Annotated in this window: 42 protein-coding genes and 2 tRNA genes; 22 read left to right on the top strand and 22 right to left on the bottom strand. The window is 53.0% G+C overall.

Annotated elements, in window-relative coordinates; translation table 11 throughout:
* Positions 1-102: 102 nt before the first annotated feature.
* Positions 103-243, bottom strand: coding sequence for a hypothetical protein (locus UC14_RS26780; RefSeq protein WP_153374863.1), 141 nt, complete (start codon positions 241-243; stop codon positions 103-105).
* Positions 244-371: 128 nt separating this feature from the next.
* Between UC14_RS26780 and UC14_RS21450 the strand changes: the two genes are divergently transcribed.
* A complete protein-coding gene (locus UC14_RS21450; RefSeq protein ID WP_013574448.1) occupies positions 372-1,163 on the top strand; it encodes a formate/nitrite transporter family protein in 792 nt (263 codons plus the stop codon).
* Positions 1,164-1,250: 87 nt separating this feature from the next.
* Here UC14_RS21450 and gltX read toward each other — a convergent pair whose 3' ends face one another.
* A complete protein-coding gene (gene gltX, locus UC14_RS21445) occupies positions 1,251-2,669 on the bottom strand; it encodes a glutamate--tRNA ligase (protein ID WP_013574447.1) in 1,419 nt (472 codons plus the stop codon).
* A 263-nt stretch (positions 2,670-2,932) separates the two neighbouring features.
* On the opposite strand from gltX, the gene UC14_RS21440 reads away from it, so the two are divergent.
* Both UC14_RS21440 and UC14_RS21435 read left to right on the top strand, forming a co-directional pair.
* Positions 2,933-3,008 (top strand) — tRNA-Val (locus tag UC14_RS21440).
* Positions 3,009-3,015: 7 nt separating this feature from the next.
* A tRNA-Lys gene (locus UC14_RS21435) sits at positions 3,016-3,091 on the top strand.
* A gap of 65 nt (positions 3,092-3,156) precedes the next feature.
* Here UC14_RS21435 and eutC read toward each other — a convergent pair.
* From eutC to eat, 3 genes are read right to left on the bottom strand one after another with little or no spacing between them, the layout of a single operon-like run.
* On the bottom strand, positions 3,157-3,966 hold the full coding sequence (eutC, locus tag UC14_RS21430) for an ethanolamine ammonia-lyase subunit EutC (protein ID WP_013574446.1): 810 nt from the start codon (positions 3,964-3,966) through the stop codon (positions 3,157-3,159).
* Between the two features lie 11 nt (positions 3,967-3,977).
* Positions 3,978-5,360: an ethanolamine ammonia-lyase subunit EutB gene (locus UC14_RS21425; RefSeq protein WP_013574445.1), complete on the bottom strand. Its 1,383-nt coding sequence runs from the start codon at positions 5,358-5,360 to the stop codon at positions 3,978-3,980.
* Between the two features lie 21 nt (positions 5,361-5,381).
* Positions 5,382-6,791: an ethanolamine permease gene (gene eat / locus UC14_RS21420; RefSeq protein WP_015689496.1), complete on the bottom strand. Its 1,410-nt coding sequence runs from the start codon at positions 6,789-6,791 to the stop codon at positions 5,382-5,384.
* A 286-nt stretch (positions 6,792-7,077) separates the two neighbouring features.
* Between eat and UC14_RS21415 the strand changes: the two genes are divergently transcribed.
* Positions 7,078-7,629 (top strand): nucleotidyltransferase family protein, encoded by a 552-nt coding sequence (locus UC14_RS21415; protein ID WP_015689495.1) that lies wholly within the window; start codon positions 7,078-7,080, stop codon positions 7,627-7,629.
* Positions 7,630-7,743: 114 nt separating this feature from the next.
* Positions 7,744-8,085, top strand: coding sequence for a FlxA-like family protein (locus tag UC14_RS21410; RefSeq protein ID WP_013574442.1), 342 nt, complete (start codon positions 7,744-7,746; stop codon positions 8,083-8,085).
* 33 nt (positions 8,086-8,118) lie between these two features.
* On the opposite strand, the gene UC14_RS21405 is transcribed toward UC14_RS21410, so the two are convergent.
* Positions 8,119-9,045, bottom strand: a complete 927-nt coding sequence (locus tag UC14_RS21405) for a LysR family transcriptional regulator (protein ID WP_112198400.1) — start codon at positions 9,043-9,045, stop codon at positions 8,119-8,121.
* A gap of 98 nt (positions 9,046-9,143) precedes the next feature.
* On the opposite strand from UC14_RS21405, the gene UC14_RS21400 reads away from it, so the two are divergent.
* Entirely contained in the window at positions 9,144-10,133 is a 990-nt protein-coding gene (locus tag UC14_RS21400) for a bile acid:sodium symporter family protein (RefSeq protein ID WP_013574440.1), read from the top strand.
* Between the two features lie 78 nt (positions 10,134-10,211).
* Here the strand turns inward: UC14_RS21400 and UC14_RS21395 are convergent, their stop codons facing one another.
* The 3 genes from UC14_RS21395 to zipA form a co-directional block, all read right to left on the bottom strand.
* Complete coding sequence (locus tag UC14_RS21395; protein WP_013574439.1) at positions 10,212-10,454, bottom strand: DUF3820 family protein; 243 nt, start codon at positions 10,452-10,454, stop codon at positions 10,212-10,214.
* Positions 10,455-10,457: 3 nt separating this feature from the next.
* Entirely contained in the window at positions 10,458-12,479 is a 2,022-nt protein-coding gene (gene ligA / locus UC14_RS21390) for an NAD-dependent DNA ligase LigA (RefSeq protein ID WP_112198399.1), read from the bottom strand.
* Positions 12,480-12,550: 71 nt separating this feature from the next.
* The gene (zipA, locus tag UC14_RS21385) at positions 12,551-13,549 is read right to left on the bottom strand and encodes a cell division protein ZipA (RefSeq protein ID WP_015689493.1); all 999 of its coding nucleotides are present in this window, start codon (positions 13,547-13,549) and stop codon (positions 12,551-12,553) included.
* A 223-nt stretch (positions 13,550-13,772) separates the two neighbouring features.
* Here zipA and cysZ point away from each other — a divergent pair, with 223 nt between their 5' ends.
* The 5 genes from cysZ to crr all read left to right on the top strand — a co-directional run bounded on the left by cysZ (position 13,773) and on the right by crr (position 18,746).
* Complete coding sequence (gene cysZ, locus UC14_RS21380; RefSeq protein WP_015689492.1) at positions 13,773-14,573, top strand: sulfate transporter CysZ; 801 nt, start codon at positions 13,773-13,775, stop codon at positions 14,571-14,573.
* Between the two features lie 210 nt (positions 14,574-14,783).
* Entirely contained in the window at positions 14,784-15,749 is a 966-nt protein-coding gene (cysK, locus tag UC14_RS21375) for a cysteine synthase A (RefSeq protein WP_013574434.1), read from the top strand.
* Between the two features lie 403 nt (positions 15,750-16,152).
* Positions 16,153-16,410 (top strand): phosphocarrier protein Hpr, encoded by a 258-nt coding sequence (gene ptsH, locus UC14_RS21365; RefSeq protein ID WP_013574433.1) that lies wholly within the window; start codon positions 16,153-16,155, stop codon positions 16,408-16,410.
* Between the two features lie 50 nt (positions 16,411-16,460).
* A complete protein-coding gene (gene ptsI, locus UC14_RS21360; protein ID WP_013574432.1) occupies positions 16,461-18,188 on the top strand; it encodes a phosphoenolpyruvate-protein phosphotransferase PtsI in 1,728 nt (575 codons plus the stop codon).
* 48 nt (positions 18,189-18,236) lie between these two features.
* Positions 18,237-18,746 (top strand): PTS glucose transporter subunit IIA, encoded by a 510-nt coding sequence (gene crr / locus UC14_RS21355; protein WP_013574431.1) that lies wholly within the window; start codon positions 18,237-18,239, stop codon positions 18,744-18,746.
* A 55-nt stretch (positions 18,747-18,801) separates the two neighbouring features.
* Here the strand turns inward: crr and UC14_RS21350 are convergent, their stop codons facing one another.
* The 10 genes from UC14_RS21350 to UC14_RS21305 form a co-directional block, all read right to left on the bottom strand.
* Positions 18,802-20,151, bottom strand: coding sequence for an ATP-binding protein (locus UC14_RS21350; protein ID WP_013574430.1), 1,350 nt, complete (start codon positions 20,149-20,151; stop codon positions 18,802-18,804).
* Complete coding sequence (locus UC14_RS21345; protein ID WP_013574429.1) at positions 20,132-20,815, bottom strand: response regulator transcription factor; 684 nt, start codon at positions 20,813-20,815, stop codon at positions 20,132-20,134. Before UC14_RS21345 ends, UC14_RS21350 begins: the two co-directional genes overlap by 20 nt.
* Before the next feature lie 102 nt (positions 20,816-20,917).
* Positions 20,918-21,802, bottom strand: coding sequence for a cysteine synthase CysM (cysM, locus tag UC14_RS21340; RefSeq protein WP_013574428.1), 885 nt, complete (start codon positions 21,800-21,802; stop codon positions 20,918-20,920).
* A 115-nt stretch (positions 21,803-21,917) separates the two neighbouring features.
* Complete coding sequence (gene cysA, locus UC14_RS21335; protein ID WP_013574427.1) at positions 21,918-23,012, bottom strand: sulfate/thiosulfate ABC transporter ATP-binding protein CysA; 1,095 nt, start codon at positions 23,010-23,012, stop codon at positions 21,918-21,920.
* The gene (cysW, locus tag UC14_RS21330; protein WP_013574426.1) at positions 23,002-23,877 is read right to left on the bottom strand and encodes a sulfate/thiosulfate ABC transporter permease CysW; all 876 of its coding nucleotides are present in this window, start codon (positions 23,875-23,877) and stop codon (positions 23,002-23,004) included. Before cysW ends, cysA begins: the two co-directional genes overlap by 11 nt.
* Entirely contained in the window at positions 23,877-24,707 is an 831-nt protein-coding gene (gene cysT / locus UC14_RS21325) for a sulfate/thiosulfate ABC transporter permease CysT (protein WP_013574425.1), read from the bottom strand. Before cysT ends, cysW begins: the two co-directional genes overlap by 1 nt.
* Positions 24,707-25,729: a thiosulfate ABC transporter substrate-binding protein CysP gene (cysP, locus tag UC14_RS21320; RefSeq protein ID WP_112151264.1), complete on the bottom strand. Its 1,023-nt coding sequence runs from the start codon at positions 25,727-25,729 to the stop codon at positions 24,707-24,709. Before cysP ends, cysT begins: the two co-directional genes overlap by 1 nt.
* A 212-nt stretch (positions 25,730-25,941) precedes the next feature.
* Positions 25,942-26,841, bottom strand: a complete 900-nt coding sequence (locus UC14_RS21315) for a Dyp-type peroxidase (RefSeq protein WP_037036357.1) — start codon at positions 26,839-26,841, stop codon at positions 25,942-25,944.
* A gap of 104 nt (positions 26,842-26,945) precedes the next feature.
* A complete protein-coding gene (locus UC14_RS21310) occupies positions 26,946-27,575 on the bottom strand; it encodes an RpoE-regulated lipoprotein (RefSeq protein WP_183065307.1) in 630 nt (209 codons plus the stop codon).
* 150 nt (positions 27,576-27,725) lie between these two features.
* Complete coding sequence (locus tag UC14_RS21305) at positions 27,726-28,169, bottom strand: DUF2919 domain-containing protein (protein WP_013574421.1); 444 nt, start codon at positions 28,167-28,169, stop codon at positions 27,726-27,728.
* Between the two features lie 217 nt (positions 28,170-28,386).
* Between UC14_RS21305 and UC14_RS21300 the strand changes: the two genes are divergently transcribed.
* Positions 28,387-28,785 carry a YgiW/YdeI family stress tolerance OB fold protein gene (locus tag UC14_RS21300; protein WP_041673194.1) on the top strand — a complete coding sequence of 133 codons (399 nt, stop codon included), beginning with the start codon at positions 28,387-28,389 and terminating at the stop codon, positions 28,783-28,785.
* A 63-nt stretch (positions 28,786-28,848) separates the two neighbouring features.
* Here the strand turns inward: UC14_RS21300 and UC14_RS21295 are convergent, their stop codons facing one another.
* On the bottom strand, positions 28,849-29,274 hold the full coding sequence (locus UC14_RS21295) for a GNAT family acetyltransferase (protein ID WP_013574419.1): 426 nt from the start codon (positions 29,272-29,274) through the stop codon (positions 28,849-28,851).
* 276 nt (positions 29,275-29,550) lie between these two features.
* On the opposite strand from UC14_RS21295, the gene amiA reads away from it, so the two are divergent.
* The 4 genes from amiA (at position 29,551) to UC14_RS21275 (ending at position 32,969) form a co-directional block, all read left to right on the top strand.
* Positions 29,551-30,435 (top strand): N-acetylmuramoyl-L-alanine amidase AmiA, encoded by an 885-nt coding sequence (amiA, locus tag UC14_RS21290; protein ID WP_037036359.1) that lies wholly within the window; start codon positions 29,551-29,553, stop codon positions 30,433-30,435.
* 99 nt (positions 30,436-30,534) lie between these two features.
* Positions 30,535-31,518 (top strand): oxygen-dependent coproporphyrinogen oxidase, encoded by a 984-nt coding sequence (gene hemF, locus UC14_RS21285; protein WP_015689490.1) that lies wholly within the window; start codon positions 30,535-30,537, stop codon positions 31,516-31,518.
* Positions 31,518-31,967: a YaiI/YqxD family protein gene (locus UC14_RS21280; RefSeq protein WP_013574416.1), complete on the top strand. Its 450-nt coding sequence runs from the start codon at positions 31,518-31,520 to the stop codon at positions 31,965-31,967. The genes hemF and UC14_RS21280 overlap by 1 nt, the downstream gene beginning before the upstream one ends.
* 54 nt (positions 31,968-32,021) lie before the next feature.
* Positions 32,022-32,969 carry a nucleoside hydrolase gene (locus UC14_RS21275; protein ID WP_013574415.1) on the top strand — a complete coding sequence of 316 codons (948 nt, stop codon included), beginning with the start codon at positions 32,022-32,024 and terminating at the stop codon, positions 32,967-32,969.
* Positions 32,970-33,028: 59 nt separating this feature from the next.
* Here UC14_RS21275 and maeB read toward each other — a convergent pair whose 3' ends face one another.
* Positions 33,029-35,308, bottom strand: coding sequence for an NADP-dependent oxaloacetate-decarboxylating malate dehydrogenase (maeB, locus tag UC14_RS21270; RefSeq protein WP_013574414.1), 2,280 nt, complete (start codon positions 35,306-35,308; stop codon positions 33,029-33,031).
* 369 nt (positions 35,309-35,677) lie between these two features.
* Here maeB and tal point away from each other — a divergent pair, with 369 nt between their 5' ends.
* From tal to yegD, 3 genes are all read left to right on the top strand, one after another.
* The gene (tal, locus tag UC14_RS21265) at positions 35,678-36,628 is read left to right on the top strand and encodes a transaldolase (protein WP_112198398.1); all 951 of its coding nucleotides are present in this window, start codon (positions 35,678-35,680) and stop codon (positions 36,626-36,628) included.
* Between the two features lie 56 nt (positions 36,629-36,684).
* Positions 36,685-38,679 (top strand): transketolase, encoded by a 1,995-nt coding sequence (tkt, locus tag UC14_RS21260; protein WP_112198397.1) that lies wholly within the window; start codon positions 36,685-36,687, stop codon positions 38,677-38,679.
* 141 nt (positions 38,680-38,820) lie between these two features.
* Positions 38,821-40,173: a molecular chaperone gene (gene yegD / locus UC14_RS21255; RefSeq protein ID WP_013574411.1), complete on the top strand. Its 1,353-nt coding sequence runs from the start codon at positions 38,821-38,823 to the stop codon at positions 40,171-40,173.
* A 68-nt stretch (positions 40,174-40,241) separates the two neighbouring features.
* Here the strand turns inward: yegD and UC14_RS21250 are convergent, their stop codons facing one another.
* On the bottom strand, positions 40,242-41,195 hold the full coding sequence (locus UC14_RS21250; protein WP_112198396.1) for an aldo/keto reductase: 954 nt from the start codon (positions 41,193-41,195) through the stop codon (positions 40,242-40,244).
* Between the two features lie 259 nt (positions 41,196-41,454).
* Between UC14_RS21250 and mdtD the strand changes: the two genes are divergently transcribed.
* The 3 genes from mdtD to UC14_RS21230 form a co-directional block, all read left to right on the top strand.
* Positions 41,455-42,930, top strand: a complete 1,476-nt coding sequence (gene mdtD / locus UC14_RS21240; RefSeq protein ID WP_013574409.1) for a multidrug transporter subunit MdtD — start codon at positions 41,455-41,457, stop codon at positions 42,928-42,930.
* Positions 42,927-44,312 carry a two-component system sensor histidine kinase BaeS gene (gene baeS, locus UC14_RS21235; protein WP_112151270.1) on the top strand — a complete coding sequence of 462 codons (1,386 nt, stop codon included), beginning with the start codon at positions 42,927-42,929 and terminating at the stop codon, positions 44,310-44,312. Before mdtD ends, baeS begins: the two co-directional genes overlap by 4 nt.
* A partial coding sequence (locus tag UC14_RS21230) for a response regulator (protein ID WP_157962142.1) occupies positions 44,313-44,649 on the top strand: 337 nt, incomplete at its 3' end.

The raw sequence follows: 44,649 nt of genomic DNA, 5'->3' as shown, positions 1-44,649 counted from the left end.
CAGCTGAGCTATACCCCCAATTCATGCCCGTAAAAACGGGTGAACGGGGCGCATAATATGAAACGTCGCTACCCCTGTCAACGGCTAAATCCGTTTCTCAATTCAAGCGCTGAAAAAGCCGCCAAATCCCCCATTCCACAGGGAAAAATCCTCTGCCATCAGGGAAATTTTCAGACAGACGCTTTGTTTTACAATTTGTCCGCCAGCCCGCATTTTTCCTAGCTTTCTGATCTGCTTACGCATTTCCTTAACATCTATGTCCGAATGATTAATAAAATGTTAGCAGACTATGATAATCGCCTTGTTTTGAGATAAATCTCAGAATAGACTTCTCGCGCAATAATCATAACTTACACCATTCGAGCACTCCCATGTCCTTGTATTCACCTAAAGAAATCGCATCCATCGCCGTCACAGCGGGCGTTAATAAAAGCCGCGCCACCGTGTTGAATTTGTTAATTTTGGGCTTTCTGGCTGGCGCATTCATCGCCACCGGTTTCCTTCTGGATCTGCATGTAATAGGGACATTACCTGCATCCTGGGGTTCATTCAGTAACTTGCTTGGCGCTGCCGTCTTCCCGGTAGGCATCATTCTGACCGTGTTAGCAGGGGGAGAACTGCTGACCGGTAATATGATGACCTTACCTATCGCCTGGTTCGCGCGTCAGATCAGCCTTTACGCGGTGCTGCGTAACTGGTTCTGGGTCACTGTCGCTAACCTGCTGGGCAGCCTGGCAGTGGCCTATTTCTTCGGCCACGTTCTGGGGCTGACGGAAGGCGCTTTCCTGAGCAAAACGGTGGCAACCGCCACCGCGAAGGTCAACGCAGACTTCATGCATGCGTTCATTTCCGGTATCGGCTGTAACTGGCTGGTGTGTCTGGCAATCTGGCTGGCCTTCGCCAGCAAAGAAGTTGGCGGCAAAGTGATCGGCATGTGGTTCCCGGTTATGGCGTTCGTGGCCATCGGCTTCCAGCACGTGGTAGCAAATATGTTTATCGTGCCTGCGGCAATCTTTGCCGGTGCGCTGAGCTGGTCAGAATACCTGCCTAACTTCGTGGCCGTGTTCCTCGGTAACGCCGTAGGTGGTGCGGGCTTCGTTGGCCTGATGTATTTCCTGGCCTACCGCCCGACCGTTGAAACACCGGCAACTGAACAACGTTAATTAAGACGTTTTTCACACCCGGGTTTTACGAAAAGAAAAAGCCAGCCGGTTTCCCGCGCTGGCTTTTTTATCGCTATTTAACCGCCATTACTGTGCTTGTGTTTCGCGCTCAGCAATAAAGGCTAACGCCATATCGATACGCGCCAGCACACGGCTCTGGCCGATAGCGTGAACGGTGACATCAACACCTGGTGACTGGCCTGCGCCCGTTACCGCAACGCGCAGTGGCATACCAACTTTACCCATCCCTACTTCCAGCTCATCCGCCGTGCCCTGAATCGCATGGTGAATGTTTTCAGCGGTCCAGTCAGTGATAGCAGCCAGTTTGGCGCGAACCACTTCCAGCGGCTGACGTGCAACCGGGCGTAAGTGTTTCTTCGCCGCATCGGCATCAAACTCTGCAAAATCTTCGTAGAAGTAACGGCAGGACTCCGCCATCTCTTTCAGCGTCTTGCAACGTTCGCCCAACAGGGTCACGATTTCAAACAGCTGCGGACCGTTACGGGTTTCGATACCCGCCTGCTCAACATGCCACAGCAGATGGGTCGCCACGTAATGCGGATCCATCGTGTTAATGTAGTGATGGTTCAGCCATTGCAGTTTTTCAGTGTTAAACGCACTGGCAGATTTGCTGACGTTTTCCAGTGAGAACAGCGCTTTCATCTCGTCGCGGCTGAAAATTTCCTGATCGCCATGAGACCAGCCCAGACGCACCAGATAGTTCAGCAGCGCTTCCGGCAGATAACCGTCATCACGGTATTGCATCACGCCGACCGCACCGTGGCGTTTGGACAGTTTTTTACCGTCGTCACCCAGAATCATAGAAACGTGCGCGTAAACCGGTACCGGCGCGCCCAGCGCTTTCAGGATGTTTATCTGACGCGGCGTATTGTTGATATGGTCTTCGCCACGGATAACGTGGGTGATTTCCATATCCCAGTCATCGACAACGACACAGAAATTATAGGTCGGTGAACCGTCGGTACGGCGGATGATCAGATCATCCAGCTCGTCATTACTGAATTCGATCGGTCCGCGGATCTGATCGTCAAAGATGACAGAACCTTCCTGCGGGTTACGAAAACGCACCACACACGGCTCATCAGCAGCGTGATGTTCGTGGCTGTCGCGGCAGCGGCCGTCATAACGAGGCTTCTCGTTATTTGCCATTTGTTCTTCACGCAGCGCTTCCAGACGTTCTTTAGAGCAATAGCATTTATAAGCCGTGCCGTTTTCCAGCATCTCATCAATCACCGCGTTATAACGGTCAAAACGCTTGGTCTGGAAATACGGGCCTTCATCCCAGTCCAGATTCAGCCAGTTCATGCCATCCATAATCGCGTCGATAGCTGCCTGAGTGGAACGTTCGAGATCGGTGTCTTCGATACGCAGCACAAACTCACCGCCAAGGTTGCGGGCAAAGAGCCAGGAATAGAGCGCGGTACGGGCGCCACCGACGTGCAGATAGCCGGTCGGGCTTGGGGCAAAACGGGTTTTGATTTTCATCTGGGTGCAACCTTAATCACGCAACGCCAAAAAACGTCGCTATCAATTAACAAAAAGTGGCTGACATTCTACCACTCTGCCCTGATTCCTCAACGCACAACCAGGGGCAGTCACGTGGTTTAAGGCCATGAATGCGTAAAGAATCGACTACGCGGGCGAGAAACACGTCAGGTTGACTAAAAATAAGCCGAATGAACATTTTTGTTTTTAAAAAGCGTTGACGTAATTTCAAGTATCCCTATAATGCGACTCCATCACGACGGGGGCGATTAGCTCAGTTGGTAGAGCATCTCCTTTACACGGAGGGGGTCGGCGGTTCGAGCCCGTCATCGCCCACCACTTCTGCGGGCCGTTAGCTCAGTTGGTAGAGCAGTTGACTTTTAATCAATTGGTCGCTGGTTCGAATCCAGCACGGCCCACCAATTCAGAGAAAAGCGCCTATAGGCGCTTTTTTCGTTTCTGTACTCCGGTAATTTTTTCCCTTCTCCTACTCCAGTTTAAACATCGGCACGACCTTATTGTGTAGCGCCGGATTATCGCTTTCATCTTTCAGATTGACGCCCGACAACTGGCGATGGAAAGATTGTTCGAGCAGCCAGGCGAGTTTAAAAGCCGCCTGCGGATAATTCAGCCCTTCCGGCCGCACATTGGAAATACAATTTCGTTCCGATTCCAGTCTTTTGGTATGGGGCCCCCAGGTCATGTAAATGCCTAAACTGTCGGGAGATGACAATCCCGGACGTTCTCCGATCAAAATCGCTACCGCCTTCGCTTTCATCACCTGCGCAATATCATCGCCCAGTGCCACCCGCGACTGATGCGCCAGCACCACAGGCCCGATTTTCAGCTCCAGCGTGCGCAGATAGGGCAATAACGCCGCAATCAGCGGTACGGCCTGCCGGTGCACGGCTTTCGATGACAAACCGTCAGCGATGACCAGCACCACGTCGGCAGGCTCCGGCGCCAGACGCAGCAAGGCCTGACGGCTGCTTTCTGACAACTTGCGGCCAAGATCAGGACGACACAGATAGGTCGCCCTGTCCGGTGCAGCGCTGGCAACGGTCAGCGTTTCCAGCCCCAGCGCGTAAAGTTCGGGTTCGAGCTTCTGGCTGTCAAAGGGCTGATGCACGGCATCACGCGCCTGCGCATGGGCTAAACCAAATCGCAGCAGCTCATCGGTGGGCAGACTCGAACCGGTACGTCCCAGCGCGATACGTGCGGCCGTAAACTGACGCAGAGTTTCCCACGGGTTGCTATGCACCAGCGGCGATAATCCCTGCTCTTTTTCTTTATTCATCAGCACAGACCTCAGCTCAGTTGCGGCAACTGACGCAGTAACGGATGGGACGCCCGGGTATCCTGCAAGACGCCCTGCGGATCGATAATTTTCATTTTCTCCAGCCATACGGCAAATTCCGGCGCATGTTTCAGCCCGAGTAATTCACGGATGTATAACGCGTCATGGAAAGAAGTGCTCTGATAATTGAGCATGATGTCATCCGCGCCCGGTACGCCAATCAGGAACGTCAGCCCGGCAGTGCCGAGCAGCGTCAGCAAGGTATCCATATCATCCTGATCGGCTTCTGCATGATTGGTATAACAGACATCGCAGCCCAGCGGCACGCCCAGCAGTTTGCCGCAGAAATGGTCTTCCAGACCCGCACGGATAATTTGTTTACCGTCATACAAATACTCCGGGCCGATAAAACCCACCACGGTGTTAATCAGCAGCGGTGAAAAATGGCGGGCGATGGCGTACGCACGCGCCTCACAGGTTTGCTGATCGACCCCAAAATGCGCATTGGCAGATAAACAACTGCCCTGCCCGGTTTCGAAATACATCACATTGTCGCCGAGCGTGCCACGCTTAAGACTGAGCGCCGCCTGTTGCGCTTCCTCCAGCAGCGCCAGATTGATACCAAACCCGCTGTTCGCCGCTTCAGTTCCCGCTATCGACTGAAACACCAGATCAACCGGTGCGCCGCGCTCCACCAGTTTGATGGTGTTAGTGACATGCGTCAGAACACAGGACTGCGTGGGAATTTCAAAGCGCGTAATGATGTCATCAAGCATGTAATTGAGGTTTTCCAGCAGCGGTAAGCTGTCGCTGGCAGGATTAATGCCAATCACCGCGTCGCCGGAGCCATATAACAAACCGTCGAGCATACTGGCAGCAATGCCCTGTAAATTATCGGTCGGATGGTTCGGTTGCAGGCGCACGCTCATGTGCCCCGGCAGCCCGATAGTATTGCGGAATTGAGTAATCACCCGGCATTTTTTAGCCACCAGGATCAGATCCTGATTGCGCATCAGTTTGCTGACGGCAGCCGCCATTTCGGGCGTGATCCCGCGGGCGACGGCTGCCAACACAACGCTGTCGGTTTTTTCACTCAACAACCAGTCGCGGAAATCCCCGACGGTGAGATGCGAAATCGCGGCAAACGCCGCGACATCATGAGTATCGACAATCAACCGCGTGACCTCATCGTCCTCATACGGCACCAGCAATTGTTGCAGGAAGGTTTTGAGCGGCACATCAGCCAGTGCCATTTTTGCCGCCATGCGCTCTTCAGCGCTGGCGGCAGCCACTTCAGCCAGATAGTCGCCCGACCGTGCGGGCGACGCCTTTGCCATCAGTTCGCGTAAATCCTTAAACTGATACCTTCGGTGACTTAATGTCGTCTGAAACATAACACTCCTTAGCGCGCCGGATTATTTGCTGCTTTTAGCGGGAACCGGGCGCAGGCCACGTAATTGCGGATCTTCCGCAGCATCAGTGCGCGACTGATGGGTGATACGGAACCAGGCATACGCCAGCAACATCATGGCGGCGAAGATCAAAAACAGTAAGGTGTTGTAGTAAATCATAGCGATCAGACAGACGACTGCCAGCACCAGCGCCAGAGCAGGTGCAAAAGGATAGAGCGGCGCACGGAACGGACGGATTAAATTCGGTTCGCTGCGGCGGAGTTTAAACAATGCAGCCATCGAAATGATGTACATCACAATGGCGCCAAAGACCGACATTGTCACGATATTGGCCGTCAGTGGCTGGCCGCCAATCACGATCAGTGAATCCGAGAAAATAGCCGCGATGCCAACAACGCCCCCCGCGATAATACCAAGATGCGGTGTCTGGAAACGGGCGTTGACGCTGGCAAGCCGTTTAGGCAAATAACCTGCCCGGGCCAGCGCGAAGATCTGACGGGAATACCCCATGATAATGCCGTGGAAAGAGGCAATCAGGCCAAAAAGCCCCAGCCAGACCAGCATGTGCAGCCAGCCACTGTTGCTGCCGACAATCAGTTTCATGGCCTGCGGTAACGGGTCGTTGATATTCGACAGCTTGGTCCAGTCGCCCACACCACCGGCAAACAACATCACGCCGAGCGCCAGAACGGTCAGAGTCAGAATGCCGCCGATAAAAGCTTTCGGAATGGTACGCTGCGGATCTTTCGCCTCTTCAGCGGCCATTGAGGCACCTTCTATCGCCAGGAAAAACCAGATGGCAAAAGGAATGGCTGCAAAAATACCGGAAAAGGCTGCGGGACTGAAAGTGTCGCTGCCCGCCCATCCACCGTGAACAAAGTTCGACATTTCAAAGCCCGGCGCCACCACGCCCATAAAGACCAGCAATTCAAAAATTGCCAGCAACGTGACCAGCAGTTCAAAGGTGGCGGCGATACTGACGCCGAGAATATTGAGCGCCATAAATACCAGATACGCGCCAACAGCCACCCATTTCGGCTCAATCGACGGGAACTGCACATTGAGATACGCTCCGATCGCCATCGCGATAGCGGGCGGCGCAAAAACAAATTCCACCAGCGTTGCGAAACCCGCGACAAATCCGCCCGTTGGCCCGAACGCACGGTAAGCGTAAGCAAAAGGACCGCCCGCGTGCGGAATCGACGTAGTGAGTTCGGTAAAGCTGAAAATAAAGGCGCAATACATAGCCGCTATCACCAGAGCAGTGATAAGAAAGCCCAGTGTGCCTGCCTGCGCCCAGCCGTAACTCCAGCCAAAATATTCGCCGGAGATAACCAGCCCGACGGCAATGCCCCAAAGTTTAAAACTCCCCAGTGTACGTTTTAAAACAGGTGTGACTTTCGTGGTTTGCATAAATGATCCCCTGCCCGGTGATAATTCAATTTTTGTTGAAAAGAACTGCGACAGCCTTGCTCTTATTTGTGTTGCAAAGGATGGATGTTGCAAAGGCTGTACCACTTAAGAAACCCTCAGCAGGCGCGGCCTGTAGCCGTATTCAGGGGAGGCTTGCTACATTTTAGCGCGCCGCCGTAAGCCGCATATCCGAAATGGTGCGTTGGATAAGCGTCACAAAAGGGCGCTACACTTTGGCTTCTCAGAACGCTGACGTCGGATAAAAGGAGAACATCACGTGGCAACAATGGAACAGCAAATCATCACCTGGCTCAGAGAGGAACCGCTTCATTTGCTGGCACTGACGCAGGCACGCACGCAAAATCTTAACGATGCCTGGCTGGCGGCGGGCTTTGTCCGCAATCTGGTCTGGGACCGGCTACACGGATATGCGCAGGCCACAGCACTCAATGATATCGACGTGGTGTATTTCAATCCGCTGGATTGCTCGCCGGAAGCTGACCAGCGCTATGAACATCGCCTGAAAGCGCAATCGCCCGACCTTCCCTGGTCTGTGAAAAATCAGGCCCGCATGCATGAGCGCCACGGCCATGCGCCCTATGCCTCCAGCGCCGAGGCGATGAGCTACTGGGTGGAAATGGAAACCGCTATCGGCGCAAGAATGAATGCTGACGGGCAAATTGAGCTGAATGCGCCGCTGGGACTGGATGCTTTGTTTGCTTTCAGTATTACGCCAAACCCGCGGCATGCGATCCCCGCAGTTTTTGCCGAGCGGATCAGCAGCAAAAGCTGGCTGACCCGGTGGCCGAAGCTCAGAGTGAAAGCGTTAACCGAATGAAAGCCATAAATACCGTAAGGAATAGGCAAAGCCTGTAAAGCCTCGCTGATTTTTGCCGATATAGCTTAAGCACCTTTACGTGCAAAATTTTATTCTTACTCAATGAGGCTTTTTATGACGACTATCAGCGCGACCAGCAGTTCGGTAAGCTCTGCGTCCACCAGCGACTCAGGCAGTGCCAGCCAGATAGCAAAGCTGACTAAGCAGATTACCAAACTGACTGAGCAGCTCAAAAACGTGGGCAATTCAGGCGGCGATACTGACGAAGTTAAGCAACAGCAAGAACTCCTGCAGCAGCAAATCGAAATGCTGCAACAGCAGATCGCGCAGATTCAACAGCAGCAGGCTCAGAAAGCACTTCAGCAACAGCAGCAACAACAAGCTGACGCTGAAATGAAGAAAGACGAAGGCGTGAATAAGCCTTCAGAAACCAACGCAGTCGATATCTACGTATAACCCCGGTCAAAGCCTGAAACAGCCGGCAAGGTATCAGTGGTTGTACATTCCCTGCTGGCTGCGTTTTTCCCGCAATAAATTCGCCTGCTCTTTCACCACCTGCCAGATGGCCTGTGCAGCGGGTGATAACGACCGGTTTTTACGTCTGACCAGCATCAGCACCCGGTTGATTTCCGGCACCAGGCTTCTGACCACCAGACGGCTCCCTTCCGGCATGGGCAACGCCAGCGCCGGGATAACACTGATACCAATTCCGGCTTCCACCATCGGGAATAACGTGGCTGGATGGCCGATTTCCTGAGTAATCTCCGCTTTCACTTTCTGCGCTTTCAGTGCGCCGTCGATCAGGATCCGGCTTCCTGATGCGTAATCCTGCAGCACCAGTTTTTGGCCGTTCAGTGCCTGCCATTCAACCTCCGGCAGCGCCGCCAGCGGATGATCCTCACGGCACATCAGCAAAAACGGCTCATGCAGAATCGGCTCGCAGTCCAGATCTGTGTTTTCACCCGGATCAATCACAATACCGAAATCCACTTCCGCATTTCTGACGCTGTTAAGCACCAGTTGCTGCGCCTGATCGCGCAACAAAATACGAATGTCCGGATACTGCCGCTCGCCGCTGGAGATACATTGCGGCATCAGTTGCGCCGAAATCGTCTGGCTAGAGGCAATACGCACCCGACCATTATGCTGCGTGCCGAAGCTGCGGGTGTCGAGCAGCATGGCGTGGAGTTCGTCGAGCAACGGCTCGACACGATTCGCCAGACGCAGACCGGCATCAGTGAGCACGACTTCGCGCGTTGTGCGGTCCAGCAACCGCACGCCCATTTCGGCTTCCAGCTCTTTCATACTATGGCTGACAGCCGACTGGCTTAAACCAATGGACTCACCAGCCCGGCTGAAGCTGCCGTAGCGTGAAACGGTCACAAATACGCGAAGTTGCCTGAGCGAATAATTCATGAATTTTCTGCATTAATGGATTAAATAAATCAATTTTTTAATTGTATCGCAAAGACTCAGAATAGCCGCATTCAGAAACAACAAATCCGAGACTTGTTATGCGCTTCTTACCCGATCGCTTTACCCTGACACTCATCGCTACGGTTTTGCTGGCGACGTTCTTCCCGGCCAGCGGCATATTTGTGGCTTTCTTCAATAATCTGACCATTTTCGCCATCGGCCTGCTGTTTTTCATGCATGGCGCAAAACTCTCGCGCGAAGCTATTTTTCAGGGCAGCAATAACTGGCGTCTGCATTTGTGGGTGATGTTCAGTACCTTCATTTTATTCCCGATCCTCGGGCTGCTTTTCCAGTGGTGGCATCCGGTAGACGTCAGTCCGCAAATTTACAGCGGCTTTGTCTATCTGTGTATTTTGCCTGCGACTGTGCAGTCGGCGATTGCGTTTACCTCACTGGCTGGCGGGAACGTAGCGGCAGCGGTGTGCAGCGCCTCCGCATCAAGTCTGCTGGGGATTTTTGTTTCGCCGTTGCTGGTCAGCCTGCTGATGCATGTGCAGGGGGAAACGGGGAATGGTTTAGAACAGGTCTGGCATATTGTTCTGCAACTGCTGGTGCCGTTTGTCGCCGGGCATTTACTCCGTCCGCTGATTGGCGGCTTTGTCGAACGTCACCGTAAAATGATCGGCAAAACCGACCAGACATCGATTTTGCTGGTGGTGTATTCCGCTTTCAGCGAAGCCGTGACGCAGGGGATCTGGCATCAGGTCGGCATCGGTTCACTGCTGTTTATCGTGGTGTTCAGTCTGGTGCTGCTGGCCTTTATCCTGGTGATCAATACCTATATGGCGCGCTGGATGGGCTTTAGCAAACCCGATGAAATTACCATCGTGTTCTGCGGCTCGAAGAAAAGCCTGGCGAACGGTATTCCGATGGCGAACATTCTGTTCCCGGTCAGCGCGATTGGCATGATGGTGCTGCCGCTGATGATTTTTCATCAGGTACAGTTGATGACCTGCGCGGTGCTGGCAAAACGTTATCAGAAAAAACAACAGGAAGCGGCGCTGAAACACGCGCCTGTTACTGAATAAGCTGGCTAAATAGCAGGCAGAAAAAAGGCGCTGAATTCAGCGCCTTTGTTTTATGAGTTGACCCGTTCTCAACAGCGTTTACTCGTCGGTGCCATCGAGTCCCGGACCATTGCGGCGCAGCGGATTGATCAGGTTTTGCAGCCCTTCGCTTTTAATCGTCAGCGTCAGCTGCATCAGTTCACCCAGTTTTCCTTGCGGAAATTCATCTTTGCGGGCGAACCACAGCAAATATTCTTCCGGCAAGTCGATCAGCACCCGTCCGGCGTATTTTCCGAACGGCATCACCCTATTGGCTATCTGGATCAGATCTTCTTTTTCCATGATTTATTCACCCAGCAGACGGATCATTTCCGCCTCGTCGATCACCTCAATGCCCAGTTCCTGCGCTTTCGCCAGCTTGGAACCCGCCGCTTCACCGGCAATCACCAGATCGGTTTTCTTCGACACGCTGCCGGAGACTTTCGCGCCCAGCGCAGTCAGACGATCTTTGGCGTCATCGCGGGAAAGAATCGACAGCGAACCGGTCAGTACCACAGTTTTGCCGGCAAACGGACTGTCGATTTCTTCCGGTACAATGACCTGCACTTCCGGCCAGTGAATATTGATTTCAGGGCTTAACAACTCGTCGATGACCTGCTGGTTATGTTCTTCCGACAGGAAATTCACCACGTGTTTCGCCACGACATCACCCACATCCTGAACGCCTTTCAGCGATTCAATATCTGCCGCTTTAAGCGCCTCAACCGAGCCGTAATGCGCGGCAAGGTTAGCCGCCGTGGCTTCGCCCACTTCACGAATGCCCAGCGCATACAGGAATCTCGCCAGCGTGGTTTCTTTGGCTTTTTCCAGCGCACTGACCACGTTCTGCGCCGATTTCGGTCCCATGCGGTCCAGACCGGTAAGTTTGCCCGCCGTCAGACGGAACAGATCTGCCGGCGTTTTGACATATTCTTTCTCGACCAACTGATCGATGATTTTGTCGCCCATGCCGTCAACGTCCAGCGCCCGGCGGGAGACGAAATGCTTCAGCGCTTCTTTACGCTGTGCACCACAAATCAGACCCGCCGTACAACGCGCCACGGCTTCGCCTTCGACACGTTCAACATCAGAATGACAGACCGGGCAATGCGTCGGGAAAACCACTTCGCGGGCATCTTCAGGACGCTCATCCAGCACCACGCCCACCACCTGCGGGATAACATCTCCGGCACGACGGACAATCACGGTATCGCCGATACGCAGCCCAAGACGTTCGATTTCATCTGCGTTATGCAGCGTGGCATTGCTGACCATCACGCCCGCAACCAGAACCGGCTCCAGACGTGCGACCGGCGTGATCGCACCAGTACGCCCTACCTGAAACTCGACGTCTTTCACCAGCGTGATTTGTTCCTGCGCCGGGAATTTGAAGGCTGTTGCCCAGCGCGGCGCACGTGCCACAAAGCCCAGCGTTTCCTGAATATCCAGCGAGTCAATTTTCACTACCACGCCGTCAATATCAAAGCCCAGTGACGGACGGTCGGCTTCAACCTGACGGTAAAACGCCAGCACTTCTTCGCTGCCGGTACACAGGCGGACGCGATCACTGACCGGTAAACCCCAGGCTTTAAACTGTTGCAGGCGGGCGAAGTGGCTGCGCGGCAGTTCACCCCCTTCCAGCAGGCCAACGCCGTAGCAGAAGAAGGTCAGCGGACGTTTGGCGGTGATACGCGGATCGAGCTGACGTAACGAACCGGCGGCGGCATTACGCGGGTTAGCGAACACTTTCCCTCCCGTACGACGCGCTTCGTCGTTCATCGCTTCAAAGCCCGCTTGTGGCATAAACACCTCACCACGCACTTCAAGGCGCTCAGGAATGTTGCCGCCATGCAGACGCAGAGGAATCGCGCGGATGGTGCGTACGTTCGCGGTGATGTTCTCACCGGTCGTGCCATCGCCACGCGTGGCAGCCTGCACCAGTTCGCCATTTTCATACAACAGGCTCACCGCCAGACCATCAAGTTTCAGCTCGCAGCAGAACGTCAGTGCTTCAGCGGTTTTCAGGCGATCCTGCACGCGTTTATAAAATGCCAGATAGCTTTCTTCATCAAATACGTTGTCCAGCGATAACATCGGTACCCGATGCCTGACCTGTTCAAATGCAGAAAGCGGTGCCGCCCCCACGCGCTGCGTCGGGGAATCCGCGGTGACCAGCTCAGGATGCGCGGTTTCCAGCTCGCGCAATTCGCGCATTAAGCGGTCATACTCGGCATCTGGCACTTCCGGTGCATCCAGAACGTGATACTGATATTCGTGATGGCGCAACTGAGTGCGTAATTGACTGATTTGTTCTTCGATAGTGGCCATGACTCACCGTGGAGATAAAAAACCCCCGGCAAGCGGGGGTCAGGGAAGTGGGTGTTTCACGAACGCCGGACTCAGGCGATCGCCTCGAGGACCTCGCGGATCCGCGCTTTGTACGTTTCGAGCTTCTGCGGCGTAATCATACGACGCTCATCGTCAAGCACCATCGCACCGACATCATCGGCAATACGCTGGGCGGACTGCAGCAACAGTTTGAAGTTCTGATGCGCATCACCGTAGCAAGGTACCATCATAAACAACGTAACGCCTGGGGTGGAGAAATCGGACATATTGTCAGGGTCGAAGGAACCCGGTTTGACCATATTTGCCAGACTGAACAACACCGGACCGCTGCCCGCAGGGCTGACGTGACGATGGAAAATATTCATGGCACCAAACTGGAAACCGGCCTGAAGCACGCTGTTGAGCAACACTTCACCACCGATGACACCGCCCTGATGCGCAGCAACGTGCAATACCAGAACCGTCTCTTTCAGTTTCGCTTTCTCAGCCGGTGCTTCTTCTGCAGGAGCAAAAGGTGCAGCCTGAGGTTCTGCTTTCGCAGCAGGCGCGGCATCAGCATGAATTTCCTGCGGCGGAACAGGTGCGTGCGGTTTAGCTTCAGGCGTGTATTCCTGATGCGCAAAATCTGCGGCAGGTTCGCGACGCGGTGCAGTGACGGGTTCAGCAGCTGAATAACCACTCAGCAAGGGATCATCCTGCACAGCATGTTGCTGCGGCTGAGCCGGTTGCTGAGGACGAGCAACAGATGCTGGCGCTGGCTGCGCAGGGGAAACCTGCGGCTGACGTGGCGGTGCAGTCTGTTCGGGCTCGTCATACTGACCTAAAGTCGGTTCATCCTGAGGATAAGCAGGACGCACGCGCACTTCCCCCACTCCATCGACAAAATCTTCGGACGGAGATTGTTCCCGTTCTTTTTTCACACGTTTAGCTGGACGATCGCGGAAAAGCGAAGAGCGTTCTTTACGGCTGGTCCACAAACCGTGTAACAACAACGCTATTATGGCGATCGCGCCAACAACGATTAATATCAGACGCAAATCCTGCATCATTGCTATCTCTGTTGTTCTAATACATTGCCACCACGGCAAACATTCACATGATTAACTCTATTTGCCCACGTAGATAAGTGCAAGTCTCGACTCTACTTTCTGCTAATAAATAGGGCAGTTGCACCTTTTTTTGCTGTTTTTTCAGCCAATCCACCGCTAGCCAGTGGAAAATCATACCGATATGATAGCCCATGTCATTCAACTCAGAGAGAAAATTTCGTTTATGACCTCCTCGCACAGCACCAGACAACAAAATGGTGTGCATTATTTCAAACAAGGCTGGGCGCTCATTTCCTTGCCGGGGATACGACGTTTTGTGATTTTACCCCTCGCCGTCAACGTGCTGTTGATGGGCGGCGCATTCTGGTGGCTGTTCACCAAACTGGGTGAATGGATCCCGGCGATGATGAGCAAGGTGCCGTCGTGGCTCAGCTGGCTGGATTATCTGATCTGGCCGGTCGCGGTGCTTTCTGTCGTGCTGGTGTTCAGCTATCTCTTCAGCACCCTCGCCAACTGGATAGCCGCCCCCTTCAGCGGATTGCTCGCCGAACAACTCGAAGCGCGTCTGACAGGGAAAACGCTGCCTGATACCGGCATCTGGGACATCATGAAAGATTTACCGCGTATCATGAAACGTGAATGGCAGAAACTGGCGTATTACCTGCCGCGCGCCCTGCTGCTGTTCGCGCTGTACTTTATTCCGGTGATCGGCCAGACCGTGGCCCCGGTGCTGTGGTTCTTCTTCAGCGCGTGGATGGTCGTCATTCAATATTGCGATTATCCGTTCGATAACCACAAAGTCAGCTTTGCCGATATGCGCCGTTCGCTCGGCAGCAACAAAATCGACAACATGCAGTTTGGTTCGCTGGTCAGCCTGTTTACGATGATCCCGTTGCTGAATCTGGTGATCCTGCCGGTTGCCGTGTGCGGCGCGACGGCCATGTGGTGTGATCGTTATCGCAATATTTACGTTAAAAGCGATGTTTATAACAATAGTATCGACGTGAATTCCAGCCGCAAATAACGTTTTTTATTCACAGCCGCCTGCGGGCGGCTGCCTGCTATGCTTGACTTTTCTCCCTCAAACTTATTTCTTAATAACGTATCGATATAGCAAATACCAAAACCTTACTTCACTGGGAAAGCGGTTCGCGTATGCTTTCCTGATTCCCACTAATTTCATAGTGTTGAAAGCTTCACACCGTGAATATTTCATACAGTTAAAGGACGGGTTATGAGCAAGATCTATGAAGACAATTCATTAACAATTGGCCACACGCCACTGGTTCGCCTGAACCGTATCGGTAATGGTCGAATTCTGGCTAAGGTCGAGTCACGTAACCCGAGCTTCAGCGTAAAATGCCGTATCGGTGCCAACATGATCTGGGATGCTGAAAAGAAAGGCATTCTGACCAAAGATATCGAACTGGTTGAACCTACCAGCGGTAACACGGGTATCGCACTGGCCTATGTGGCTGCTGCGCGCGGTTACAAGCTGACACTGACTATGCCGGAAACCATGAGCGTTGAACGCCGTAAGCTGCTCAAAGCGCTCGGCGCCAATCTGGTGTTAACCGAAGGCGCCAAAGGTATGAAAGGGGCGATTGCCAAAGCCGAAGAAATTCAGGCCAGTGATCCGCAGCGCTATCTTATTCTTCAGCAGTTCAGCAACCCGGCCAACCCGGCTATCCACGAGCAAACCACCGGCCCGGAAATCTGGGAAGATACCGATGGCGCAGTGGATGTGCTGATTGCAGGCGTGGGTACCGGCGGGACTATCACCGGAACGGGCCGTTATCTGAAAAGTAAAAAAAGCAGCGTGAAACTGGTGGCCGTTGAGCCAACAGACTCCCCGGTTATCACCCAGACGCTCAACGGTGAAGAAGTGAAGCCGGGCCCGCATAAAATCCAGGGTATCGGCGCAGGCTTTATTCCGGGTAACCTGGATCTGGCATTGCTGGATCGTGTCACGCTAATCACCAACGACGAATCCATTCAGATGGCACGCCGTCTGATGGAAGAAGAAGGCATTCTGGCCGGGATTTCTTCCGGTGCGGCGGTTGAAGCTGCGGTGAAATTATCCAAAGAACCGGAGTTTGCAGATAAAACGATTGTGGTTATTCTGCCTTCTTCCGGTGAACGCTATCTGAGTACCGCATTGTTTGCAGATTTATTCACTGAAAAAGAATTGCAACAATAATGCCACATCCTTAAAAGCGGCCAAAAAAGCACCTCGAGGGGTGCTTTTTTGTGGCCTGCGTCAAACTTTACACCACTTCGTCATTGATTTTACCCGCCAGGTTTAGTATTTAACCGGACAATTATTTCGATGCTCGAAATTAATCGCTTCCACGAGTCTTCCCCGCTGAATCGATTTACTGATTTGTTACACGAGGGGAAAAGACGGCATAATGGAGGAATAACAGAAAAAGCCTGGATCCAGGGCAAAGAGTTTTATCGCTGAGTGCGTTATTTTCTCTTTTCTGTTGCATCTGAACCTGCCCCTGAACCATAGTCAGGCGCGAATCTCTACAGGCTAAAGTGAAGGCCATAAGCTAAACTTTAGCTCCACAACATTACTTTAATAAGTTGGGGAAACAACAATGTTCCAGCAAGAAGTTACTATTACCGCTCCTAATGGTCTGCACACTCGCCCTGCTGCACAGTTCGTGAAAGAAGCTAAAGGTTTCGCTTCTGACATCACCGTGACTTCAAACGGTAAAAGCGCCAGTGCTAAAAGCCTTTTCAAACTGCAAACTCTGGGCCTGACCCAAGGTACCGTTGTGACCCTCTCAGCTGAAGGTGAAGACGAGCAGAAAGCCGTTGAACACTTGGTAAAACTGATGGCAGAGCTCGAGTAATACACAGCCGCTCTTATAAAGTTTAAACCAGTCAAGAGAAAGGTAGGGTTATGATTTCAGGCATTTTAGTATCTCCCGGTATCGCTTTCGGCAAAGCACTTCTGTTGAAAGAAGATGAAATTGTCATCAACCGGAAAAAAATCTCTCCAGATCACGTTGATCAGGAAGTTGAACGTTTCCTGACGGGCCGTGCGAAAGCGTCTGCTCAACTGGAAGTGATCAAGACCAAAGCCGGTGAGACCTTCGGTGAAGAGAAAGAAGCCATCTTCGAAGGCCACATCATGTTGTTGGAAGACGAAGAGCTTGAACAGGAAATCATAGCCCTCATCAAAGACGAGCACGCTTCTGCTGACGCTGCAGCTTTCTCTGTCATTGAAGGCCAGGCGAAAGCCCTGGAAGAGCTTGATGACGAATACCTGAAAGAACGTGCGGCTGACGTGCGTGACATCGGTAAACGCCTGCTGCGCAACATTCTGAACATGACCATCGTTGATCTGAGCTCCATCCAGGACGAAGTTATCCTGGTTGCGACCGATCTGACGCCATCAGAAACAGCGCAGCTGAACCTGAACAAGGTTCTGGGCTTTATCACTGATTTGGGTGGTCGTACTTCCCACACCTCAATCATGGCCCGCTCCCTGGAACTGCCTGCTATCGTGGGTACCAGCGATGTGACCAAACAAGTTAAAAATGATGACTATCTGATCCTCGATGCTGTTAACAATAAAATCTATGTCAACCCGACAGCAGACGTTATTGACGAGCTGAAAGCCGTTCAGAACCAGTACATCACTGAAAAAGACGAACTGACTAAACTGAAAGACTTGCCGGCTATCACGCTTGATGGTCATCAGGTTGAAGTTTGTGCCAACATCGGTACCGTGCGCGACGTCGCCGGTGCAGAGCGCAATGGCGCTGAAGGTGTCGGCCTGTATCGTACAGAATTCCTGTTCATGGATCGTGACAGTCTGCCTACCGAAGAAGAGCAATTCCAGGCGTATAAAGCCGTTGCTGAAGCGATGGGGTCACAGGCGGTTATCGTACGCACCATGGACATCGGCGGTGACAAAGACCTGCCGTACATGAACCTGCCGAAAGAAGAAAACCCGTTCCTGGGCTGGCGCGCAATCCGTATCTGTCTGGATCGCAAAGAAATTCTTCACGATCAGCTGAAAGGTATTCTGCGTGCTTCTGCGTTCGGTAAACTGCGCATCATGTTCCCGATGATCATTTCTGTTGAAGAAGTGCGTGAACTGAAAGCAGAACTCGAAATGCTGAAAGTGCAGCTTCGTGAAAAAGGCCAGGCATTCGATGAGACTATCGAAGTCGGCGTGATGGTGGAAACACCCGCAGCGGCTGTGATTGCGCATCACCTGGCGAAAGAAGTCGATTTCTTCAGTATTGGTACAAACGATCTTACCCAGTATACTTTGGCGGTGGATCGCGGTAACGAGCTGATTTCTCATCTGTACAACCCAATGTCTCCGTCTGTACTTGGTTTAATTAAACAAGTTATTGACGCATCTCATGCTGCCGGTAAATGGACAGGGATGTGCGGCGAGCTAGCCGGTGACGAACGTGCTACACTTCTTCTATTGGGCATGGGGTTAGATGAGTTCAGCATGAGCGCTATCTCTATCCCACGCATCAAGAAAATTATTCGCAATACAAACTTCGAAGATGTGAAAGCGCTGGCAGACCAGGCCCTGGCCCAACCTACGGCGCAAGAGTTGATGAACCTGGTTAACAAGTTCATTGAAGAAAAAACACTCTGCTAATTGCGCGATGCTGGTAAAGCTGCCCAAATTAATGCTTAGGAGAAGATCATGGGTTTGTTCGATAAACTGAAATCATTGGTTTCTGATGATAAAAAAGACGTTGGCACTATTGAAATCGTAGCGCCAATCTCTGGTGAAATTGTCAACATTGAAGATGTGCCAGACGTTGTTTTCGCTGAGAAAATCGTTGGTGACGGTATTGCTATCAAACCATCTGGCAACAAAATGGTTGCTCCGGTTGACGGCACTATCGGTAAAATCTTCGAAACTAACCATGCTTTCTCAATCGAATCCGACAGTGGCATTGAGTTGTTCGTGCACTTCGGTATCGACACCGTTGAACTGAAAGGCGAAGGCTTCAAACGCATCGCTGAAGAAGGTCAACGTGTTAAGAAAGGCGATTTGGTTATCGAGTTTGATCTGGCTCTGCTGGAAGAGAAAGCGAAGTCTACTTTGACTCCGGTTGTCATCTCTAACATGGACGAGATCAAAGAGCTGATTAAACTGACTGGTAGCGTGACTGTGGGCGAAACCCCAATCATCCGCATCAGGAAGTAATTTGCTCAGCGAGAAGTAAAAAAACGGCGCCTAATCAGCGCCGTTTTTTATTGCCTCACATTTGCCAGTGCGGGACTTGAAGGCTGATGATCAGGCCATGAGGCTGCGCGTTACGGGCATCTACTTTCCCCTCATGCGCCAACATCACTTTGCGGGTGATCGCAAGCCCCAGGCCGTAGCCTTTGCCTGACAGCGGCGATTTCACGCGCACGAACGGGTCAAAGATACTCGACAGCTTATCTTCTTCCACGCCCGGCCCCTGATCGGCCACTTCAATTTGCAAATACTGTTCAACCTGAGCCAGTGAAACACTGATAGTTTGGCCGCGGGCCGAAAAACGCAGGGCATTACGCACCACATTATCCACCGCACGACGCATCAGCTCAGCATTACCCTTCACGGTGTAATCCATATTATCCGGAGACCCGGGGTACATCGCGATTTCGACCCCCGGCAACTGCGCTTCATAGCGGGCATCATTAACGACCGCCTCCACCAATCCGTAGAGATCGAAATACTCTTCATCAGGGATTTCACTGCTTTCAGTACGTGACAACGCCAGCAGTTCGCCAATCATTTTATCCAGCCTGCCCGCTTCGTGTTCTATGCGACTCAGGGAGCTTTCGACATTCGACGGATTCTGCCGCGCCAGACCGATTGCCAGTTGCAAACGCGCCAGCGGAGAACGCAGTTCATGCGAGACATCATGCAACAGCTCTTCACGCGCTTTGACCAGCACCTGCAGGCGTTCAGCCATAGAGTCAAAATCACGCGCCACTTCAGACAGCTCATCGTGCCGCTTACCCATACTGGTAAACAGGCGGACTGATAAATCCCCCTGCGCCACCCGTCCGAAGGCTTTACGCATTTGCAACATTGGCCGCGTCAGGTTCCATGCCAGTACGGCGCTGAACAGTAAACCGCCCAGTCCACCCAGCCATAACAGTGGCGGCGGCATATTCAGCCAGTCCCTGTGACGTCTCGGGCGATATTCATGCATCAGCCCGTCAACATCATATTTCAGCCGGTAACCCTGCCCGTCCGGTCCCTGCACAAACTGCACGACTTCATGCGGAATTTTACCGGGTTCCAGATCCTTAATCGTATTGCCTTTAGCAGGCAGCAACGACGGCGACACTGAGAAGAATTGTCGGTCATCTTGCGGCCAGTCGGCCATCATGGCGTTAAGAGCAGGCAGACCGCCGTAATGCAGCGTGGAAACAGCCGAGGTAATTTGCAGTTTCACAAACCGGCGGGCAATTCCGCTTTCCGGCGGTTCATGTGGATTGTAGAAAGCAAAAACCACCCAGAGGCCCTGAGTGATCGCCACGAAAGTAAACCAGAATCCCAGCAGTATTTTCCAGAACAGTCTGCCGCGCAGTCGTTTAGCGGATTCGATAGCCAATGCTGCGCACCGTTTCAATAGTCAGAATATCGCCACCTTCCAGTGACCCCAGTTTCTGACGGATGTTACTGATATGCACATCAATACTGCGGTCATAAGCTTCGCGCGGACGCCCGAGACCTTTTTCCGACAACTCATCTTTCGATACCACGCGTTCAGGAGAACGTAACAGTAACTCCAGAAGGTTGAACTCAGAAGCCGTCAGATCGAATGGCACGCCGCGCCATTCACTGCTGCGGGTCGCCGGATTGAGCGTCAGATCGCCATAGTTGACCGAGGAGTTATCAGAGTGTGATTCCTGCTGCTCTTCCACACGACGCAGCACAGCACGCAGACGCGCCACCAGTTCGCGCGGATAGCACGGCTTTGGCATGTAATCATCTGCGCCCATTTCCAGACCGATGACACGATCAATGTTGTCACCCTTCGCGGTCAGCATGATGATCGGCAGACGGCTGTTTTTACGCACCTGACGCAATACATCAATACCGCTCATGTCCGGCAGCATAATGTCGAGGATCATTGCGGTATATTCGCCAGACATCGCACCTTCCACACCCGCTTTACCGGTCAGCACCAGAGAAGCATCAAAGCCTTCTGCGATCAGGTATTCGCTGAGCATGGTGCCTAATTCAAGATCGTCATCGACTAATAAAATTTTCATTCTTCATTTCCGCCTGGCTAAAATTTTGGTCATTTTTACCACTAAGCCAGCCATTAGCAGCCGCTTTTACTCTAATTTTACATTCAACAGATGAATATAGGATCAAACATTAAACACACCTGTGGATAAATAACGGTCACCACGATCACAAATAATCGCCACAATCACGCTACCCGGATGATTTCTGGCGACGCGTAAAGCGCCCGCTACCGCCCCCCCGGAACTCACGCCACAGAAGATACCTTCCCTACGCGCCAGCGCCCGCATGGTGTCTTCTGCTTCGCCCTGCCCCATATCCATCACTTCATCGACCAGTTCAGGATTGAAAATGCCCGGCAGATATTCTTCCGGCCAGCGGCGGATACCTGGAATGCTGCTGCCTTCTGACGGTTGCAGCCCGACAATTTTCACGCCAGCATGCTGGCTGCGCAGATAACGGCTGACACCGGTTATCGTGCCGGTAGTGCCCATGCTGGAGACAAAATGGGTGATGCGCCCGTGTGTCTGTTGCCAGATTTCAGGGCCTGTCGTCGTAAAATGTGCGAGCGGATTGTCAGGATTGTTAAACTGATCCAGCACTTTCCCCAGTCCCTGTTTTTCCATTTCCAGAGCGAGATCACGTGCGCCTTCCATTCCCTGCGCGCGGCTGACCAGCAACAGTTCAGCACCATACGCCCGCATTGATGCCTGACGCTCAAGGCTCATATTTTCGGGCATCAGCAATTTAAGCCTGTAGCCTTTCAGCGCCGCAATCATCGCCAGCGCAATGCCGGTATTGCCGCTTGTGGCTTCAATCAGCGTATCCCCCGGATGAATTTCGCCCCGTTTTTCCGCCTGCTCAATCATAAACAGCGCGGCGCGATCTTTAACCGAACCGGCGGGGTTATTGCCTTCCAGCTTGACCCAAATCTCGCTGTCCAGCCCCTGCGTCAGACGCTGTAATCTCACCAGAGGGGTATTGCCGATGTAATGTTCGAGCGTACTCACGGGCTTGCCTTATATTAAAAAGGTATATTGACTGATAAAAAACACATAAACAGGTATCAGGCGATAAAAAGGGCGGCCCGATGACCGCCCTGAGAAAAATGCTGATTAAAAAATATCAGGCACTCTTCGCTAACGCAACGGGTTGTAACGGCTGGTCGCCAGCATACAGGCGGCCATTCAGTCCGCCGACATAGAAACGATCGCCGCGCTGCGGTGCGCTATTACCGTGGATTTCGGAAAGCACAACCGAAAGCGGTTCGTCGTGCCAGCCCTCGGCCTGCACGATAAGCTGCCAGAAATGGCCACGCGGGCTGACTTCCAGCACCTTCACCGGCAACGGACAGCGTGCTGTACTGTGCGGCGTAATTTCCATTTCCCAGGGACGCAGGAATAAATCGACCACACCCTGATGCAGGGGCGGGTTATCCAGCGGCCAGTGATATGCACCGACGTACAGCTGAGATCCCCGGATTTCGCCATGAATTTTATTAACTTCACCCATGAATTCCAGCACGAAACGGGTTGCCGGTTCACGCCAGATTTCCTGCGGGGCGCCGACCTGTTCGATATTACCCTGGCTCATGACCACCACGCGGTCAGCGACTTCCATCGCTTCTTCCTGATCGTGAGTCACGAACACGCTGGTGAATTTCAGTTCTTCATGCAACTGACGCAGCCAGCGGCGCAGCTCTTTACGCACCTGTGCGTCCAGCGCGCCAAAAGGTTCATCCAGCAGCAGAATTTGCGGTTCAACCGCCAGCGCACGGGCCAGCGCCACACGCTGTTTCTGACCGCCGGAAAGCTGTGCCGGATAACGGTTTGCCAGATGGCCAAGTTGCACCATCTCCAGCAATTTAGTGACTTTCTGTTTGATGGCTTCAGCATTCGGACGCTCACGGCGCGGCAGCACCGTCAGGCCAAACGCGATGTTGTCGAACACCGTCATATGGCGGAACAGTGCATAATGCTGGAAAACGAAACCGACCTGACGATCACGGGCATGCAGGCGCGTCACGTCTTTACCGTGAAAACTCAGGTGTCCGGCGCTTTGATTTTCCAGTCCGGCGATAATACGCAGCAACGTGGTTTTACCTGAGCCGGAAGGCCCGAGCAACGCCACCATCTCTCCGGAAGCAATATCGAGCGAGATATCATTGAGCACCTTAGTGCGGCCAAAATATTTGTTGATACCGTTAATTTCAATGCTCATGACTTTCCTCCCGCTCAAGACGGTCGTTGTGGCGCTTCAGACGCCATTGCAGGCCGCTTTTCAGAAACAGTGTGACAATTGCCATCAGGGTTAACAGCGCAGCGGCAGTAAACGCGCCTGCGGTGTTGTAGTCCTGATGCAGTAATTCGACTTGTAATGGCAGCGTGTAGGTTTCGCCACGGATAGAACCGGACACCACCGATACCGCCCCGAATTCCCCAATCGCGCGGGCGTTGGTCAGCACCACGCCATACAGTAATGCCCAGCGGATATTCGGCAGGGTCACGCGGCGGAACATCTGCCAGCCGGACGCACCCAGTAACACCGCGGCTTCATCTTCATGACTGCCCTGACTCAACATCACCGGCACCAGCTCACGGATGACAAACGGACAGGTGACGAATACTGTCACCATCACCATGCCCGGCCAGGCGAACATAAACTGAATATTGTGCGCATCCAGCCAGCCGCCAATCGGGCCGTTGGTGCCGTAAAACAGCAAATACAGTAAACCGGCAACCACTGGTGAAACCGCAAACGGGATGTCGATCAGCGTCAGTAATAACTGACGTCCCGGGAAATTAAAGCGCGCGACCAGCCAGGCCAGCAACGTGCCGAAAATCAGGTTCACCGGCACGGTGATCAGCGCCATCAGGACGGTCAGCCAGATAGAATGCAACATGTCGGAGTCCGACAGGTTCTTCCACACCGCTGCAATGCCGTCGGAAAACGCCAGCACAAAAATGCTGATCATCGGGATCACCAGCAGCAGAATACAAATCAGCACCCCCGTGCCGATCAACGACCATTTCACCCAGTCAATACGCTGACGTCTTTCGCCCGCAAAAGCCGGAATATCAGACATTACTGGCCTCCCAGACGACGGCCATAACGGCTCTGTAAGGTGTTAATCGCAAACAGCAACAGCAGCGATGCGGCGAGGATCACCGAAGCAATAGCGCTGGCTGCCGGGTAATCAAACTCCTGTAAGCGGATAAAAATCATCAGCGAGGTCACTTCGGTTTTCCAGGCAATGTTACCGGCGATGAAAATCACTGCGCCGAATTCGCCCAGGCTGCGGGTGAAGGACAACGCCGTACCCGCCAGCAAGGAAGGCATCACTTCCGGCAACACCACGCGACGAAAACTCTGCCAGCGCGAAGCGCCCAGCGTTTCAGCCGCTTCTTCATATTCCGGGCCTAATTCTTCCAGCACCGGCTGCACGGTACGCACCACAAACGGGATGCTGGTAAATGCCATCGCCACCGCAATACCAAGCCAGGTGTACGCCACTTTGATATCAAAATGCGCCAGCCACTGACCGTAAAAACCGGTGGTAGAAAACAATCCTGCCAGCGTTAAACCGGCGACTGCCGTCGGCAGGGCAAACGGCAAATCCATCAGACCATCGATCAGACTTTTACCCGGGAATTCATAACGGGTCAGGATCCACGCCATCAGCATGCCGAAGAAACAGTTAAAAATACTCGCCACGCCCGCCGCCAGCAGCGTTACTTTATAGGCCGCCACCACCTGACCGTTGGTGATCACATCCCAATATTGCGCCAGTGTCATTTGTGACAACTGCATCACCAGTGCACTCAGCGGCAGCAACAGCACCAGGCACACGAACAACAAACTGCTGCCGAGGCTCAGGGTGAATCCGGGTAATACGCGTTTGCTCGACAACAACATTACTTGTGACCTTGCTCTAACAGTTTATCCAGCTCACCGCCGGTACTGAAATGGGTTTCCATCACTTGTGGCCAGCCACCGAACTGCTCTTCAACTTTGAACAGTTGGGTCTCCGGGAACTGCTCTTTCGCCGCCGCCATCGCCGTTTTGTCATACACGCGGTAGTTAAAACTGGTGATGATTTTCTGCGCCTGCGGGCTCCACAAATAATTCAGATAATCTTTTGCAGCTTTCTCTGTGCCATTTTTCTCAACGTTTTTGTCCACCCAGGCGACCGGGAACTCCGCCAGAATATCCACCTTCGGAACAATCACTTCATATTTATCATCACCGTACTGCTTACGGATGTTGTTCACTTCCGATTCAAAGCTGATCAACACATCGCCCAGTCCACGTTCGACAAATGTGGTGGTTGCGCCACGACCGCCGGTATCAAATACCTGCACGTTTTTCAGGAAACTCGCCATCTTTTCGCGGGTCTGCGTCTGGTTTTTATTGTCTTCCAGATTGAATGCGCCCCAGGCACCGAGATAGGTATAACGACCATTACCGGAGGTTTTTGGATTCGGGAACACCAGACTCACGCCCGGACGTGCTAAATCGTCCCAGCTGTGAATGTTTTTTGGATTGCCCTTACGTACCAGGAAGGCCATGGTGGAATAGAATGGCGAACTGTTATTAGGCAGACGGCTTTGCCAGTTGGCCGGGATCAGGTTGCCGCGGTCATGCAAAATCTGCACATCGGTCACCTGATTATACGTCACCACATCTGCTTTCAGGCCCTGCAAAATCGCCAGCGCTTGCTTGGAGGAACCGGCATGCGACTGTTTAATATCGAGTTTATCGCCATTATTTTGATCAGCCCACTGTTTCTGGAATGGCGGATTCAGCGCGGCAAAAAGTTCACGGGACACATCATAAGAGCTGTTGAGCAATTCGGTTGCCGAAGCCGCCCCGCTGGCCAGCAACAATGCCGCCACAGAACTTTTCAGCACATTGCCGGTAAATCCGAGTGTTTTCATGCTTAGCCTTAGGTGAGTGAACCGATATGCGACGCTGATATATGTCGCTCAATATCACACAGTGTATTTATAACTGAGGGTCAGGCTGTAACGGTTTTATATACCATTTGGTGATTTTCAAGCATGAAAAGCTATAAGGCATTAACAAGCGATGGGGGAATAACAAAAAGGGAAGAAGCAGGCGCGTCCGCGACGGAACGCGCCGGAAGAACTTAAAGCGCTAACAGTCGGGTCAGTGAAGGGGCGAAATAATAACTGCCGGTCACCGGACGGGTGAAGCGCAGCATGGCATCGCGTTTGCCATCAAGATCGCCAAACATGCTCAGCAGCTGTTTCTCAATGTTCCACAAACGGGCGCAATAGCTAATGAAATACAAACCGTGCTCACCGCTGGCCGTACCGTAAGGCAGGCTCTGGCGCAGAATTTTCAGGCCTTTGCCGTCTTCTTTCAGGTCAACACGACTGACGTGGGAAGTGTCCGGGCGAGTTTCTGAATCCAGCTCTTCGTCGGTTTCTTTTGTACGCCCGATAACATCTTCCTGCTGCTGCACGGAGAAGCGTTCCCATTGCACCAGATTATGTTTCCAGCGCTGAACCATCACGTAACTGCCGCCTGCATCAACACTGCCTTCAGGAATAATCGCCACCTGAGCGCGGGCTTCTGCTTTCGGGTTTTCAGTTCCGTCGATAAAACCGCTGAGGTCACGTTCTTCCAGCGCACGGAACCCGTGGGTTTCTTCTTCGACAGTGATTGAACTGCCGAAGGCTTTCAATGCCGCCTGTGCCAGCGCGAAGTTCACGTCATGACGCAGGGACTGAATGTGCAACAACATATCGCGCTGCGTCGCCGGTGCCAGACCTTTACCCAGCGGCTCGAAAGACTTCAGCTCAGCGGCACCCTGATTTCCGGATAAATCACGCCATACATCGTTGCCAAAGGCCACGACCGCACCAAGATGTTCAGTGGGAAATTTTTTCTGCATGTCTTCCAGTACGGCCAAAAATGCACGGCAGCCGTGCCGGAGCGCATCCAGGTCACCCTGAGCTTTCGCTTCAATGTAAATCGCGAAACGGCAATGTTCGGGTAAAATGCCGCTCTGAACCTGAGTCATTTTCTCATCCTCGTTAATTTGACCGGCGATATCATACCGGATGTCAATAAAAATGCCTTGCGCGAAGGCAAGGCATTGAGGGCTTTTTAAGCGGAGAAACCCGTTTATTGCGCGGCAGCGGCCTGCGCAGGATTAGCACGCCAGATAATTTTGCTGACCTTCCAGTCTTTCAGGGCATCATCCGAAGGCATCAGCGAATCCGGGCCATGCCAGATACCGCTGAACACATACGTCACGTGAGCACTTTGCGGCGCTTTACACTCGACGTTTTCAGCATCGTCCCCTTCGCCCTTCACGCATACATCGAAAGCCTTGCTGTAGAGATCGCTGAAGGGCGTACCGATTTTAACGCCCCATTCACTTTCAACTTTCGTATCAACAACATCGACGCGCTGGACGTTACCTTTCGGCTCACCGCTGATCGACATCTTCACGTCTTTACCGTCCATCGCCTGGAAGAAGCTCAGCATTTTGCCGTTGCTCATCGACATACCGCTGCGCAGGGTATAGTCGCCGTCCAGCGCATCTTTAATGGCCGTTTCTGTCAGCGGGGTGCTGGCTGTAATATCACCCACCCCTTTGTCGCTGACCGTCAGGCTGCTGCCAAACCAGTTAAGCGGATTCATGGCTGACCAGGACACGCCCGGCCATGACATAGATGACATCGACGAACAGCCGGTCAGGATCAGCGGCAGCACCAGTAACATCGGGCGAACCCGCAGGCGAACAGTCATTCGGTACACTCCTATACTCCCCGTTCCCGTTGGCCGGTGCGGCCTGACGGATAAACCGGCAGTGAAATTATTATTTATTTACGCATTATTGTTCAGCGCCAGTTCGAGTACTTTTCTGGTAAAAAAGTTCAGCCTCGAATGGAATATGCATCAGGCCAGACGCCGCGCGGCATCAAAACAAGCGCGCAGACGGCGGCTCAGTAACCAGTAAGCCAGCGCGGCGGCATCCAGCAAGGCCAGCACGATATCCACGCCGGAAATCGTATCTGTGCTTTGCCACAGCCCCAGCCCCTGCAATGCGAAAGTGATAAACATCCCTGCCAGGAGTAACCAGTAACCGGCCTGCCAGATACGCGGCCACAGATGGCGACGGCCGCTAAGCAGAAAAACCAGCGCGGGCGGCAACCCGAGCAGCATGCCAGACCAGAAACTTTGCTGATCAGGATAAAACAACGCCAGCAGATCACTCCCCTGCTGGCGCGATGCGCCGGCCATCACAAACAATAACCAGGTCCTCGCCTGCAAAATCAAAATAGTCCAGAACCACAGCGGCAATCGCAACATACCGTGGTCGTTATAATCATCCGGGTTCATAAAAAGGACAACATTCCTGCAAATAAGGTGAAAGTTAACCATCACTCAAGGACATACCCAAAATAATTCATAATCTGCAATGTAAAGTATGCCGGGTATGCGCTTAAGAAACTGTTAAGAACTGTCTGTTTTAATGGTCTCCAGCACGGCAAGACATGCGAAACGATGTCATAGTTGCCGGTACCCGGAAACGTTAAATTAAGGACGACCTATTATGATGAAGAAGATCACTCTGGCAACCCTGATTGCACTTTGTTCAGCGACTGCATTTGCCCAACAGACCGGTGGCTTTAACGGCCCGTCAGCGCAGGAGTCGCAGACCCAGCCAGCAGCACAGGGCGGTTTCACTGGCACCACGGCGCTGAGTACAGTAAAAGATGCGCAAACCATGAAAGATGATCAGTGGGTTATGCTGGAAGGGTTTATCGATCAGCGTATCGACCACGATAAATACATTTTCCGCGACAATACCGGCACACTCAATGTCGAAATTGACGGCAAACGCTGGCAGGGACAGAACGTGTCGCCGAAGGACAAAATCCGCATTGAAGGTAAAGTCGATAAAGACTGGAACTCTGTGGAAGTGGATGTCAAAAGCGTAAAATTGATTAAGTAAATCAGAAAACTAAAAGCCCCGGCAAAGTCATACTTGCCGGGGCTTTTTATTGAGGAAACAGCTTCAGTACTCTTGATCTTCGATCAAACGTTTGCCAAGCAAAAGAGTATCCGAAATTTCATAACCCAGTTTTTCATACATACTGACCACTGCATCGTTTTCAGCACGCACCATTAAATTCATCTTCGGGCAGCCGCGGGCGATTAACTTCTTCTCCAGACGGTTAACCAGCGCATTGGCAATGCCACGCCCGCGATAATCCGGATGCACACCCAGATAATTCGCCGAACCACGATGACCGTCATACCCCCCCATCAGCGTGCCTACCACTTCACCACCGACTTCCGCCACCAGGAAAAACTCCGGGCTGTGGTTAATTTTACGTTCAATATCCAGCTCAGGATCATTCCACGGGCGCAATAAATCGCAGCGCTCCCATAAGGTCAGTACTTCTTCAAAATCTTCTTGACGGTATACGCGAATTTCCATCACTGTTCGCCGCTGTTGATAGGGGTTTATATGATTATCGCGTGATCTGTTTGATACGCAACATCAAAATCACAAATTGAGGACTTTACAAACCATTTTGAACGATAAAATCTTCACATAAAACAACGTGACACCTTTCCTGCAACGGATATTTATTCGGTCATGACATCATTCACGACACAATATTCATAAAAAGTAATAGTTCTCAGATCGAAACTATAAAAAAGATACTCTATAACATAGAGCATTCTGCACTTTTCTGACGGTAACGGACTGATGTTAAACCCTCTGAACAAATTTCTGCATTTCCAGCCTTTGCCTGCCACCGCCACACGTCGCCAGCTATTGTTGTCCGGGCTGGGATTAGCGATTGCCGCATTCGGTTCGCGCTCTGCCAGCGCTGCGCAGCAGGAACACATCACCAAATCAGCCCCGGCCCCTAAACCGCCAGGCGCAAAAAAACTGGTGATGATTGACCCCGGCCATGGCGGCATCGATTCCGGTGCGGTCGGTCATGAAGGCTCGGAAGAAAAACACGTCGTGCTGGAAATCGCCAACTATGTGCGGGAATTCCTCGGCGAACAAAGTCATATTGAAGTTAAACTGACCCGTGACTCTGATCACTTTATTCCGCTTTATCAGCGCGTTGAACTGGCGCATCAGCATCAGGCCGATTTGTTTGTCTCGATTCATGCCGATGGTTACACCAGCCCCACCGCTTCCGGCGCGTCTGTTTTCGCCCTCTCTAATCGCGGTGCCAGCAGCACAATGGCGCGGTATATGTCAAAAAAAGAAAACGATGCCGATCTGGTCGCGGGCGCGAAATATGCCAAAGAAGACAACAATTATCTGCAACAGGTTTTGTTCGATCTGGTGCAAACCGACACCATCAAAAACAGTCTGACATTAGGGCATCACGTGCTCGACAGGATCCGCCCGATCCACCATCTGCACAGCCAGCAGACCGAACAGGCGGCGTTTGCTGTTCTGAAATCTCCGTCGATCCCGTCGATTCTGGTGGAAACTTCGTTTATCACCAATCACCAGGAAGAACAGTTGCTCAGCACCACTGCGTTCCGTCGCGAGATCGCACAGGCGATTTCTCAGGGTATTGTGAATTTCTTCAGTTACTTCGATGCCAATGAACGCAAGCCACGGTAAAGTTCTTCCGCCACCAAAAGCAGACGCATCTGGGCGACCCGGATGATTTTGGGTATATAATCACTTCCTCTTTCTGATTCAGCGCCTGCAAAGCGCTGAATGTCTTTTCAGTCAACGTCTGCGAGTTTGCCCGTGAGCCAATCCATTCCCGACATCCAGCAAGTTAAAACTTTCCTGCTTAAGCTCCAGGATCATATTTGCCAGCAACTGGCCGCCGCTGATGGCAACGGCCAGTTCTCTGAAGATCAATGGGTACGGGAAGAAGGTGGCGGCGGCCAGAGCCGGGTGCTGACCCATGGCGCAGTGTTTGAACAGGCGGGGGTAAACTTCTCGCATGTTGCCGGTGCCACCCTGCCTGCCTCAGCAACCGCGCATCGCCCCGAACTGGCTGGTCGCAGTTTTCAGGCGATGGGCGTTTCACTGGTTATTCATCCGCTGAATCCTTATGTGCCAACCAGCCACGCCAACGTACGCTTTTTCATTGCGGAAAAGCCCGGCGAAGCACCGGTCTGGTGGTTTGGCGGTGGCTTTGACCTCACGCCTTATTACGGTTTTGAAGAAGATGCCCGCCACTGGCACCTGACAGCACAACAACTTTGCCAGCCGTTTGGCGATGATGTGTACCCGAAATACAAAAAGTGGTGCGACGATTACTTCTTTATCAAACACCGCAACGAAGCACGCGGTATCGGCGGCTTATTCTTTGATGACCTGAATTCGCCGGATTTCGACACCAGCTTCAGCTTTATGCAGGCCGTGGGCAACGGCTTTACCGACGCTTATCTGCCCATAGTGGAAAAACGTAAAGCCCTGCCGTGGGGCGAACGCGAGCGCCAGTTCCAGCTTTACCGCCGTGGCCGCTACGTCGAATTCAATCTGGTGTGGGATCGCGGAACACTGTTTGGTCTGCAAACCGGTGGCCGTACAGAATCCATTTTAATGTCGATGCCGCCGCTGGTGCGCTGGGAATACGGCTATCAACCTGAAGAAGGCAGCCCGGAGGCCGCGCTTTACAGCGATTTCCTGCCAGTTCGCGACTGGCTGGCTGAAAAGGGCTTATCTGAAAACGGAGCGCCAAACTGATGCAAATCTGGGTTGATGCAGACGCCTGTCCGAACGTCATTAAAGAAGTGCTGTTCCGCGCCGCGGAACGCACCGGCATGATGGTGACACTGGTTGCCAACCAGATCATCCGCACACCGCCGTCAAAATTCCTGCGCACCTTACGCGTAGAAGCGGGTTTCGACGTTGCGGATAACGAAATTGTGAAACGCACCGAACCCGGCGATCTGGTGATCACCGCCGATATTCCGCTGGCAGCGGAAGTGATTGAAAAAGGTGGTGTTGCGCTCAACCCACGCGGCGAGCGTTACACGACTGAAACCATTAAAGAACGTCTGAATATGCGTGATTTCATGGACACCATGCGCGCCAGCGGCGTACAGACCGGCGGACCACCCGCGCTTAATCAGCGCGACCGCCAGCAATTTGCCAATGAACTGGATAAGTGGCTGCAACACGCTAAAAAATAATCCGATCTGGCTGACGAAACCGACGTACCACTACATTAATTAAAGGAATAAAAAATGGTCAAAAAGATCATCCTTGATTGCGATCCGGGGCACGACGACGCTATCGCGATGTTACTGGCTCACGGTAACCCGGAAATTGAGTTGCTGGCCGTTACTACGGTCGTCGGCAATCAAACGCTGGAGAAAGTCACCCGCAATGCCCTTGCCGTGGCGCGTGTTATTAATCTGACCGGCGTGCCGTTTGCGGCGGGCGCAACCCGTCCGCTGGTGCGTCAGATTGAAGTGGCTGACGAAATCCACGGCGAATCAGGTCTTGACGGGCCGGTGCTGCCGGAAGCCGTCATTACGCTGGAGCCGGTTCACGCTATCGATTTGATCATTGATTTGATCATGTCTCATCCACCGAAAACTATCACGCTGGTACCCACTGGCGGGCTGACCAACATAGCCATGGCGGTGCGCAAAGAACCGCGCATTGCTGAACGCGTGAAGGAAGTCGTGCTGATGGGCGGCGGTTATCACGTGGGTAACTGGAGTGCGGTCGCAGAATTCAATATCAAGATTGACCCTGAAGCCGCGCATATCGTGTTCAACGAAAAATGGCCGCTGACCATGGTCGGACTGGATTTAACCCATCAGGCGCTGGCGACACCAGAAGTCGCCGCGCGCATTGCCGCTGTGGGTACTCAGCCCGCTAAATTTGTCGGTGAGTTGCTGGAGTTCTTTGGTCTGAGCTACAAAGACCGTCAGGGCTTTGATTCTCCACCGGTTCATGATCCTTGTGCTGTGGCTTACGTGATTGATCCGAACGTAATGACCGTGCAAAAAGTGCCGGTGGATATCGAACTGACCGGCACTTTAACGCTGGGCATGACAGTAGCCGATTTCCGCGTCCCAGCTCCGCCGGATTGCCATACACAAGTGGCAGTTAAACTTGATCATCAGCGTTTCTGGGATCTGATCGTCGATGCGCTGGAGCGTATCGGCGAAGTAAAATACTGAGCCAGCGATTGAGAAAAACGGGCCTCGCTATGAGGCCCGTTTTTCTCACTATACGGTGTTTATAAAGGCTCGGTTTGTGCTTCAACGACAGCCAGCGCCACCATATTGACTATTCGCCTGACCGATGCAATTGGCGTCAGAATATGTACCGGTTTCGACACCCCCATCAGCACCGGTCCGACGGTCACTCCTTCCGAACACGACACCCGCAACAGGTTGTAACTGATACGTGCTGATTCCATGTTCGGCATGATCAGAATATTTGCTGAACCTTTCAGCGGGCTGTCCGGCATGATGTCCTGGCGGATGCTTTCGACCAGCGCCGCGTCGCCGTGCATCTCACCGTCAATTTCCAGATCAGGAGCACGCTCATTAATCAGCTCCAGCGTACGCCGCATTTTCAGCGCAGCCGGGCTGTCTGATGTACCAAAACTGGAATGCGACAACAGCGCCACTTTCGGCTCAATGCCAAACCGCCTCACCGTTTCTGCCGCCATCAGCGTGATTTCCGTCAGTTGTTCCGGCGTCGGGTCATCATTGACGTAGGTATCCGCAATAAAAGTGTTGCCGCTCGGCAGCAACAGCGCATTCATCGCCCCGGCAACATGTGTACCTTTGCGAAACCCGAATACATTCTCCACGATATCGTAATGCTCATGATAGGTGCCAACCGTGCCGCAAATCATCGCATCGGCTTCTCCGCGCAGCAGCATGATGGCAGAAATCAGTGTCGGATTGCCGATCACTGCCCGACGCGCCTGCTCCTGCGATACACCGCGCCGTTTCATCAGCTCATAATATTCACGCCAGTATTCATTAAAACGCGGATCAGATTCGTTGTTCACCACTTCAAAGTCCCGTCCCGCTTCCAGTTGCAGGCCGAGCTTTTTGATGCGCATAGCGATGACACTGGGACGCCCGACCAGAATTGGCTTCGCCAGCCCGAGGGAAATCAGCTCCTGCGTGGCATGCAGTACGCGCTCCTCTTCTCCTTCTGCCATCACCACCCGTTTAGCGTCTTTCTTCGCCTGCGAGAAAATGGGTTTCATGAACAGATTGGTTTTGTAGACGAACTCGGCGAGTTTTTCGGTATACGCTTCCAGATCCTCAATCGGGCGCATGGCCACACCGGAATCCATTGCAGCTTTCGCCACCGCAGGCGCAATTTTCACGATCAAACGCGGGTCAAAAGGCTTAGGAATAATATATTCGGGGCCGAAAGACAGCTCTTCTTCACCGTAAGCGGAAGCCACCACATCACTTTGTTCGGCCATCGCCAGATCCGCGATAGCATGAACGCAGGCCAGTTTCATTTCTTCATTAATGGTGGTCGCCCCGACATCCAGCGCGCCGCGGAAAATGAACGGGAAACACAGCACATTGTTCACCTGATTCGGGTAATCCGAGCGTCCGGTGCAGATAATGGCATCCGGCCGGACGGCTTTTGCCAGCGGCGGTAAAATCTCCGGCTCCGGATTGGCCAGCGCCAGAATCAGCGGATCTTTGGCCATGGTTTTCACCATCTCCTGCGTCAGCACGCCGGGGCCGGAACAGCCCAGGAAAATGTCCGCATCCGGGATTGCATCGGCCAGCGTACGCTGGCCGTTATCTGCAATGGCATACGCCGCTTTGGTTTCGGCCATATTTTCTTCACGCCCCTGATAAATCACACCACGGGAATCGCAGGCCGTGATGTTGTGGCGTTTCAGCCCCAGCGCCACCAGCAAATTCAGGCAGGCGATAGCGGAAGCCCCTGCGCCGGAAACGACCAGCCGCACATCGGAAATGCTTTTCCCAACCACGCGCAGACCATTTAATACTGCGGCAGTACAGATAATGGCGGTGCCGTGCTGATCGTCATGAAACACCGGGATTTTCATGCGTTCCCGAAGCTTTTTTTCAATGTAGAAACATTCCGGCGCTTTGATATCTTCAAGATTGATGCCACCGAATGTCGGCTCTAGTGCGGCAATCACATCGATCAGTTTATCGGGATCGTTCTCATCCACTTCGATATCAAAAACATCGATACCGGCGAATTTTTTGAACAATACGCCCTTGCCTTCCATCACCGGTTTCCCTGCCAGTGCACCGATATTCCCCAGTCCGAGAACGGCAGTACCATTGGAAATCACCGCCACCAGATTGCCGCGTGCGGTGTATTTGTATGCCGCAAGTGGATCTTTAGCGATCTCCAGACACGGGGCAGCAACACCCGGAGAATAGGCCAGCGCCAGATCACGTTGTGTCGCAAGAGGCTTGGTGGGCGAAACCTGAATTTTTCCGGGCACCGGAAACTCATGGAAATCGAGCGCACTTTGCTTGAGTTGTTCGTCCATTGCAGGATCCTTTTCTTGTTTTTGTAGGGTACGGGGAAATATCAGCATCTGGTTTTCCCGCTGACCAGTATAGATAACCCTGCCACGACTAAACGCGGATCACGACCAAAAATTAGCGGTTACATTGATTACTTTTCATTCATGGAAGACGTCTCGTAAAAATGCACTAAGCTTAAAGTTTGTCCTTGCGCTTTTCTCGCCAGACGCTCAGTTTGACGGGCAACAGGGGCCGCCATTGTTGAGACCCATTGCAGTAATCAGAAAAAGCGCATTCAGTTTGTTAACCGGATGATGCAGGGTAGGAGCCCTACGAAAGAGAGTCGTTCGACCTTATTGCTGTATCGTTTTTTCTCGCCAAGGAGCTAAGAGATGAACCAGTTAGACGCACTAAAAAAAATCACCACCGTCGTTGCCGACAGCGGTGACATTGAATCTATCCGTCATTTCGAGCCTCAGGATGCGACGACCAATCCTTCGCTGATCCTCAAAGCAGCCGACCTGCCACAATACCAAAACCTGGTTAAAGACGCGCTGGACTATGCCCGCAAGCAAGGCGGCAGCAAAGAAGCTCAGGTGATCAATGCCACAGATAAACTGGCCGTCAATATCGGGGCCGAAATTCTGAAAAGTGTACCGGGGCGCGTCTCGACAGAAGTGGATGCCCGCCTGTCATTTAACCGGGATTTGTGTATCGAAAAAGCCCGCAAACTGATTGGTTTATATCAGGATCATGGCATTGATAAATCGCGCATTCTGATCAAACTGGCGTCTACGTGGGAAGGCATTCAGGCCGCCAAAGAACTGGAAAAAGAAGGCATCAACTGTAACCTGACCCTGCTGTTCTCCTTTGCTCAGGCACGCGCCTGCGCCGAAGCCGGTGTCTACCTGATTTCTCCCTTCGTTGGCCGTATCTACGACTGGTACAAAGCCAAAGAGCCCAATGCCACTTACGACGTTGAAAAAGATCCGGGCGTGAAATCTGTCCGGGATATCTACGAATACTACAAATCCCACGGTTACGAGACCGTCATCATGGGTGCCAGTTTCCGCAAAGTGGAACAAATTCTGGCACTGGCAGGCTGTGACCGCCTGACCCTTTCTCCCAACCTGCTGGAAGAGCTAAAAGCCAGTGACGCGCCGGTTGAACGCAAACTGCAGCCGTCCTCTCAGGCGGGTAAAAAGCCTGCACCGCTGACTCAGGCTGAATTCCTCTGGGAACATCATCAGGATGCGATGGCGGTAGATAAACTGGCCGAAGGTATCCGCCAGTTCGCCGTCGATCAGAAAAAACTCGAAGATATGCTGTCAGCACAACTTTAGTTTTAACTCAATTTAAGCGCTGAACTTTAGCTTTGAAAAAAACAGATGGAGTGAATATGCCCTCTCGTAAAGAACTTGCGAATGCGATCCGTGCCCTGAGCATGGATGCCGTTCAAAAAGCGAACTCAGGCCATCCCGGCGCACCAATGGGAATGGCGGATATCGCTGAAGTGCTGTGGCGTGATTACATGAATCACAACCCGACCAACCCGAAATGGGCCGATCGCGACCGCTTCCTGATGTCTAACGGACACGGATCAATGCTGCAATACAGCCTGCTGCACCTGACGGGTTACGATCTGCCAATGAAAGAGCTGGAAAACTTCCGCCAGTTGCATTCGAAAACGCCTGGGCACCCGGAATTCGGCTATACACCGGGCGTCGAAACCACCACCGGCCCGCTGGGTCAGGGTATCGCTAACGCCGTAGGTTTCGCGATTGCCGAGCGCACGCTTGCAGCTCAGTTTAACCGTGAAAATCACGACATCGTGAACCACTACACCTACGCCTTTTTAGGCGACGGCTGCATGATGGAAGGCATCTCACACGAAGCCTGTTCACTCGCCGGCACCATGAAGCTCGGCAAGCTGATTGCGTTTTATGATGACAACGGTATCTCCATCGACGGCCATGTTGAAGGCTGGTTCACCGATGACACCGCCAAACGCTTTGAAGCCTATCACTGGCATGTGATCCGCGGTATTGACGGGCATGATCCTGACGCCGTAAAAGCCGCCATCGAAGAAGCCCGCAAGGTGACCGACAAACCGTCGCTGTTGCTATGCAAAACCGTGATTGCATTCGGCTCACCGAACAAAGCCGGCACCCACGGCGCGCATGGCGCTGCGCTGGGCGATGATGAAGTTGCAGCCACCCGTAAACATATCGGCTGGAACTCCCCGCCTTTCGAAATCCCGCAGGATATCTACGCCCAGTGGGATGCCAAAGAAGCCGGTAAAGCGAAAGAGAAAGCCTGGAACGAGAAATTTGCGGCTTACGCAAAAGCCTATCCGCAACTGGCCGCAGAATTTGAGCGCCGTGTGAGCGGCAAACTGCCTGCTAACTGGCAAAGCGAAACGCAGAAATACATCGAAGAATTGCAGGCGAAACCGGCCAATATTGCCAGCCGTAAAGCCTCGCAAAACGCCCTGGAATCCTTCGGTAAAATCCTGCCTGAATTCCTCGGCGGTTCTGCGGACCTTGCGCCAAGTAACCTGACGATGTGGTCTGGTTCAAAATCTATCGGTGACGATAAAGCGGGTAACTACATTCACTACGGTGTCCGTGAATTTGGCATGACCGCCATCACTAACGGTATCGCCCTGCACGGCGGTTTCCTGCCGTATTCGGCGACATTCCTGATGTTCGTGGAATATGCCCGTAACGCCGTTCGTCTGGCGGCACTGATGAAAATCCGCAACGTGTTCGTGTATACCCATGACTCTATCGGTCTGGGTGAAGACGGCCCGACGCACCAGCCGGTAGAACAAATGGCCAGCCTGCGTGTGACGCCAAACATGAACACATGGCGTCCGGGCGATCAGGTAGAATCAGCTATCGCCTGGAAATACGCCATCGAACGTACTGACGGTCCTTCTGCACTTATCTTCTCGCGCCAGAACCTGACTCAGCAGCCCCGTACGGCTGAGCAACTGGCTAACGTAGCTCGCGGCGGTTATGTACTGAAAGATTCTGACGGCACACCGGACGTTATCCTGATTGCCACCGGCTCTGAAGTCGGCATCACGGTGGAAGCCGCAGAGAAACTGACCGCGTTGGGTACCAGGGTTCGCGTGGTTTCCATGCCGTCCACCGATGTTTTCGATCAGCAGGACGCAGCGTACCGTGAGTCTGTTCTGCCGAAAACGGTGACCGCACGCGTCGCTGTTGAAGCCGGTATCGCCGATTACTGGTACAAGTATGTAGGCCTTAACGGTGCCATTGTCGGCATGACAACCTTCGGGGAATCCGCACCCGCAGAGCAACTGTTTAAAGAGTTCGGCTTTACCGCTGATAATGTCGTCGCGAAAGCACAGGGGCTATTGAAGTGATAGAAATGAAGTAATTCTCCGCCCTTTGTTCCCTCTCCGTCCCAGGAGAGGGACTTCCTCAGAATTGTACCGCCCATCTGACTTGATGAATCTCGCTCTCTCCGGTAAAGTCCCGTCCCTTCTTTGGCATGGGGAACAATGATGTTTATTGGATTTGACTACGGTACAGCGAATTGCTCCGTTGCGGTGATGCGTGACAATAACGCTCACCTTCTGGCGCTCGAAAATAACGATCCTTACTTACCCTCCATGCTTTGTGCGCCGACACGTGAAGCGGTCAGCGAATGGCTGAACCGTCACGGACAGGTTCCGGCAGGCAGTGATGAAAATCTGGCGCTGCTGCGTCGCAGTATCAGCTTTAACCGCGAGGAAGATATTCCGGTCAATGCCAACAGCGTAAACTTCGGTTTGCAGGCGCTTTCGACCTATATGGAAGATCCGGAAGAAGTGTACTTTGTGCGTTCGCCAAAATCGTTCCTTGGCGCAAATGGCCTGAAACCTCAACAGATCGCTCTGTTCGAAGATCTGGTTTGCGCGATGATGTTCCACATCAAACGCCAGGCTGAATCCGTCTTGCAGGAAAGTATTGAACAGACCGTTATCGGCCGCCCGATTAACTTTCAGGGTATGGGGGGTGAAGAGGCCAATGCCCAGGCGCAGGGGATTTTGCAGCGTGCGGCTGAACGCGCAGGTTTCCGCGATATCGCTTTCCAGTTTGAACCGGTGGCGGCAGGTCTGGATTTCGAAGCCACACTGACCGAAGAGAAAACGGTTTTGGTTGTCGATATCGGCGGCGGTACCACCGACTGCTCGGTGCTGCTGATGGGGCCACAATGGCGTGATAAAGCAGAGCGTCAGAACAGCCTGCTCGGCCATAGTGGTTGCCGCGTCGGCGGTAATGATCTGGATATCATGACCGCATTCAAGCAACTGACACCACAATTTGGTATGGGCAGTGAAACCCAGAAAGGTATCGCTATTCCGGCCCTGCCTTACTGGAATGCCGTCGCGACCAACGACGTTCCGGCGCAACTGGATTTCTATAGTGTGGCGAATGGCCGCATGTTGCGTGATCTGATCCGCGATGCAGCACAGCCTGATTTGATCAAACGCCTGCTGAAAATTCAGCAACAACGTCTGAGCTACCGTCTGGTTCGTGCAGCGGAAGAAAGTAAGATTGCACTGTCTGAACATGAAAGCGTAACGGCGGCAATGGACTTCATTGAATCGGGTCTGGCAGAAACGATCAGCCAGCAACAACTGAGCGAAGCGATTTCTCAGCCACTGGAACGTATTCAGGAGCAGGTCAGTCTGGCACTTGCCAGCAGCGAAATTAAACCGGATGTAATTTACCTGACCGGTGGCAGTGCGCGTTCACCGTTATTACGTGCTGCGTTGCAGGCTCAGTTACCGGGTATCCCGCTGGTCGGAGGGAATGATTTTGGCTCGGTCACCGCCGGTCTGGCGCGCTGGGCACAAACGTTGTTCCGTTAAGATTTAAAGATGCAGATAAACGCAAACCGCCTGAATCAGGCGGTTTTTTTATATCTCAGATCCCGGATTTACCAGGCACTGGCGTCATTTAAGGTCCTGGTATCGGTATCATCGAGTTTCAGGGTTGCGGCCTGCGCCAGTTCATTGAGCTGTTGCAGGGAGGTCGCACTGACGATCGGTGAGGTAATGCCCGGGCGGGCAATCTGCCAGGCCAGTGCAACCTGTCCCGGTTGTGCGCCATGCTTCTCAGCCACCTGATCCAGTCCGGCCAATACTTTCAGGCCGCGCTCATTCAGGCAACGCGCAATCACGTTTTCGCCGCGTTTACTCTTACCGGCATCGGCTTTGGTTCGATATTTCCCGGTCAGAAAGCCGGCGGCCAGGCCATAGAAGTTGATGACGCCCAGACCATTATCTGTCACGACTTTTTCCAGCGCTTCCTCATACACTTTGCGGTCATACAAATTGTATTGTGGTTGCAGCGTTTCATAACGTGCCAGCCCGTTTTCCTGGCTGACTTTCAGCGCTTCGGCCAGACGCGGCGCACTGTAGTTAGATGCCCCGACGGCGCGCACTTTCCCTTCTTTGATTAACGCGTCAAATGCCGCCATAGTTTCGGCCAGCGGTGTATCCGCATCGTCATCATGTGACTGATACAAATCGATATAATCTGTTTGCAGACGTTTCAGAGAGGCTTCTACCGCTTCTTTAATATAGCGCGGCGACAAACCGACTTTACCTTCGCCCATCGGCTTACCGACTTTGGTGGCGAGAATGATCTGGTCACGCTTACCGGATTTTTTCAGCCAGTTGCCGATGATGGTTTCGGATTCTCCCCCTTTGTTGCCTTCAACCCAGCTCGAGTACACATCTGCCGTATCGATGAAATTCAGTTTATGATCCAGCAAGGCATCCAGCAGGTTAAACGAGGCAGCCTGATCGACGGTCCAGCCAAATACATTGCCACCAAAGGTTAACAGCGGCACCTGAATACCTGAACGACCCAGTTCTCTTTTGCTCATCATTCTCTCCCTTTATAAGTTCAGATTAGACTTACTTTGCGTGCGAACGGTTCATGGTCAAAGGTCAACCTTAGCATTTTGATATAAAATGTCAGGCTGAAAGCTATTCTTTATTGTCAGAGGAATTGTCAAAAAATGGGAAAGACTCTCCTTATTTCCTCCATTTTCTGCTGAAACATTCTGGCTACACTGTGAGCCGGTCTGCAGGTGAATTCCCTCCTGAAATGCCACAAAAATGATTGTGCTGATGCGATGACTCATGAAATCTGAAAATACTGACACCTTATCGCCTTCCACGCCGCTGCCACCTTCGGTTCGCTGGCAATTGTGGATCGTCGCCTTTGGCTTCTTTATGCAGGCCCTCGACACCACGATCGTCAATACTGCCCTGCCGTCCATGGCCCGCAGTCTGGGCGAAAACCCGCTGCACATGCATTCGGTTATTGTCGCTTATGTGCTGACGGTTGCGGTGATGTTACCGGCGAGCGGCTGGCTGGCGGATAAAGTCGGTGTGAAGTGGGTATTCTTTTCAGCCATTGTGCTGTTCACGCTCGGCTCGCTACTGTGCGCGCAATCGGAAAGCCTGCGTGAACTGGTGATGTCGCGCATAGTTCAGGGGATCGGCGGCGCGATGATGGTGCCGGTCGGACGGCTGACGGTGCTGAAAATTGTCCCGCGCAGCGAATACATGGCAGCGATGACGATGGTGACACTGCCCGGTCAGGTCGGTCCGTTACTGGGTCCGGCGCTGGGTGGTTTTCTGGTGCAATATGCCAGCTGGCACTGGATTTTTCTGATCAATCTGCCGGTCGGTCTGGCCGGTTGCATCGCCACATTAATGATCATGCCAAATTATAAAATGCAGACCCGGCGCTTTGATATCAGCGGGTTTGTCATGCTGGCCGTGTGTATGGCGACGCTGACGCTGGCACTGGAAGGCAGCCGCAGCATGGGGCTGACGGCGCTGGAAATCGTATTGCTGGTGGTGGCCGGTGGCGGCGCGCTGGGCATTTACTGGATGCATGCGCGCGGCAATCTCTCGGCACTGTTTTCCCTGCGCCTGTTCCATACACCGACCTTTAAGATCGGTCTGATCGGCAGCCTGCTGGGACGTATCGGCAGCGGCATGTTGCCATTTATGACGCCGGTCTTTCTGCAACTCGGGATGGGCTTTACGCCCTTCCACGCCGGGCTGATGATGATCCCGATGGTGCTGGGCAGCATGGGGATGAAACGCGTGGTGGTCCGGCTGGTAAATCAGCTGGGTTACCGTTCTGCACTGGTCAGCGCCACCTTGCTGCTGGCACTGATTACGCTTATCTTCCCGCTGGTGGCGATTTATGGCGCCATGTGGATGATCCCGATTGTGCTTTTCTTCCAGGGAATGGTGAACTCCCTGCGCTTCTCGTCGATGAATACTCTTACGCTCAAAGATTTGCCGCCGCGCCTTGCCAGCAGCGGCAACAGCTTACTGTCGATGATCATGCAATTGTCGATGAGCCTCGGTGTCAGCGTCGCCGGGTTGCTGATTGGCCTGTTTGCACATCAGCAAGCGATTACGCCTGACAGCAGCACCCTGCACACCGCTTTCCTGTATTGCTACATGTCAATGGCACTGGTGATTGCCCTGCCCGCCTGGGTATTTTCCAAAGTGCCGCCTGACACGCAGAAAAATGCCATCATTAGCCGTCGTCGTGCTGAGGCCGGCTCCCCCGATCCGATGAGAAAATCATGAAACCTGGTATCACTGCCAAGCTGTTTATGGCCATCTTTTGTACCTGCGCGCTGGTGTTGATCACCATGAACTGGGGCGTACGGATGAGCTTCGAACGGGGCTTTATTGACTACATCCGCCAAAGCAATGAACAGCGTGTCGAGCTGCTGGCGGACACATTGCAGGAGCAGTACAAGCAGCATGGCAACTGGGAATTTTTGGAAACAAATGACCGGTTAATCTATCAGCTGATGCGCTCATTTGAACAAAACAGCAGCCCGAGAATGCCACCGCAGGGCTGGCGGACAAAATTCTGGATCCTCGACAGTCACGATCGCCGGATCGGTGGTTACGATCAGCCTGTTCCCCCCGATCTGCAGGGACCGCGCCGCGTGATGACCGTTGATGGCGTCGTCATCGGTTCGGTAATTTCCACACCTGCTGAGCGCCTGACCCGCGATGCCGATATCAACTTTGAGCGCCAGCAAAGCCGGACCAGTTGGATGATTGTCGCCTTTACTGCACTGCTGGCCGCCGCCGTAACCTGGGTTTTATCCCGCGGAATGCTCGCGCCGGTAAAACGGCTGGTGAATGGCACCCACCAGCTTGCCGCAGGAAATTTCAGCACCCGCGTGGAGGTCGACAGTGAAGACGAACTGGGGAAACTGGCGCAGGACTTTAACCAGCTGGCAATGACGCTGGAGAAAAACGAGCAAATGCGCCGGGCATTCATGGCGGATATTTCTCACGAATTACGCACTCCGCTGGCGGTATTGCGCGGTGAGCTGGAGGCCATGCAGGACGGTGTGCGAAAAATGACAGTCGGTTCACTGGAATCACTGCAATCTGAAGTATCGATTCTGACCAAACTGGTCGATGACCTGCACCAGCTTTCGCTGTCTGATGCCGGTGCGCTGGCGTACCGTAAAGTCGACACTGATGTGGTACATCTGGTGCAACTGGCAGAGGCCGGTTCGCGCGATCGTTTCCACAACAAACATTTAACGCTCACCAGCCATCTGCCGGAAAGCGCCGAAGTATTTGGTGACCCGCAGCGGTTGTCGCAACTTATCAACAATCTGCTGGAAAACAGCCTGCGCTATACTGACCCAAATGGCGGCCTGGAAATTCTGGGAGAAATTCGCGAAAAAACGCTGCATCTGATGTTCCAGGACAGCGCGCCGGGCATCAGTGATGAACAACTGATCCGTATTTTTGAACGATTTTACCGCACCGAAGGCTCGCGTAACCGCGCCAGCGGCGGCTCGGGTTTAGGTCTGGCGATTTGCCAGAATATCGTCGAAGCCCACGGCGGGCAAATCAGCGCCAGCCACTCTCCGGCAGGTGGCGTGCGCATTACCATCGTCCTGCCCCTTTCTGTTCCACATGGCCTGAGAAACTGAATGAACGACTCTGTACTGTCCGGCCCTGCGCCGTTGAAAATTCTGATCGTGGAAGATGAACCTAAACTCGCCCAGTTGCTGATCGACTACCTGGAAGCCGCCGGCTATGCCACCCAATGGTTGCCGGACGGGCACGACGTGATTACGCTGGTTAAAAATCAGCCACCGGCGCTGATCCTTCTGGATCTGATGCTGCCGGGCAGCAGTGGCCTGTCGATTTGCCGCGATATCCGCCAGTTCTCTGATGTCCCGATCATGATGGTGACCGCCAAAACCGAAGAGATCGACCGCCTGCTTGGCCTGGAAATCGGTGCCGATGATTACATTTGCAAGCCGT

The sequence above is a fragment of the Rahnella sp. NRRL B-41462 genome, from assembly GCF_003263525.1.
Classification (GTDB): Bacteria; Pseudomonadota; Gammaproteobacteria; order Enterobacterales; family Enterobacteriaceae; genus Rahnella; species Rahnella aceris.
This window is presented reverse-complemented; position numbering and strand designations above follow the sequence as displayed.

What these genes read in the sequence shown, in the direction of transcription:
- zipA (WP_015689493.1), bottom strand. Translation starts at nt 13,549, where the DNA reads ATGATGCAGGATTTGCGTCTGATATTAATCGTTGTTGGCGCGATCGCC.
- UC14_RS21395 (WP_013574439.1), bottom strand. Translation starts at nt 10,454, where the DNA reads ATGGAAAAAGAAGATCTGATCCAGATAGCCAATAGGGTGATGCCGTTC.
- cysK (WP_013574434.1), top strand. Translation starts at nt 14,784, where the DNA reads ATGAGCAAGATCTATGAAGACAATTCATTAACAATTGGCCACACGCCA.
- UC14_RS21315 (WP_037036357.1), bottom strand. Translation starts at nt 26,841, where the DNA reads ATGACTCAGGTTCAGAGCGGCATTTTACCCGAACATTGCCGTTTCGCG.
- maeB (WP_013574414.1), bottom strand. Translation starts at nt 35,308, where the DNA reads ATGGACGAACAACTCAAGCAAAGTGCGCTCGATTTCCATGAGTTTCCG.
- ptsI (WP_013574432.1), top strand. Translation starts at nt 16,461, where the DNA reads ATGATTTCAGGCATTTTAGTATCTCCCGGTATCGCTTTCGGCAAAGCA.
- UC14_RS21425 (WP_013574445.1), bottom strand. Translation starts at nt 5,360, where the DNA reads ATGTTTCAGACGACATTAAGTCACCGAAGGTATCAGTTTAAGGATTTA.
- UC14_RS21280 (WP_013574416.1), top strand. Translation starts at nt 31,518, where the DNA reads ATGCAAATCTGGGTTGATGCAGACGCCTGTCCGAACGTCATTAAAGAA.
- tkt (WP_112198397.1), top strand. Translation starts at nt 36,685, where the DNA reads ATGCCCTCTCGTAAAGAACTTGCGAATGCGATCCGTGCCCTGAGCATG.
- ptsH (WP_013574433.1), top strand. Translation starts at nt 16,153, where the DNA reads ATGTTCCAGCAAGAAGTTACTATTACCGCTCCTAATGGTCTGCACACT.
- hemF (WP_015689490.1), top strand. Translation starts at nt 30,535, where the DNA reads ATGTCTTTTCAGTCAACGTCTGCGAGTTTGCCCGTGAGCCAATCCATT.
- UC14_RS21310 (WP_183065307.1), bottom strand. Translation starts at nt 27,575, where the DNA reads ATGACTGTTCGCCTGCGGGTTCGCCCGATGTTACTGGTGCTGCCGCTG.
- cysT (WP_013574425.1), bottom strand. Translation starts at nt 24,707, where the DNA reads ATGTTGTTGTCGAGCAAACGCGTATTACCCGGATTCACCCTGAGCCTC.
- UC14_RS21250 (WP_112198396.1), bottom strand. Translation starts at nt 41,195, where the DNA reads ATGAGCAAAAGAGAACTGGGTCGTTCAGGTATTCAGGTGCCGCTGTTA.
- ligA (WP_112198399.1), bottom strand. Translation starts at nt 12,479, where the DNA reads ATGGCCACTATCGAAGAACAAATCAGTCAATTACGCACTCAGTTGCGC.
- cysW (WP_013574426.1), bottom strand. Translation starts at nt 23,877, where the DNA reads ATGTCTGATATTCCGGCTTTTGCGGGCGAAAGACGTCAGCGTATTGAC.
- UC14_RS21415 (WP_015689495.1), top strand. Translation starts at nt 7,078, where the DNA reads ATGGAACAGCAAATCATCACCTGGCTCAGAGAGGAACCGCTTCATTTG.
- yegD (WP_013574411.1), top strand. Translation starts at nt 38,821, where the DNA reads ATGTTTATTGGATTTGACTACGGTACAGCGAATTGCTCCGTTGCGGTG.
- amiA (WP_037036359.1), top strand. Translation starts at nt 29,551, where the DNA reads ATGTTAAACCCTCTGAACAAATTTCTGCATTTCCAGCCTTTGCCTGCC.
- UC14_RS21305 (WP_013574421.1), bottom strand. Translation starts at nt 28,169, where the DNA reads ATGAACCCGGATGATTATAACGACCACGGTATGTTGCGATTGCCGCTG.
- crr (WP_013574431.1), top strand. Translation starts at nt 18,237, where the DNA reads ATGGGTTTGTTCGATAAACTGAAATCATTGGTTTCTGATGATAAAAAA.
- cysP (WP_112151264.1), bottom strand. Translation starts at nt 25,729, where the DNA reads ATGAAAACACTCGGATTTACCGGCAATGTGCTGAAAAGTTCTGTGGCG.
- cysA (WP_013574427.1), bottom strand. Translation starts at nt 23,012, where the DNA reads ATGAGCATTGAAATTAACGGTATCAACAAATATTTTGGCCGCACTAAG.
- mdtD (WP_013574409.1), top strand. Translation starts at nt 41,455, where the DNA reads ATGAAATCTGAAAATACTGACACCTTATCGCCTTCCACGCCGCTGCCA.
- tal (WP_112198398.1), top strand. Translation starts at nt 35,678, where the DNA reads ATGAACCAGTTAGACGCACTAAAAAAAATCACCACCGTCGTTGCCGAC.
- UC14_RS21345 (WP_013574429.1), bottom strand. Translation starts at nt 20,815, where the DNA reads ATGAAAATTTTATTAGTCGATGACGATCTTGAATTAGGCACCATGCTC.
- UC14_RS21405 (WP_112198400.1), bottom strand. Translation starts at nt 9,045, where the DNA reads ATGAATTATTCGCTCAGGCAACTTCGCGTATTTGTGACCGTTTCACGC.
- baeS (WP_112151270.1), top strand. Translation starts at nt 42,927, where the DNA reads ATGAAACCTGGTATCACTGCCAAGCTGTTTATGGCCATCTTTTGTACC.
- UC14_RS21410 (WP_013574442.1), top strand. Translation starts at nt 7,744, where the DNA reads ATGACGACTATCAGCGCGACCAGCAGTTCGGTAAGCTCTGCGTCCACC.
- eutC (WP_013574446.1), bottom strand. Translation starts at nt 3,966, where the DNA reads ATGAATAAAGAAAAAGAGCAGGGATTATCGCCGCTGGTGCATAGCAAC.
- UC14_RS21295 (WP_013574419.1), bottom strand. Translation starts at nt 29,274, where the DNA reads ATGGAAATTCGCGTATACCGTCAAGAAGATTTTGAAGAAGTACTGACC.
- UC14_RS21300 (WP_041673194.1), top strand. Translation starts at nt 28,387, where the DNA reads ATGAAGAAGATCACTCTGGCAACCCTGATTGCACTTTGTTCAGCGACT.
- UC14_RS21400 (WP_013574440.1), top strand. Translation starts at nt 9,144, where the DNA reads ATGCGCTTCTTACCCGATCGCTTTACCCTGACACTCATCGCTACGGTT.
- UC14_RS21450 (WP_013574448.1), top strand. Translation starts at nt 372, where the DNA reads ATGTCCTTGTATTCACCTAAAGAAATCGCATCCATCGCCGTCACAGCG.
- cysZ (WP_015689492.1), top strand. Translation starts at nt 13,773, where the DNA reads ATGACCTCCTCGCACAGCACCAGACAACAAAATGGTGTGCATTATTTC.
- UC14_RS26780 (WP_153374863.1), bottom strand. Translation starts at nt 243, where the DNA reads ATGCGTAAGCAGATCAGAAAGCTAGGAAAAATGCGGGCTGGCGGACAA.
- UC14_RS21275 (WP_013574415.1), top strand. Translation starts at nt 32,022, where the DNA reads ATGGTCAAAAAGATCATCCTTGATTGCGATCCGGGGCACGACGACGCT.
- gltX (WP_013574447.1), bottom strand. Translation starts at nt 2,669, where the DNA reads ATGAAAATCAAAACCCGTTTTGCCCCAAGCCCGACCGGCTATCTGCAC.
- eat (WP_015689496.1), bottom strand. Translation starts at nt 6,791, where the DNA reads ATGCAAACCACGAAAGTCACACCTGTTTTAAAACGTACACTGGGGAGT.